General features: G+C 63.0%; 52 protein-coding genes and 1 other RNA gene (1 of these 53 only partly in view). 30 read left to right on the top strand and 23 right to left on the bottom strand.

Features of this window, described 5'->3' with window-relative positions; genetic code table 11:
• Positions 1-3: 3 nt before the first annotated feature.
• On the bottom strand, positions 4-1,383 hold the full coding sequence (locus tag BLR34_RS09900; RefSeq protein ID WP_092702514.1) for a geranylgeranyl reductase family protein: 1,380 nt from the start codon (positions 1,381-1,383) through the stop codon (positions 4-6).
• 93 nt (positions 1,384-1,476) lie between these two features.
• Between BLR34_RS09900 and BLR34_RS09895 the strand changes: the two genes are divergently transcribed.
• Together BLR34_RS09895 and BLR34_RS09890 are read left to right on the top strand one after the other, a co-directional pair.
• A complete protein-coding gene (locus tag BLR34_RS09895) occupies positions 1,477-2,535 on the top strand; it encodes a hypothetical protein (RefSeq protein ID WP_092702512.1) in 1,059 nt (352 codons plus the stop codon).
• A gap of 54 nt (positions 2,536-2,589) precedes the next feature.
• A complete protein-coding gene (locus tag BLR34_RS09890) occupies positions 2,590-3,861 on the top strand; it encodes a geranylgeranylglyceryl/heptaprenylglyceryl phosphate synthase (protein WP_092702510.1) in 1,272 nt (423 codons plus the stop codon).
• Positions 3,862-3,865: 4 nt separating this feature from the next.
• On the opposite strand, the gene BLR34_RS09885 is transcribed toward BLR34_RS09890, so the two are convergent.
• Together BLR34_RS09885 and BLR34_RS09880 are read right to left on the bottom strand one after the other, a co-directional pair.
• Positions 3,866-5,347, bottom strand: coding sequence for a phytoene desaturase family protein (locus tag BLR34_RS09885; RefSeq protein ID WP_092702508.1), 1,482 nt, complete (start codon positions 5,345-5,347; stop codon positions 3,866-3,868).
• Positions 5,348-5,445: 98 nt separating this feature from the next.
• Positions 5,446-6,588 carry an acyl-CoA dehydrogenase gene (locus BLR34_RS09880; protein WP_092702506.1) on the bottom strand — a complete coding sequence of 381 codons (1,143 nt, stop codon included), beginning with the start codon at positions 6,586-6,588 and terminating at the stop codon, positions 5,446-5,448.
• Positions 6,589-6,739: 151 nt separating this feature from the next.
• On the opposite strand from BLR34_RS09880, the gene BLR34_RS09875 reads away from it, so the two are divergent.
• Positions 6,740-7,543 carry an alpha/beta fold hydrolase gene (locus BLR34_RS09875; protein ID WP_092702504.1) on the top strand — a complete coding sequence of 268 codons (804 nt, stop codon included), beginning with the start codon at positions 6,740-6,742 and terminating at the stop codon, positions 7,541-7,543.
• Positions 7,544-7,550: 7 nt separating this feature from the next.
• Here BLR34_RS09875 and BLR34_RS09870 read toward each other — a convergent pair whose 3' ends face one another.
• Positions 7,551-8,453 carry a M48 family metalloprotease gene (locus BLR34_RS09870; protein WP_245683205.1) on the bottom strand — a complete coding sequence of 301 codons (903 nt, stop codon included), beginning with the start codon at positions 8,451-8,453 and terminating at the stop codon, positions 7,551-7,553.
• A gap of 148 nt (positions 8,454-8,601) precedes the next feature.
• Here BLR34_RS09870 and BLR34_RS09865 point away from each other — a divergent pair, with 148 nt between their 5' ends.
• Together BLR34_RS09865 and BLR34_RS09860 are read left to right on the top strand one after the other, a co-directional pair.
• A complete protein-coding gene (locus tag BLR34_RS09865) occupies positions 8,602-11,397 on the top strand; it encodes an ATP-dependent helicase (protein WP_092702502.1) in 2,796 nt (931 codons plus the stop codon).
• A gap of 121 nt (positions 11,398-11,518) precedes the next feature.
• On the top strand, positions 11,519-13,636 hold the full coding sequence (locus BLR34_RS09860) for a thioredoxin domain-containing protein (RefSeq protein WP_092702500.1): 2,118 nt from the start codon (positions 11,519-11,521) through the stop codon (positions 13,634-13,636).
• 2 nt (positions 13,637-13,638) lie between these two features.
• Here the strand turns inward: BLR34_RS09860 and BLR34_RS09855 are convergent, their stop codons facing one another.
• The gene (locus BLR34_RS09855) at positions 13,639-14,013 is read right to left on the bottom strand and encodes a thioredoxin family protein (RefSeq protein ID WP_092702498.1); all 375 of its coding nucleotides are present in this window, start codon (positions 14,011-14,013) and stop codon (positions 13,639-13,641) included.
• Positions 14,014-14,131: 118 nt separating this feature from the next.
• Here BLR34_RS09855 and BLR34_RS09850 point away from each other — a divergent pair, with 118 nt between their 5' ends.
• Positions 14,132-15,040 (top strand): PLP-dependent cysteine synthase family protein, encoded by a 909-nt coding sequence (locus tag BLR34_RS09850; RefSeq protein WP_092702496.1) that lies wholly within the window; start codon positions 14,132-14,134, stop codon positions 15,038-15,040.
• Between the two features lie 169 nt (positions 15,041-15,209).
• Positions 15,210-16,034, top strand: coding sequence for a DUF7839 domain-containing protein (locus BLR34_RS09845; RefSeq protein WP_092702494.1), 825 nt, complete (start codon positions 15,210-15,212; stop codon positions 16,032-16,034).
• 4 nt (positions 16,035-16,038) lie between these two features.
• Here BLR34_RS09845 and BLR34_RS09840 read toward each other — a convergent pair whose 3' ends face one another.
• Positions 16,039-16,452, bottom strand: a complete 414-nt coding sequence (locus BLR34_RS09840) for an Lrp/AsnC family transcriptional regulator (protein ID WP_092702492.1) — start codon at positions 16,450-16,452, stop codon at positions 16,039-16,041.
• A 102-nt stretch (positions 16,453-16,554) separates the two neighbouring features.
• Here BLR34_RS09840 and carA point away from each other — a divergent pair, with 102 nt between their 5' ends.
• Positions 16,555-17,601 carry a glutamine-hydrolyzing carbamoyl-phosphate synthase small subunit gene (gene carA, locus BLR34_RS09835; protein WP_092702490.1) on the top strand — a complete coding sequence of 349 codons (1,047 nt, stop codon included), beginning with the start codon at positions 16,555-16,557 and terminating at the stop codon, positions 17,599-17,601.
• Between the two features lie 253 nt (positions 17,602-17,854).
• On the opposite strand, the gene BLR34_RS16970 is transcribed toward carA, so the two are convergent.
• The gene (locus BLR34_RS16970; RefSeq protein ID WP_176765286.1) at positions 17,855-18,001 is read right to left on the bottom strand and encodes a hypothetical protein; all 147 of its coding nucleotides are present in this window, start codon (positions 17,999-18,001) and stop codon (positions 17,855-17,857) included.
• Positions 18,002-18,089: 88 nt separating this feature from the next.
• On the opposite strand from BLR34_RS16970, the gene BLR34_RS09830 reads away from it, so the two are divergent.
• The gene (locus BLR34_RS09830; RefSeq protein WP_092702488.1) at positions 18,090-18,539 is read left to right on the top strand and encodes a universal stress protein; all 450 of its coding nucleotides are present in this window, start codon (positions 18,090-18,092) and stop codon (positions 18,537-18,539) included.
• A gap of 81 nt (positions 18,540-18,620) precedes the next feature.
• The gene (locus BLR34_RS09825) at positions 18,621-19,835 is read left to right on the top strand and encodes an MFS transporter (protein WP_092702486.1); all 1,215 of its coding nucleotides are present in this window, start codon (positions 18,621-18,623) and stop codon (positions 19,833-19,835) included.
• Here the strand turns inward: BLR34_RS09825 and BLR34_RS09820 are convergent, their stop codons facing one another.
• The gene (locus BLR34_RS09820; RefSeq protein ID WP_092702484.1) at positions 19,836-20,939 is read right to left on the bottom strand and encodes an aminopeptidase; all 1,104 of its coding nucleotides are present in this window, start codon (positions 20,937-20,939) and stop codon (positions 19,836-19,838) included.
• A gap of 24 nt (positions 20,940-20,963) precedes the next feature.
• Complete coding sequence (locus BLR34_RS09815) at positions 20,964-21,959, bottom strand: WD40/YVTN/BNR-like repeat-containing protein (protein ID WP_092702482.1); 996 nt, start codon at positions 21,957-21,959, stop codon at positions 20,964-20,966.
• Positions 21,960-22,054: 95 nt separating this feature from the next.
• Between BLR34_RS09815 and hemL the strand changes: the two genes are divergently transcribed.
• From hemL to BLR34_RS09780, 7 genes are read left to right on the top strand one after another with little or no spacing between them, the layout of a single operon-like run.
• Positions 22,055-23,392 (top strand): glutamate-1-semialdehyde 2,1-aminomutase, encoded by a 1,338-nt coding sequence (gene hemL / locus BLR34_RS09810; protein WP_092702480.1) that lies wholly within the window; start codon positions 22,055-22,057, stop codon positions 23,390-23,392.
• Positions 23,392-24,240, top strand: a complete 849-nt coding sequence (locus BLR34_RS09805) for an HVO_0234 family beta-propeller protein (RefSeq protein WP_092702478.1) — start codon at positions 23,392-23,394, stop codon at positions 24,238-24,240. The genes hemL and BLR34_RS09805 overlap by 1 nt, the downstream gene beginning before the upstream one ends.
• Before the next feature lie 51 nt (positions 24,241-24,291).
• On the top strand, positions 24,292-25,134 hold the full coding sequence (locus tag BLR34_RS09800; protein ID WP_092702476.1) for a ribose-phosphate diphosphokinase: 843 nt from the start codon (positions 24,292-24,294) through the stop codon (positions 25,132-25,134).
• 53 nt (positions 25,135-25,187) lie between these two features.
• Positions 25,188-26,408, top strand: a complete 1,221-nt coding sequence (locus BLR34_RS09795) for a CaiB/BaiF CoA transferase family protein (RefSeq protein WP_092702474.1) — start codon at positions 25,188-25,190, stop codon at positions 26,406-26,408.
• A 60-nt stretch (positions 26,409-26,468) separates the two neighbouring features.
• The gene (locus BLR34_RS09790) at positions 26,469-27,425 is read left to right on the top strand and encodes a 1,4-dihydroxy-2-naphthoate polyprenyltransferase (RefSeq protein ID WP_092702472.1); all 957 of its coding nucleotides are present in this window, start codon (positions 26,469-26,471) and stop codon (positions 27,423-27,425) included.
• Entirely contained in the window at positions 27,422-28,447 is a 1,026-nt protein-coding gene (menC, locus tag BLR34_RS09785; RefSeq protein WP_092702470.1) for an o-succinylbenzoate synthase, read from the top strand. The genes BLR34_RS09790 and menC overlap by 4 nt, the downstream gene beginning before the upstream one ends.
• Positions 28,448-28,488: 41 nt before the next feature.
• A complete protein-coding gene (locus BLR34_RS09780) occupies positions 28,489-29,943 on the top strand; it encodes a class I adenylate-forming enzyme family protein (protein WP_245683204.1) in 1,455 nt (484 codons plus the stop codon).
• On the opposite strand, the gene BLR34_RS09775 is transcribed toward BLR34_RS09780, so the two are convergent.
• Positions 29,944-30,660 carry a 6-hydroxymethylpterin diphosphokinase MptE-like protein gene (locus BLR34_RS09775; RefSeq protein ID WP_092702466.1) on the bottom strand — a complete coding sequence of 239 codons (717 nt, stop codon included), beginning with the start codon at positions 30,658-30,660 and terminating at the stop codon, positions 29,944-29,946. It lies immediately after the preceding gene.
• 294 nt (positions 30,661-30,954) lie between these two features.
• On the opposite strand from BLR34_RS09775, the gene BLR34_RS09770 reads away from it, so the two are divergent.
• Positions 30,955-31,713: an RNA methyltransferase gene (locus BLR34_RS09770; protein ID WP_092702464.1), complete on the top strand. Its 759-nt coding sequence runs from the start codon at positions 30,955-30,957 to the stop codon at positions 31,711-31,713.
• A 57-nt stretch (positions 31,714-31,770) separates the two neighbouring features.
• Entirely contained in the window at positions 31,771-32,202 is a 432-nt protein-coding gene (locus tag BLR34_RS09765) for a hypothetical protein (RefSeq protein ID WP_092702462.1), read from the top strand.
• 1 nt (position 32,203) lies between these two features.
• Here BLR34_RS09765 and gatE read toward each other — a convergent pair whose 3' ends face one another.
• Complete coding sequence (gene gatE, locus BLR34_RS09760) at positions 32,204-34,072, bottom strand: Glu-tRNA(Gln) amidotransferase subunit GatE (protein WP_092702460.1); 1,869 nt, start codon at positions 34,070-34,072, stop codon at positions 32,204-32,206.
• A gap of 143 nt (positions 34,073-34,215) precedes the next feature.
• Here gatE and BLR34_RS09755 point away from each other — a divergent pair, with 143 nt between their 5' ends.
• Positions 34,216-34,692, top strand: coding sequence for a hypothetical protein (locus tag BLR34_RS09755; protein ID WP_092702458.1), 477 nt, complete (start codon positions 34,216-34,218; stop codon positions 34,690-34,692).
• A 1-nt stretch (position 34,693) separates the two neighbouring features.
• On the opposite strand, the gene BLR34_RS09750 is transcribed toward BLR34_RS09755, so the two are convergent.
• Positions 34,694-35,752, bottom strand: a complete 1,059-nt coding sequence (locus BLR34_RS09750; RefSeq protein ID WP_092702456.1) for an NAD(P)-dependent glycerol-1-phosphate dehydrogenase — start codon at positions 35,750-35,752, stop codon at positions 34,694-34,696.
• 84 nt (positions 35,753-35,836) lie between these two features.
• Here BLR34_RS09750 and BLR34_RS09745 point away from each other — a divergent pair, with 84 nt between their 5' ends.
• Genes BLR34_RS09745 through BLR34_RS09725 form a run of 5 tightly spaced genes read left to right on the top strand, consistent with a single transcriptional unit; the run spans position 35,837 to position 41,306 of the window.
• Positions 35,837-36,259 carry a universal stress protein gene (locus BLR34_RS09745; RefSeq protein WP_092702455.1) on the top strand — a complete coding sequence of 141 codons (423 nt, stop codon included), beginning with the start codon at positions 35,837-35,839 and terminating at the stop codon, positions 36,257-36,259.
• A gap of 44 nt (positions 36,260-36,303) precedes the next feature.
• Positions 36,304-37,929: a bifunctional N(6)-L-threonylcarbamoyladenine synthase/serine/threonine protein kinase gene (locus tag BLR34_RS09740; RefSeq protein WP_092702453.1), complete on the top strand. Its 1,626-nt coding sequence runs from the start codon at positions 36,304-36,306 to the stop codon at positions 37,927-37,929.
• 53 nt (positions 37,930-37,982) lie between these two features.
• Positions 37,983-40,313, top strand: a complete 2,331-nt coding sequence (locus BLR34_RS09735; RefSeq protein ID WP_092702451.1) for a DUF2298 domain-containing protein — start codon at positions 37,983-37,985, stop codon at positions 40,311-40,313.
• 35 nt (positions 40,314-40,348) lie between these two features.
• Entirely contained in the window at positions 40,349-40,621 is a 273-nt protein-coding gene (locus BLR34_RS09730) for a DUF5808 domain-containing protein (protein ID WP_092702449.1), read from the top strand.
• A 37-nt stretch (positions 40,622-40,658) separates the two neighbouring features.
• Positions 40,659-41,306 (top strand): non-canonical purine NTP pyrophosphatase, encoded by a 648-nt coding sequence (locus BLR34_RS09725; protein ID WP_092702447.1) that lies wholly within the window; start codon positions 40,659-40,661, stop codon positions 41,304-41,306.
• Here BLR34_RS09725 and BLR34_RS09720 read toward each other — a convergent pair whose 3' ends face one another.
• The 4 genes from BLR34_RS09720 to BLR34_RS09705 all read right to left on the bottom strand — a co-directional run bounded on the left by BLR34_RS09720 (position 41,307) and on the right by BLR34_RS09705 (position 44,422).
• Positions 41,307-41,894 carry a DUF7384 family protein gene (locus tag BLR34_RS09720; RefSeq protein WP_245683203.1) on the bottom strand — a complete coding sequence of 196 codons (588 nt, stop codon included), beginning with the start codon at positions 41,892-41,894 and terminating at the stop codon, positions 41,307-41,309.
• A gap of 179 nt (positions 41,895-42,073) precedes the next feature.
• Entirely contained in the window at positions 42,074-42,742 is a 669-nt protein-coding gene (locus BLR34_RS09715; protein ID WP_092702445.1) for a potassium channel family protein, read from the bottom strand.
• A gap of 47 nt (positions 42,743-42,789) precedes the next feature.
• Positions 42,790-43,515 carry a nucleoside phosphorylase gene (locus tag BLR34_RS09710; RefSeq protein ID WP_092702443.1) on the bottom strand — a complete coding sequence of 242 codons (726 nt, stop codon included), beginning with the start codon at positions 43,513-43,515 and terminating at the stop codon, positions 42,790-42,792.
• Between the two features lie 52 nt (positions 43,516-43,567).
• On the bottom strand, positions 43,568-44,422 hold the full coding sequence (locus tag BLR34_RS09705; RefSeq protein ID WP_092702441.1) for a DUF63 family protein: 855 nt from the start codon (positions 44,420-44,422) through the stop codon (positions 43,568-43,570).
• A gap of 80 nt (positions 44,423-44,502) precedes the next feature.
• Between BLR34_RS09705 and deoC the strand changes: the two genes are divergently transcribed.
• Both deoC and BLR34_RS09695 read left to right on the top strand, forming a co-directional pair.
• Entirely contained in the window at positions 44,503-45,135 is a 633-nt protein-coding gene (gene deoC / locus BLR34_RS09700; protein WP_092702438.1) for a deoxyribose-phosphate aldolase, read from the top strand.
• A gap of 88 nt (positions 45,136-45,223) precedes the next feature.
• A complete protein-coding gene (locus BLR34_RS09695) occupies positions 45,224-46,480 on the top strand; it encodes a tRNA (N(6)-L-threonylcarbamoyladenosine(37)-C(2))-methylthiotransferase (protein ID WP_092702436.1) in 1,257 nt (418 codons plus the stop codon).
• On the opposite strand, the gene BLR34_RS09690 is transcribed toward BLR34_RS09695, so the two are convergent.
• Together BLR34_RS09690 and BLR34_RS09685 are read right to left on the bottom strand one after the other, a co-directional pair.
• Entirely contained in the window at positions 46,456-48,201 is a 1,746-nt protein-coding gene (locus tag BLR34_RS09690) for a histidine kinase N-terminal 7TM domain-containing protein (RefSeq protein WP_092702434.1), read from the bottom strand. The genes BLR34_RS09695 and BLR34_RS09690 overlap by 25 nt on opposite strands.
• 260 nt (positions 48,202-48,461) lie before the next feature.
• Complete coding sequence (locus BLR34_RS09685) at positions 48,462-49,376, bottom strand: cation diffusion facilitator family transporter (protein WP_092702432.1); 915 nt, start codon at positions 49,374-49,376, stop codon at positions 48,462-48,464.
• Positions 49,377-49,533: 157 nt separating this feature from the next.
• Between BLR34_RS09685 and BLR34_RS09680 the strand changes: the two genes are divergently transcribed.
• The gene (locus BLR34_RS09680) at positions 49,534-50,589 is read left to right on the top strand and encodes a S66 family peptidase (protein ID WP_092702430.1); all 1,056 of its coding nucleotides are present in this window, start codon (positions 49,534-49,536) and stop codon (positions 50,587-50,589) included.
• Positions 50,590-50,591: 2 nt separating this feature from the next.
• Here the strand turns inward: BLR34_RS09680 and BLR34_RS09675 are convergent, their stop codons facing one another.
• Positions 50,592-51,797 carry a trans-sulfuration enzyme family protein gene (locus tag BLR34_RS09675; protein ID WP_092702428.1) on the bottom strand — a complete coding sequence of 402 codons (1,206 nt, stop codon included), beginning with the start codon at positions 51,795-51,797 and terminating at the stop codon, positions 50,592-50,594.
• Between the two features lie 256 nt (positions 51,798-52,053).
• Here BLR34_RS09675 and rnpB point away from each other — a divergent pair.
• Both rnpB and radB read left to right on the top strand, forming a co-directional pair.
• An RNA gene (rnpB, locus tag BLR34_RS09670) (RNase P RNA component) lies at positions 52,054-52,441 on the top strand.
• A gap of 65 nt (positions 52,442-52,506) precedes the next feature.
• Positions 52,507-53,193: a DNA repair and recombination protein RadB gene (radB, locus tag BLR34_RS09665; protein ID WP_245683202.1), complete on the top strand. Its 687-nt coding sequence runs from the start codon at positions 52,507-52,509 to the stop codon at positions 53,191-53,193.
• Here radB and phoU read toward each other — a convergent pair.
• From phoU to BLR34_RS09645, 4 genes are all read right to left on the bottom strand, one after another.
• On the bottom strand, positions 53,190-53,864 hold the full coding sequence (phoU, locus tag BLR34_RS09660; protein ID WP_092702424.1) for a phosphate signaling complex protein PhoU: 675 nt from the start codon (positions 53,862-53,864) through the stop codon (positions 53,190-53,192). The genes radB and phoU overlap by 4 nt on opposite strands.
• A 48-nt stretch (positions 53,865-53,912) precedes the next feature.
• Positions 53,913-54,395, bottom strand: coding sequence for an SRPBCC family protein (locus BLR34_RS09655; RefSeq protein ID WP_092702422.1), 483 nt, complete (start codon positions 54,393-54,395; stop codon positions 53,913-53,915).
• A gap of 149 nt (positions 54,396-54,544) precedes the next feature.
• The gene (locus BLR34_RS09650; RefSeq protein WP_092702420.1) at positions 54,545-55,801 is read right to left on the bottom strand and encodes a Glu/Leu/Phe/Val family dehydrogenase; all 1,257 of its coding nucleotides are present in this window, start codon (positions 55,799-55,801) and stop codon (positions 54,545-54,547) included.
• A gap of 90 nt (positions 55,802-55,891) precedes the next feature.
• Positions 55,892-56,468 carry the 3' portion of an HpcH/HpaI aldolase/citrate lyase family protein gene (locus BLR34_RS09645; protein ID WP_092702418.1) on the bottom strand. 272 nt of this gene lie beyond the right edge of the window, so the window shows 577 of its 849 coding nt (coding positions 273-849); its start codon lies off the right edge, out of view — the gene reads right to left on this strand; the stop codon is at positions 55,892-55,894.

The raw sequence follows: 56,468 nt of genomic DNA, 5'->3' as shown, positions 1-56,468 counted from the left end.
GGGTCAGTACTTCGGCTCTGCGCCGGTCACGTCGTAGACACGGTCCATAATGTCGTCCCGACTCGTCTTCCAGCTCTCGAACTGGTCTGGTGTCGTCGGGTAGTCGTCGTATATCTTCTTGAGTTCGGCGGCGAGTCGGTTCACTTGGTACGCCTCCCGGAGCGTACTCCAGTGGCCCCGCGTCTCCAGAGCCGTCACGACGGCGGCTTTGACCTTCTCTGGGAGCGACAGCGAGACCGACCCTTTCTTGCCCATCAGGTCGATAATCATCTCACCGGGCAGCGCCGTGACGACTTCAGTGAGTTCGTCGACATCGTGGGCACCGCCGAAGATGTTGTAGAGGTCCATCGCGGCAAATTTCTTGCCGAAGTCGGTCTGCACGCGGTGGTTGTACTCCCAGAGCGCCGACTCCCCGAGGGTCCCGTCACTGATTGCCTCGGTCGCCACCTCGGCGGCCCAGTGGCCGGCTTTCGCTGCGCCGGGGATACCGCCGCCAGTCGTGGGATTGACGTGGCCTGCGGCGTCGCCCACGGACATGAACCCTGGAGCGACAGCAGAGTCGTAGGGGCGACGGGTCGGCAACGCCGCGCCGAGCTTGTCTTTTACTTCGGCTCCCTCGAACTCGGGGCGTTCTTCGAGGTCGTCTTTGAGAACCGAGACCAGTTCCATCGACGGCTTGTTCATCTGGAAACCCAGTCCGGCGTTGATTTCGGTCCCAGTGCGCGGGAAATACCACAGATAGCCGAGCTCGTCGGTCGGCTTGAAGACGATAGCGTCGTCGTACTCGACGGGTTCGGGTACCTCGATGACCTCGCGGTAGGCAGAACAGAACTGCTGGTAGTTGACGTTCGTGTCGTATGTCGTTCCGTCGAAGTCGACCTTGTCCTGTAGCAGTGAGAGCGCGCCGGCGGCGTCGATGACGACGTCTGCGTCGTACTGGACTGGGTCGCCCCGTCTGACCGCTTCGACCCCGGTGACTCTGCCGTTCTGGACGACATCTTTGACAACGGTATCGTACTCGATTTCCGCGCCCACGCGGTCGGCTTCCTCCAGTAACACCTCGCCGTAACGCTTCCGGTCGACGACGGCACCGCTGCCGCTTTCGAACGGGATGTCGTAGTTCTCCCCGTCGGGGTTCATGAACATCGCTCGCTGGATGTTCTCGTTGGTGAACGACTCCTCTCGGAGATAGTCTCGGTCGATAACGTCGGGGAACGTGCTCTTTCCCTTGATGGCGTCACCACAGGCGATGTGGCCGCCTTCGTCCTCGCTTTTACGTTCGAGGAGAGTCACGTCGAGCCCGTTTTGGGCTGCGGTCGCCGCCGCGAAACAGCCCGCCGTCCCGCCGCCGACAATCACGATATCGCGGGTTTCCGTTGTCATCGGCACATTTGTTCACGCGGGACTATTAAAAAACCTCAGATTACCAGCCCGAGACCGACAGGATAAACAGGTGCGATTTCACACGTTGTGACAATGTTCGAACGGAGTGCAGGATGGCTCGCCCGACACGACGGTCTGCCGACCTCGGCACGCGCTGTCTTTGGCTACTACGCCCAGTCCGGTGTCTTCGATGTCGCGAGTCTGCGGCTCAAGCGCCGCGTCGACGCCCGCATCGAGCAGTACGTCGCGGACGCGTTCGGGGAAGTCGAGGAGGCGATAGCCGACGAGTTCGGGTACGATTATGTCTCCTTTGAGTACGGGACCAAACTCCTGTTGCCGGCGAATCTCACGCTCGGATATCTCTATCGACACGCAGACGAGAGCGACCACCGCACGGCCGAACAGGTCACTCGGCTCGCGGTTGATGCGTTGCTCGACGGTGATATGCGTGACGCCATCAACGACGACGAGTACGACGACTTCGAGGTCGATTTCGAAGCCGACGACCCGGACCGGGGTCGTGTCGCCGAGATTGCACAGGGGGTCATGCAGTCGCGAGTCGAACAGCAGTTCACCGAGTACCCGGCAGAGGTTCGTGACGTGTACGACTGGGCTGTCGGTATCTCCGAGCACCATCAGGAGGAGGACCAACATTTCAGGGCGCTGATGGACAGCGCTACCGGTGGCGACGACGAGGCCCTCGATGCCATCACCGCCGAGTACAAGTTTGCGACGTTCGACGAGGAACCGGCACTGTTTACCGAGGACGAACTCGCGTTGCCGTATCTGAAAACCCAGTACGACCGTGTCGGTGTCATCTACGACGCCATGATTCAGATGTATCGCCGGAGCGGGCTCGCCATCGACAACGACTTTCACCGGTCGATAGTGCTGGCGATAATCGGCGCACAGCTCTGGCTCGACGACGTAGACGACTACCCGGACGATATGGCCGACGGGCAGCTCACCCCAGTGACTGCCGAATACCTCCTCAACGAGGACGAGACGGCGGCACGCGAGGAAGTCGTCGACATCAGCCACGAGTACCTCGACCGTGCCAAGGCACAGGCAACGGCGGCAGACTCAACACTGACAGGTATCGCAGCCGAGTACATCCTTCGGGACGGAAACCCGTCTGTACTGCCGTCCTGAGAGTACCGAGAAGATACGCTTTTAAGCTCCTGTGGAGTCGTTTAGCCTAGAACCATGTCGCTACCGGACATCGCAACACGGCTAGAACGGGTCACGTCGACGGCCACGATAGCTGGCCGCACGCTGCTCGGACTGGACACCAATCCGGTTGCCGCGGAATGGAGCCATATTACGAAGGTCGACCCGGAGGGTGAGAAACGACTACCGCTGTGTTATCCGCTGTATCTCTCTCATACGAGCGCTATCTCCGTCGGTGGCTCGCGGGACGTGACCAGCGAGAACACCGAAGAGACGTTCGGTCTACTCGAGTACTCGCCGGCACCCGCGTTCCACGAACCCAGCGACGCGACGCACGTGACCGACGAGACGCGCTCGGAGTCGACGTTTCTCGCCATTCCCGAGGTACTCAACGGCGATAGCGAGGCGCTCGTCGGCACCCTCGGACTCGGTATCGAGTACGTCAAAGAGGACCTCGGCCCGTCGATGCTGGCAGACAAACTCGGCTTCTCGCCCGATGGGATGTTCGGCGACCGCATCGGCAACTTCGCTGCTGGCTACATGCTTCAGGACGCTGTCTTCGAGGCGTACATCATCATGAACCCCGACAGCGCAGCCGCACGAGAGGCCGCGGTCACCGAAGACGACCTGCTGACGCCACAGGAGGCCAAACAGCGCGCGCTCGCCGCCGAACACCACCTCGAAAGCGAGGTCATCTACCTGGAGTATTCGGGTACCTACGGCGGCGAGGAGGCCGCCGATATCCTTGAGGCCATCAGCGACAGTATCACGTGGTCGCGTCTCTGGTACGGCGGCGGACTGGACAACCGGGAGAACGCACAGGCTGTCCTCGATGCCGGGGCCGACGCCGTCGTCGTCGGTGACATCTTCCACGACATCGCGACCGAGGAGGCAGACCTGTTCGAGAGAGCCCGTGACGAATTCGGCGGGCCTGCCGAAGTCGACGCGGTCCGAGACTGGATAGCAGAGGCTGTGACGGTCGCAGAGACGAGTGCCGCTCGCTATCTCTCGACGATTACCGACGTCCCACAGCCCGAGAGACAGGCACTCGACTATCTCGCGGCTGGTGTCTCGTTCGCGCTCGAACTGTCAGCGATGGCTGAGACGATAGACGCGTCAGGGCGTTCAGCGCTCTCCGAAGAAGTCCGCGAAGAGACGTTCTCGCTGGAAGCTGACATCGCAGAAGTGACCGACGGCGGCGACGCGACAGAGTTCGTCAACGGCGTCGGGACAGCCCTACTGGCCGACTGTCACGGCCTGGACGGCGACGACGAGGTGCCACCCCGACACCTCGGTCTCTCGCTGTAAGGGGCTACGCCTGTTCTTCGATGAGCGCGTCTGCGGTGTGTTGGCCGCTAATGAGACACATCGGGACACCGATACCTGGCGTGGTGAACGCGCCGGTATAGTACAGCCCGTCGACGGCCTTAGACCGGTTCGAGGGCCGGAGCAGTGCGGTCTGTCGTAGCGTGTGTGCCAGTCCGAGCGCGGTGCCACGGGTGGCGTTGTACCGCTCTGTGAAGTCTCGCACGCAGAAGGACTCCTCGAGGACGATGCGGTCGCGCAGTTCGACACCGGTGTTTTCGGCAATGTCGTCGAGAATCTTCTCGCGGTACCGCTCCCGGAGCGCGTCGGTATCCGGGAGTCCGGGTGCGAGCGGGACGAGCACGAACAGATTGCTGTGGCCGTCGGGTGCGACTGAGTCGTCCGTTACCGACGGCGCACAGATGTAGTATGCCGGCTCGTCGGGCCAGGACGGCAACTCGAAAATCTGCTCGAAGTGCTCGTCCCAGTCCTCGGGCAGGACCAGTGTGTGGTGGTCGAGTGGCTCGACGTCGCCCTCGACGCCGAGATAGAGCAAGAACGCAGACGGCGCGTACGTTTTCGAGTCCCAGTAGTCGTCGTCGTACTGGCGCTCGTGTTCGGGCAGGAGGTCGCGCTCGACGTGGGCGTAGTCGGCGTTGGCGACGACCGTATCGGCCCGGCGTTGGCCCTGTTCCGTGTCGAGGATGAACTCGTCGTGGCCGCGCGTGAGTCCCGTCACCTCGCTGTCGGTGACGTACTCGACGCCGAGTTCGTCGCCGAGTTCGACGATACCGTCGACGACGCTGCTCATGCCGCCGTCGGGGTACCAGACGCCGAGGTTGAAATCGACGTGGCTCATGATGTTGTACAGCGCGGGGGTGTTCTTGGGCGACCCACCGAGGAAGACAAGCGTGTACTGGAGCAACTGCTTGAGCTTTGGGTGGTCGACGTATTTCTCGACGTGATTTTCCATCGAGCCGACGAGTTGGAGGCCAATCGGTGCGGCCGTCATCACGTCGGTGTCGACCCAGTCTGTCAGCTTCGAGCGGTCCTCGTAGACGAACTTCTCCATCGCTGTCTCGTAGTGTGTCTCCGAGGTCTCGAGATACTCGCGGAACGCCTCGCCGGCGCCGTCCTCGTATGACTCGAAGACCTCTGCCATCGCGTCGGGGTCACCGCGAGCGTCGACGGTGTCTCCGTCTTTGTAGAAGATGCGATAGTGGGGGTCGAGACGCTGGAGGTCGTAGTAGTCGTCGACGTCTCTGTCGAAGTGGTCGAAAAACCGCTCGAACACGTCCGGCATCATGTACCACGACGGCCCCATATCGAACTTGAACCCGTCGCGTTCGAGTACCGAGGCGCGGCCCCCGAGGCTCTCGTTCTTTTCGAGAACCCGAACGTCGGCACCCGCGTCGGCCAGATAACACGCCGAGGAGAGGCCTGCGAATCCGCTACCGATGACGGTCACGTCCGTGTCTGCAAGAGTCATCACGAGATGGTTACGCCGGAGCGATTATAAAGGAGGTGCCTAACCGCTGGCGGATATTTCGGTTCGCGCGTATCGTAGCGTCGACGCCGGGTGTCGCCTCAGTCGAGCAGTTCGTCGGCGATAGTGTTGCGGAGGATTTCGCTGGTCCCCTCGTAGATTTCGTTGAGCTTGGCGTCGCGGTAGAACCGCTCGGCGGGGAAATCTTTCGTATAGCCGTAGCCGCCGTGAATCTGAATCCCCTCGTTTGCGACCTCACGGGAGACCTCCGAGGCGTACAGCTTGGCCTGTGCAGCGTCTTTGACGTAGCTCTCGCCGCGCATCTTCTTGTCGGCGGCCTTGTGCATGAGCATGCGCGCGGCCTGGACTTTCGTGTCCATGTCCGCGAGCTTGTGCTGGATTGCCTGAAAGTCACTGACCGGCTGGTCGAACTGCTCGCGGTCCTGTGAGTACGTGAGCGCCTCGTCGAGTGCGGCCTGTGCGATACCGACGCCACGGGCCGCGATAGTGATGCGGCCGCCGTTGAGCGTCTTGAGCGCCTGCACCAGCCCACGGCCTTCCTCGCCGAGCCGGCGGTCCTCGTGAACAGTGAGGTTGTCGAACCGGAGTTCTGCGGTCGGACACCCCTTGTCGCCGAGCTTGTGTTCGGTCCCTTCGACGATGAAGCCGTCGTCCTCCTCGGGCCGGACGATGAACGACGAGATACCTTTCCCGCCGGCGTCGGGGTCGGTCTTGGCGAAGACGATGACGGTGTCAGCGACCGAGCCGTTAGAAATCCAGAGCTTGTCGCCGTTGATGACGTACTCTTCGCCCTCTTTCTCGGCGGTCGTCTCCATCGACGGAACGTCACTTCCCGCCCCCGCCTCGGAGAGCGCGAACGCGCCGATTTCTTCCCCCTCAGCGAGTGGCGTCAGGTACTCGGATTTCTGGTCTTCGTCGCCAAAGTCGTAGACCATGTTACAGGCAAGCGAGATGTGGGCGGCCACGATAGTGCCCAGCCCGCCGCTGCCGCGGGAAATCTCTTCGAGCGCCATCGCGTAGGAGTGATAGTCGAGGCCGGCACCGCCGTACTCCTCGGGAATCGGCATTCCCATCAGGCCAAGCTCGGCCATCTCGTCGACGAGGTCCCAGGGGAACTCGTCGGTCTCGTCGATTTCGGCCGCCCGTGGCTTGATTTCCTCGTCGGCAAACTCCGCGACCATCTCCTGTATCTGTCGTTGCTCGGTCGTGAGGCTGAAATCCATACCTGAGCGTTGGCGTTCCGGTGTAATAATGGCTGTCTTGTGTCGCTCACGAGACGGCTGGAGCCGACAGGTCGCTGTCACTCGGCCGCGTGGCGGGCGAGTCCGTCGGTAGACCAAGGATTAATACAAGCGCTGGCGATACCGCCAACGTATGGATATTCCCGACCAGTGGGCTACCGACACGGTCACAACGAACGGTATCGACCTCCGGTACTATCGGTCCGGCAACGGCCGACCGGTCGTGATGGCTCACGGGATGTACGACAGCGGGCGACGGTGGATTCCTCTGGCTGAGGACCTCGCGGACGACTACGATGTTATCACATACGACGCGAGGGGACATGGGCGCTCTGACGCGCCTGCGGAAGGGTACGATATCGACAATCGCGTGGCCGACGTTCTCGGTCTCATCGAGTGTCTCGACCTCACTGACCCAGTTCTACTGGGACACTCGATGGGTGGGGCGACCGTCGCGTGGGCGGGGGCAGAGCGTCCGGACCTGCCGGGGGGTATCGTTCTCGAAGACCCGGCGCGGTTTCGCGAAGCTCCCGAGGTGAGTATAGAGCGTGCCGAGGAGATGACCCGACAGCGACTCTCACAGGCACGGGAACGGCCCGTTGAGGAGCGCGTCGACGAGCAGGTCGACGACCACGATATCGACCCTGCCCACGCGCGCCGTCTCGTCGCCGCCACTGACGAGTGCAGCACACACATCGCTCGCATCGCGCAGGAACATCGCCCCGTGGTGGATGCCTTCGACGAGGTTTCGTGCCCGACCCTCGTCTTGCGCCGCGATGTCGATGTCTCCGAGCGCGTGGCTGACCATCGGGCCGTCGAGCAGTTGGCTGACGGCCGCCTGGTCCACGTACCGGGTACCGGTCACTACGTCTTTCGCGACGCGTACGATGCCGCATACGCGGAGTTACAGACGTTTCTCCAGCGACTGGAAAACTAAGAACGCATTAGTTCATATCGACAGCGAGGTCCCGAAGCTTCTCGACGCGGTCCTCGACGGCCGGATGCGTTCGGAACAGGCTGCCGAGCCGGGTTTCCCGGACCTCTGCGGCCAACAGTGCGTTCGCCTGCTCGGCCTCACGGAGGTCGTCTTCTGGAACCGATTCGAGTTCGTCCGAGATGGTTTCGAGCGCGCTAATCATCGCTGTCGGGTCTCCCGTCAGCGTCGCAGCGCCGCGGTCGGCGGCGTATTCTCGATACCGCGAGACGAGTCGACCGACGAAGAAGGCACCCACCCAGACGAACAGCGCGGCCACGTAGCCGGCCAGCATCTGCGCGCCGCCGCCCTCGCCGCCACCGCCACCGTCGCCGAACAGAAAGCCCCAGCGCACAATCCAGCCGGCCATAATCGATAGCGCGGTGATTCCCGTCATGAGCTGGAAATCGCGGTTGACGACGTGCGAGAGTTCGTGTGCGAGGACTGCGTCGATTTCCTCGTCGTCTAACTCCGAGAGCAGTCCGGTAGTGACACAGATGACGGCGTCACTCTGCTTGCGCCCCGCCGCGAAGGCGTTCGGCGTCTTGTTTTCGGCGACCGCGACCCGGGGTTTCGGAACGTCTGCCTGCCGGGCTAGGGCCGTTACGCGGCTATGAAGGTCGGGATACTCCTCGCGCTCGACGACGCGCCCGCCGAGACTCCGTAAGGCGAGGTTGGCTCCGTAGTAGTACTGTCCACCGACGAGCAACAGGACAGCCAGCGCGATTCCGACGAAGTGGCCAATGCCCGTCGACCCGACGAACACGCCGAACAGCAGCGCCACGCCGTACCCCAGGCCGATGTACAGTCCGCCCAGCGCGAGCAGCGTCAGGGCCATCCGAACGCCAAGCCCCCAGCTGTAGCGTTGTCTCATATCCAGCCATAGGAGTTCCACGCAAATAACTACCCGACTCTGTTTCGCACCGCGAACCGTGAAATCGCCACTCTGTCGGGCCACAGCTTGAGTCGACGGCTGGCTCCCAAACGACCAAGGCACTCCAGTCCTACCTCTCGACCAGAGGATGGGAGACGCAGAAAAACTCGGAGACGAGGAGCCGTTCGACTCGGCCGAACTGGCCGTCGACCTCGCGGCGGCCGGCGTCGACCCGACGGCTGATATCGACGACGGATACGTTCTCTCTTTGCTCGAACCCGTCGTCCAGGAGTGGTGGGTCGAGCAGTTCGGCGAGTTCGTCGCCCAGAACAGGGGATTCTTTACGCCGCCACAGAAAGAAGCCATCCCACTCATCGACGAGGGGACGAACGCACTCATCTGCTCGCCGACCGGCAGCGGCAAGACGCTATCGGCGTTTACAGGCATCATCAACGAACTGTTCGAGCGCGACCGGACCGGCGACGGGCTCGAAAACAGTGTCTATTGTCTCTACGTGTCGCCGCTGAAGTCACTGGCAAACGACATCCACCGGAATCTCGACGTTCCACTCGCGGGCATCACAGAGAAACTCGACGAACGGGGCGAGAACGTGGACATTCGCCACGCTATCAGACACGGCGATACCGACGACAGCGAGCGACAGGCGATGCTCGAAGAGACGCCGCATATCCTGAATACGACCCCGGAGACGCTCGCTATCCTGCTGAACTCGCCGAAGTTCCGCGAGAAACTCCGCACCGTGGAGTACGTCATCGTCGACGAGATTCACAGCCTCGCCGAAAACAAACGCGGGACGCACCTGTCGGTCTCGCTCGAACGACTGGAGGCACTGGCCAACGGCTCGCCGACACGAATCGGGTGTTCCGCGACGGTCGAGCCACTGGAGACGGTGGCCGAGTTCCTCGTCGGCTGTGACCACGAGCAGGCGGCCCTCAACGGAGATGGATGGACGCCACGGGAGTACGAACTGGTCGACACGCGCTTCGTCCGGGAGTTCGATATCGAACTCTCCTGTCCGACCGACGACCTCGTCAACACGCCGTCTGGCGTGGTCAACGAGCGGTTTTACACCGAACTCCACGAGCTGATACAGGACCACACGAACACGCTCGTGTTCACGAACACGCGCTCGGGCGCAGAGCGCGTCCTCCACAACCTTCGTGAGCGCTACGACGACTACGACGAGTCGAACTCCGGCTGTCACCACGGCAGTCTCTCGAAAGAGCGCCGCCAGGAAATCGAGGAGTCGCTGAAGGCGGGCACGCTCGATGTCGTGACCACCTCCACGTCGCTCGAACTCGGCATCGACATGCCACACCTCGACCTCGTCGTCCAGGTCGGCTCGCCGAAATCCGTCGCCGCGTTGCTCCAGCGGGTCGGCCGCGCGGGCCACCAGCTCGGCGAGACCGTCACCGGCCGGGTCGTCGCGCTCGACCGCGACGAACTCGTCGAGTGTGCCGTCATGCTGAAGAAAGCAGAGGAGGGTTTCGTCGACCGGGTGTTCGTCCCCGAGAACGCCCAAGACGTGGCCACACAGCAGGTCTACGGCATGGCAATCAACGGGCCGCGCCCGGAGACAGAGATACGCCGTATTTTGCAGTCAGCGTACCCGTTCCGGACCTACGACGACGAAGACTGGGAGCAACTCTGTCGGTATCTCACCGCCGACTACGAGGGAATGGAGGACAAGAACGTCTACGCGAAAATCTGGCGAGACACAAACGACCCGCCAGACGGCGAGTATCACTACGACGAGTACCCGGTCGGAGAGCCGCTCATCGGCAAACGGGGTCGGCTCGCGCGGGTCATCTACATGACTAACATCGGAACCATTCCGGACTCGTTTACCTGCGACGTGTTCACCCGGCAGGGCGAGGAGTGGGTCGGCAACCTCGACGAGGAATACCTCGACACGCTCGAATCCGGCGACGTGTTCGTCCTCGGCGGGAACCGATTCGAGTACCGCTACCGCCGCGGGTCGAAGGTGTACGTCGACCGGACGAGCGCACGGCCGACGGTGCCCTCGTGGTTCTCCGAGCGTCTGCCGCTGTCGTACGACCTCGGCAGAGAGATTCTCGCCTTCCAGCGCGACCTGCTCGACAGGCTCGCGGAGGGAGGCCGGTCGGCGGCCCGCCTGTGGCTCCGGGAGTTCCCCCTCGACGAGAACAGCGTCCAGGCAATCACGCAGATGTTCGACCAGCAGCGACGGTACGCCGGTGCCGAGAGCGTGAGCACGGACCGCCGGCTCGTCATCGAGGAGGAGATGGACCACGAGGAATACGAGCGCCGTTACTACGTCCACTCGAACTACGGCCGGCGGTTCAACGACGGCTTCTCTCGCCTGCTCGCCTACGAGTGCGCCCAGCAGGTCAACGCGAACGTGACAGTCGCCGTCGCCGACCACGGCTTTACGCTGTCGCTGCCACTGAACCGGAAAGTCGACCTCGCCGGTCTGCTGGAGAATATCGACCCCTGGGAAGCCCGGGGTACCCTTCGGTCGAGTCTGGAAGGGACCGACCTGCTCCAGCGGTATTTCCGCATCAACGCCACGCGGGCGCTGATGATTCTGAAACGGTACAAAGGCTACGAGAAATCCGCGAGCGAACAGCAGGTAAACAGCGAGATGTTGCTCGGCTTCGCCGAGGACCTCGCCGAGTTCGCGGTCATCGAGGAAACCTACCGGGAGATTCTCGAAGACAAACTCAACATAGCGGGCATCGTCGAGGTGTTGCAGGCGATTCAGGCCGGTGACGTGACCGTGGAAACGACCCGGGTCGACTCGCCGACGCCGAAAGCCTTTGGCCTGGCGACGCTGATGGCCTCAGATGTCGTTCTCGCGGAGGACGAGTCGGCCGTGCTCCAGGAGTTCCACCAGCGCGTCGTCGCCGAAATAGACGGCGAAGCCGAAGACGGCGTTTCCTGAACGCCAGCCGCGCCAAATCGCCGGTTCCCTCCGCCGAGATTGTATCGTAACCTGTCACCGACCGCGCCGTTCCGGAGCCGATAGTCGAAGGTTTACTTGTTCGTGGCGTCAAACACAGGCTATGACAGAAACAGCGGGCAGGAATCGGCTGGACGACGAAGAGAGCCCCTACCTCCGCGCTCACGCCGACAACCCAGTGCACTGGCAGCCCTGGGACGACCGGGCCCTGGAGGAGGCCAGAGAACGCGACGTACCCATCTTTCTCTCGGTGGGGTACTCGGCCTGTCACTGGTGTCACGTGATGGCCGACGAGAGCTTCGACGACGAAGCCGTCGCCGACGTGCTCAACGAGAACTTCGTCCCAATCAAAGTCGACCGCGAGGAGAGACCCGACGTCGACCGCATCTACCAGACGCTCTGCCAGCAGGTCAGCGGACGAGGTGGTTGGCCGCTGTCGGTCTGGCTGACGCCCGACCAGAAGCCATTCTACGTCGGGACCTACTTCCCGCGAGAATCACGCCGTGGTACCCCCGGTTTTCTCGAACTGCTCGAAGACATCACGACCTCCTGGAACGACCCCGAGGAGCGCACCGAGATGGAAGACCGCGCAGAGCAGTGGACCGAGGCAGTCGAGGGCGAACTCGAAACCGTTCCGGACCAGCCCCACGAACCCGATGAGGATGTCGTCGAACAGGCGGCGAAGGCGGCGGTCAGAGCCGCCGACCGCGAGTACGGCGGCTGGGGGTCAGGGCCGAAGTTCCCACAGGCGGGCAGACTCCACCACCTGTTGCGAGCCCACCAGCGGACCGACCGCGACGCCTATCTCGATGTCGTCGAGGAGACGCTGGACGCGATGGCGAACGGCGGGATGTACGACCACATCGGCGGTGGGTTCCACCGGTACGCGACTGACCGCGACTGGACGGTGCCACACTTCGAGAAGATGCTGTACGACAACGCCGAACTCTCCCGAGCGTACCTGGCGGGCTATCAGGCGACGGGTAAAGAGCGGTACGCGACCGTCACACGGGAGACACTCGATTTCGTCGAGCGCGAGCTAACACACGACGACGGTGGCTTTTTCGCCACGCTCGATGCACAGAGCGAGAACGAGGACGGCGACCGCGAGGAGGGGGCGTACTACGTCTGGACCCCCGAGGAGGTCCGCGCCGCAGTCGACGACGACACAGACGCCGAACTGTTCTGTGCCCGCTACGGCGTCACCGAGCGTGGCAACTTCGAGGGGTCGACCGTCCTGACGTTCGACCGCTCGCTCGACTCGCTGGCAGACAAATACGAGATGACGGACGAGGCGGTAAAAGAGGCCCTCGACAGAGCGCGCCAGCAGGTCGCACAGCGACGTGACGAGCGGGCCCGACCGCGCCGCGACGAGAAGGTGCTGGCGAGCTGGAACGGCCTGATGATTCGGGCTTTCGGAACCACGGCACTCGTCCTCGATGAGGCATACGCCGAGCCGGCAATCGCGGCCGCGGAGTTCGTCCTCGATACCCTCTGGGACGACGATGCGAAACGGCTTACGCGCCGATATAAAGACGGCGTGACCAAGATAGACGGCTATCTCGACGACTACGCGTTTTTGGCCGCTGGCACCTTCGAGCTGTTCCAGGCGACCAGAGACCCCCGGTGGCTCTCAGTGACGATGGACCTCGCGGAAGCTATCGAACGCGAGTTCTACGACCCTGAGACCGAGACGATTTATTATACCCCCAGCGACGGCGAGTCGCTGATTACTCGGCCACAGGAGCTGACCGACCAGTCGACCCCGTCGAGTATCGGCGTCGCCACGGAACTGCTCGCCAAACTCGACCACTTCCGGACCGACAATCGGTTCGCGGACATCGCGACGGCGGTCGTCGAGACGCAAGGCAACAACGTCAAAGCGAATCCCCTGCAGCACGCCTCGCTGACGCTGGCGGCCGACACAGTGACCTCCGGGACCCTGGAGGCGACACTCGTCACCGACGACAGGCCCGAGGCGTGGCTCGACGAGTTCGAGGAGCGGTATCTCGGGTCACGAATTATCGCCTGGCGGCCAATCGACGAGGAAGAGTACGGGACGTGGCTCGACGAGCTCGGACTCGACGAGGACCCGCCAATCTGGGCCGACCGCGACGCCCGACTGGACCACAAGACCGCCTACGTCTGTCGGGCTCGGACCTGCTCGCCGCCGCGAAATCAGCTCTCGACGGCGCTGGCGTGGTCGGAGCACATGCTCTAAACTCAGTCGCCCAGTTTTACCTTGAGCTGTTCTGCCAGATAGACCGCAATCGGCGTCCCTTCGCTCTCGACGAACCGACACACCTCCTCGCCGTCGTGTTCGACCACGACCGTCGGAATCAACTCGATATCGTACTCCTCGACGCCAGGCCCTTGCTTGTCGGTGTCGAGTTCGTACTGGTGGACGCTGTCTTCGGGAACCGATGCAGCCGCCAGCGCCGCGGCGAAGTCGGGAAGCTGTGACCGGCAGTCGGGACACCAGTCGCCAGCCCAGACCTTGAAATCGAGGTCCTCGGCGTGTGCAGCGAGCACGTCGACAGTCTCCTCGTGTGCGCCTTCCGCCCAGGCCGGATTGGGTTCGAGTGTGGTGAGTGCCATAGCTGTTCTTTCAGTTCGACAGTCCTTATGCTGTCGCTTGTCGGTAACACCTTCGGGGCGGCGTCAGTACCTACCGCAGCCACCGCGTATTTAACCGTGAGTAACGGAGTACAGACTAGTGAACAAATCGATACTGGAGACGCTCGGCTCGCCACTGGTGAGCGTCGACAGCCCGGAAGAGACGACGATTGCGGCAAAAATCGAGTCACTCAATCCGGGCGGCTCGGCCAAAGCCAGACCGGCAATCGCGATGATAGAGCGTGCAGAAGAGCGCGGCGAACTGAGTCCCGGGGACACTATCGTCGAACCGACCAGCGGTAACACCGGCATCGGGCTGGCTATGGTCGCCGCAGCGAAGGGATACGACATTCGGCTCGTGATGCCCGAGTCGCGGTCGCCCGAGCGCCGGCAGCTGATGACGGCATACGGCGCAGATATCGAACTCGTGGAGGGCGACATCTCCGCGGCGCGAGAGCGTGTGGCAAAACTGGAGAGCCGTGACGGATACGTCGGCATGCACCAGTTCGAGAACCCGGCGAACCCGGAGATACACTACCAGACCACCGGCATCGAAGTACTCGAACAGGTCGACCGTCCGGTCGATGCACTCGTCGCCGGAGTCGGAACGGGTGGCACGATAACCGGCATCGGGCGGCGCATTACCGAGGCATATCCGGACGCGACTGTTGTCGGCGTCGAGCCTGTGGAAAACGCCGTGTTGTCGGGCGACGAGCCGGGTGATGACGACTTCCAGGGAATGGGTCCTGGGTTCGTGAGCGAGAACCTCGACACGGACCTACTCGACGGCGTCGAGACCGTCGGAATCGAGCGCGCAGAGGCCGAGTGTCGCAGACTCGCCAGAGAGGAGGGCATCCTCGTCGGACAGTCCTCCGGTGCGTCTCTACTCGGTGCCAAACGCGTGGCGCGCCGACTCCGCCAGGAGCGAACGAACCCCCTCGTCGTCACCGTCTTCTGGGACTCTGGCGAGCGATATATGACTACCGGTATGTTCGACGAACCCGACTGATTCTGTTTACAGTATTATACGGCGTACACAATCTGAGTGGCAATCAGACCAAACCGAGGTTGCAACGTAGAAACCTGGCTTGTTGTCGTCGCCGCATCGCCTCTGTAGCATCCAGTTCTGCCGACAGTAGGAAAACACACTTGTACAGCTCTCTCGAACTATCGAGATGATGGTCGACGATATCCCTGCGGACCGCCACTCGGCAGTCCTCCAGAGCAAGCGAAACGCGACGAAGTATCAGATTCTCGTCGAGATTGCCGAGCGTCAGCCGGCGGTCAGCCAGCAGGAAATCGCCGACACAATTGGCGTTACTTCACAGGCCGTGAGCAACTATCTGCAGGAACTCGTCGACGACGACTACGTCGACAAGCGCGGTCGGGGCCGCTACGAGGTCACAAAGGAGGGCGTCGACTGGCTCATCTCCGAGACCGACGCACTGGAGGCGTTTGCCAGTCACGTGTCTGAGGAGATAATCGGCAGGGTGGACGTGGAGACGGCCATCGCCACCGGCGCTATCGAGGAGGGCGAGCGAGTCTCGCTGACGATGCGAGACGGCTACCTCCACGCGACCCCAGGCGAGGTAGGTGACGCAACCGCGGTCGCGGTAACGGACGCCAGTGCCGACGAAGACGTTGGCCTCACCGACTTCGAGGGAGTCGTCGACTACGAACTCGGAACGGTGACGGTCGTCTCGGTCCCAACCGTCCAGAACGGCGGGAGCGGGCAGGTCGCCACAGACATCGTCGCCGAGCACGCAGACGCACACGACCTGGTGGCGACCGCCGGCATCGAAGCCGTCGCCGTGGCTCACAGGGCCGACCACTCGCCAGACATTCAGTTCGGGACCGTCGACGCCGTCCGTGAAGCGGCACAGAAGGGTCTGGATGTTCTCCTCCTCACGGTGGCCGACCGCCTCTCAGCACACACCGACACGCTCCGGGAACACAACGTCACCTACGAGGTCGTCGACGGGCAGCGCGAACGTGCCCGGTAAGACCCTAGCCGCGCCACTCGTCGAGAATCAGCTGTGTCGTGGTACTCATGACCTCTTCCATCTCGCGGGCGCGTGAAATCAGGTCGTTGAGTCCCCGTGTGTCCGTCGTATCGACGACGAGAACGATATCCTCCTCACCCGAAACCTGCCAGACGAAATCGACTTCCTCCCATTTGGCCATCTGCTCTGTCAATCCGCCGGTGTGTACGTCAACGTCGACGGTAATCTCTATCATTGCTTTGACGTTCCCCGTCCGCGTCGCCACGGTGAACCGTTCGATGACCCCAGATTCGACCATCCCCTCGACGCGGTTGCGAATCGTTCCCTCCGACGTACCGACCTGTTCGGCTATCTCCGTATACGGTGTTCGTGCGTCTCGGCGGAGGATATCCAGAATCTCGCGGTCGAGTTCGTCCATCGAGATGTGTACCTTCTGTGAGCCGGCACTTCAACGCTACGAATTTCGTAACTGAATTTCGAAAGCAACGTTTATGAACGGGTCTTTCGTACGCATCTCGTAATGACTGATGCGTTCGTCGCCATCGAGGGGGACCGCGTAATCGAAGCGCGTGCGCGTTCGCCGGGAACGACACGCGGTGAACTGGTGTTCACGACAGCGTACACGGGTTATGAGGAGAGCCTCACCGACCCGAGTTACGAGGAACAGTTGCTGACGTTCTCGTATCCGCTTATCGGGAACTACGGCGTCCGCAAAGAGCGGTTCGAATCTGACAGGGTCCATCCACGTGGCGTCCTGGCAAGAGAGATGACCGAAGACGTGGCGTCGTGGCTCCACGAAGAAGACGTTCCGGCAATCGACCACCTCGACACGCGAGATATCGTCACCGAGATTCGTGACGAGGGGGCGATGCGAGCGGGCATCGCTGCCGGGCCGGACGCGACGCGCGAAGACGCCCTCGAACAGTTAGACCAGTGTGAGCACATGTCCGACCACACGGAGATTGGCGCACAGGTCTCTGTCGACGGTCCAACCGTCCACAACGAGGCAGGTGACGGTCCCCGCGTGGCACTGGTCGACTGTGGCGCGAAGGGTTCTATCATCGACTCACTGGTCGAACGCGACGCCACCGTCTACGCGCTTCCCTACAACGCTTCTGTCGCCGACGTGGAATCTGTCGACCCGGACGTTCTCTTTATCTCGAACGGACCGGGTGACCCGGAGAACTTCGAGCAGGCCGGCGAGGTCGTCGACGCTCTGGTAGGTGACGTTCCGCTCGCCGGTATCTGTCTCGGCCAGCAGGTCGTCGCGAACGCGCTCGGTGGCCGCACCGAGAAGATGGAGTTCGGTCACCGCGGCGTCAATCAGCCGGTTCGCGACCTGCGCAGCGGACAGGTCGTGATGACGACCCAAAACCACGGCTACACGGTCGCCGACCCCGGCGATACCCTCGAAGTGACCCAGGTGAACGTCAACGACGACACGCCAGAAGGACTCGACAACGACGACCTCGACATCATCACTCGACAGTACCACCCCGAAGCAAATCCCGGCCCGCACGATTCGCTGTCGTTTTTCGACGACGTCGTCGCGATGGCAGACGACTGAGCGCGCGACGTTCCTCCCGACGATACTCTGATACGCAACAGCGCTGTGGCTGAGGAGTGTACTGACTGCTGTCGCACGTATCTGTGGCTGTCGCGTGTGAAAACGGAAAGGAAAGCAACCGTGCGTGAAAAAGCGCACGGCGCTTGCCGCCCTGAATTGGTCCCCGCTGACGCTTCGGCCCTCCAGACGAAGCGTCACTTACCTCTAACCGGGTAGAAGGTAATAAATGTAATGGACCATTCCCAGTTTCTCGCTACATGTACTCTTCTTCGAGTACCCACCCGAGCGCTCGCTTGTAGTAAGTGAACATCTGTCGAACACCTTCGTGGTTCATCTCTTCGGAATCGAGTTCTTCTGCCAGGAATTCGTACTGCTCGCGGATTTCTTCCTCGTCTCGCATATCATATGCTTGGGCTCGAACGGCCAAAGGGTTTCGTCGTCCGGGGAAAGTCGTAGATACTTTCACAGAGGGTCGTGAACGGTTCGACATGGACCGAGCACTTGCAGTCGTCGAACCGAAAGAAGCGACAAAAGACCTCGTCGCCGAGGCCGGCGAACTCGCCAACGCCGTCGGCGCAGAGCTGACGCTGTTACACGTCACGACAGAAGAGGAGTTCCAGAACCGACGCTCCTCGATAGAGAGCGTCGCAGGACTCAATGCCGGCTACAACGTCGAGAGCGCGCGGTCTGGGGCCGAACAGTTCGCGGAGAAAATCGGGAACGAGGTCCTCGACAACGTGGACTTCACCGCAATGGGCCGTATCGGTGACCCACAGGACACGATTATGAACACCGCATCCGAGGAGGACATCGACCACATCTTCATCCACGGCCAACAGCGGTCGCCGACGGGCAAGGCAGTGTTTGGCGACACCGCCCAGGCTATCATTCTCAACTTCGACGGCCCGGTGACAGTGACGACCGGCGACGAGGAGTAACGCCGCCAGAAACCTGTTACTACAGGAGAAAACGTCAACCGTTTCGATTCCTTCATACCGTCCCGCGCGAACTATTTCCCAGTGTCACGACGGGAACTATTCGGGTCGCTCTGTGCGATGGTCTTTTTCATCAACCTCGCACGGCTCATCTTCGCCCCGCTTGTCCAGCCTGCGGCCTCTGAGTTCGAGGTGACCGCGGCGTCACTGGGAGTCGTCACCAGCGCCGCGTGGCTCGGCAGCGCATCGCCGCGGCTGCCGACGGGGTACCTGCTGACGCGGTACCCTCGCCATTATATCGCTATCGCGACGGGGATGTTGCTGGTCTGTACGTCGCTGTTCACCGCCTACTCGCAGTCGGTCGTCCACCTGACAGCCGGTGCATTCCTGATGGGGCTGTCCAGCGGGATGTACTACATCTCAGTGAACCCACTCATCAGCGAACTGTTCCCAGACCGAGTCGGTACCGCACTCGGTGTCCACGGGACTGCCGCGCAGGTAGCCGCAGTGGGTGCGCCGCTTTTCGTGAGTGCAATCCTGGTCGTCGGCGACTGGCGAACCACCTTTCTCCTCATCTCCGGGCTGGCAGGCGCGTCGACGCTCGGGCTGGTCGTCGCCACGCGACGAACTGAGATGCCCGAGGCCGGGGCCGCCGACAGGAGCCTAGTTACCGCCGGGAAAGCGCAGTGGCGACTCGTTTTGACCGGTGTCGTCTTCATCGGCGTGACCGGGTTTCTCTGGAACGGACTGTTCAATCTTTACGGTGACTATCTCGATGTCGCGAAAGGCATCGACGCCGGCACGGGGCGGCTGTTGCTCTCGCTCATGTTCGCGGCCGGGATTCCGGCCTTTCTGGTTACGGGGCGACTCGCCGACCGGGTGCCGAACGTGCCGTTGATTATCGGCATCATCTCTAGCTTCTCGCTTTTCGTGTTCGTTCTCACGCTGGTCGAGGGGCTGGTCGCCGTCGCCGTGCTGAGTGTCCTCATCGGCTACGCCATCCACTCGCTGTTCCCGGCGATGGACACCTACATGCTCTCCTCACTTCCCGACGAACACAGAGGAAGCGCCTACGCGCTGTTCTCGGCGACGATGATGCTCATTCAGGCGCTTGGCTCTGGCGCGGTCGGTACCGCTGTCACCCGTGGCTTCAGCTACGACCGCACCTTCCAGACGCTCTCGGTACTTGCAGGGATAGTCGTCACCGGAATGGCACTGTGTCACCGCAGCGGCTACCTGCCGACTGGTGGCAACCCCGGAAACACACCCGACGGAACGGTCCCGGCCAGCGACGACTGACTACTCGAAGTCGTCTTCCCAGCGGAAGACGCCGTCGCGCTGGATAACCTCACCATCGACTCGCAGCTCTGTTCCTGCCGTGCGCATGTCCGTGATAAGGTCCGTGTGGACGGCGCTGTCGTTCCCGGACTCGCCGTCGGGTAGGTTCGCGTCGTAGGCTCGGCCAAGCGCCAGGTGAACCGTTCCGCCCATCTTTTCGTCGAACAGAATCTGGTCGGTTACGCGGTCGATGCCGCGGTTCATGCCGACGCCGAGTTCGCCGAGCCGTCGCGCGCCGTCGTCGGTTTCGATGATACTCTCCAGTGTCTCCTCGCCCTGGTCGGCCGACCAGTCGACCACTTCGCCGTCTTCGAAGGCGAGTCGGGCGTTCTGTAGCTGTGTCCCGCGAATTGTCATCGGCACATCGAAGCGGACCTCTCCCGCTGTTGCTGTCGGCGCGGTGAACACCTCTCCGCTGGGGAGGTTATGCGAGTCGTAGGCGACGCTCGCGGCGCTGTTGACTGCTGTGTGTCCCGCTATCGACATTGTCAGGTCGGTCTCGTCGGAGTCTTTGTAAATCTGGACCTCGCTTCCGTCGTCGAGAATCTCCTTGAGCCGAGACATCTCCTCGGCCAGCGACTCCCAGTCCCGGAGGATTGCGTCGTAGACGAAATCACGGTACTCCTCGTAGCTCATCCCCGCCTGCTGGGCCAGCGCCCGCGTCGGGTGAACGGTCGAAACCCAGTCGGTGTCCATCCGGGCCTCTCTGCTATCCTGTCGGCTCTTTCTGTAGGCCTGTCGCGTCTCCTCGCTCACGTCTGCGCTCGCGCTCGTGTTCCGCGTGCCACGCAGCGAGAGGACGCTGTCGGCCTGTTCGTACAGCACCCGTTCGAGGTCGGCACTCTCCGAGAAATCGCCGTCGTGGGCACGGAGATAGGCTCTCCCCATCTCGGAGGAGGCATAGACCGGGTGGTAGCTCGCGCCGCGCTCTCCTACCTTCTCGGCGACGGCGACCGCGAGGTCGTGAGCGCCTTCACCGACGCTGACGACGACAGTATCACCGGACTCGATACGTGCGCTCCAGTCGACGAGCGTTTCGGCGTGCTCTCTAACGCGTGAATCCATCACGCCTGTGTTCGGTCGGCGGTCCTAAGTGCTTGGCTCCTCGTCTTCGACGAGGGCAAGCCCCCGCCCGACGAGGTCTTCCTCGGGCCACTCGACTGCCAGCCGCGACCACGAGTCGCCCCCGTCGTCGCTCCAGTACACCCCCCGGTTGGTCAGTGCGGCGAACTCGCCCGCGCGCACTCCCGCGGCGAGGACCGCCCGCACCGTTCCCTCGGGGTAGCCGTCCATTGCTCGCTCCCACCCGCCGTCCGGTGTCCGTCGGTAGAGATATGTCTCCGCCCTCGCAGGCGTGTGCGCTGACCGTGCGCCGTCTGCCGCCGAGACGACGACGCGCTCCGGGTCGGCGGAGTCGACCGCCAGTCCCCAGACGTAGCCGTGGTCGAGTCCCGCCTCGGGGTACTGCCACGTCCTGCCGCCGTCGGCCGACTCGGCGTAGCCGTCGCCAGCGGCCGCATACACCCGGCCCGGTGCGTCGGGGTGAGTCGCAAGTGTGTGGTTGTCCAGTCGTGCACCCGCTGGTCGTGGTTCCCACGCCTGGCCGGCGTCGGTCGAGCGGAGGAACGCGCCCGCCTCGATTGCGGCGTACACCGTCGCCGAATCCTGTGGGTCGACCGCGAGCCAGCGGACGTGATGGGTGTGTGGTCGGGGCGGGAATGCCCACTCCTCGGCCGAGGGCAGGTCTGTCAGGTCGCCGCGCTCGCTCCAGGTGTCGCCGCCGTCGGTCGACCGATACACCGCGCTCGGCTCGGTCCCGACCCAGACCACGTCAGGGTCGTGCGGGCTGACCGTCGCCGCCGTCACGCGGTCGTCGAAGACACCGAGCGTGTCCCAGGTCGTTCCGCCGTCGGTGCTGCGCTGCAGCCCCGATTCGACCGTGCCCGCCAAGACCTGTTCGGGCCGAGACCGAGACGCGGCGAGACACTCGAACTCGAAACCAACGAGGACCTCCCGAGAAGACGGACCGGTTCGGATATTCGAGACGGCCACGAGTCGGTCGTCCAGCGCGGCGTAGGCTCGCATACCAGCGCCTTCGAGCCTGGCCCACACAAAGCTGACGCGGGTCGCCCAAAGATGTGAGACAGTACATTCTTTCTGTCCCGCGCCGAAGTGCCGATATGAACCACGAGCAGTCGCGGTCACTGTACGACAGGGCACTGTCAGTGCTGCCGGGTGGGGTCAACTCCTCGGTCCGGGCGATTCGGCCGTATCCGTTCTTCATCGAGAAAGGCGACGGCGGACACGTCATCGACGCCGATGGAAACAAATACCTCGATTTCGTGATGGGGTACGGACCGCTGTTGCTCGGGCACGACATGCCCGAGGAGGTCCAGTCGGCCGTCCAGCAGCGAGCGAGCGAGGGACCGATGTACGGCGCACCGACCGAAGTAGAAGTCGAACTCGCCGAGTTCGTCGCCCGTCACGTCCCGAGCGTCGAGATGATACGCTTCGTGAACAGCGGCACCGAAGCGACCGTCTCGGCGGTCAGACTCGCCCGCGGCTACACCGGCCGGGACAAGATTGTCGTCATGGAGAGCGGCTATCACGGCGCTCAGGAGTCAACCCTGGTCGAGGGGGAAGGTTCCGAGACACAGCCCTCCAGTCCCGGGATTCCGGACTCTTTCGCCGAGCACACGATTACGGTTCCGTTCAACGACGAGGAGGCGATTCACGATGTTTTCGACGCCCACGGCGAGGAGATTGCGGCCGTTCTGACAGAGCCGATTCTGGGGAACTACGGTATCGTCCATCCGGTCGAGGGGTATCACGAGACGCTCCGCGAACTGACCGACGACCACGGCGCGTTGCTCATCTTCGACGAGGTTATCACCGGCTTCCGAGTCGGTGGACTCCAGTGTGCGCAGGGGAAATTCGGTGTCACGCCGGATATCACCACCTTTGGAAAGATTGTCGGCGGGGGGTTCCCTGTCGGCGCAATCGGCGGACGTGCCGACATCGTCAAGGAGTTCACGCCAGCCGGCGAGGTCTTCCAGTCGGGGACGTTCTCCGGCCATCCGGTGACGATGGCCGCGGGGCTGGAGACGTTGCGATACGCCGCGAAAAACGATGTGTACGACCACGTTAACGCGCTGGGCGAACAGCTCCGCTCGGGGCTGACCGATATCGTCGCCGACCAGGCCCCGGAGTACACCGTGGCCGGGACCGACAGCATGTTCAAGATTCTGTTCACCCGTGAGGGGCCCGACGAAATGACAGACCACTGTGAGGCCGGCTGTCGCCAGCGTGCGTCGTGTTCGCGACACGACCACTGCCCGAAGCGCGGGGCCGACGTGATGGACGGAGAGACCGAGCGCTGGGAGCGTCTCTTCTGGCCGGCGATGAAAGAGCAGGGCATCTTCCTCACGGCCAATCAGTACGAGTCCCAGTTCATCTGTGACGCACACACAGCGGAAGATATCGAGCAGGCCCTCGAAGCCTACAAGGAGGCACTGTAATGGGTGACGGCGAAGACGCCAGCGACGAGCGCCACCTGTTCGGCGAGCGACGCCAGACGACGACGGGCTTTCTGGCGAGCGACATGGGGGTGTTGCGCGTCGAACTCGCCCCCGACCGGCTCGGCGAGTTCGGTATCGTCGAACGCCGTCGCGCGACAGATATCGCCGCCGGGAAGCAACTGGCCGTCGCAACCGAAGACGATGTAATGACTGCTGGCGACGACCGTACGGAGTTCACACCGCTGGGCTTCGGGCCGGCCGCGGCAGTCGGAATCGACGAAACGACACTCTACGCGGCGAGCCCGGACGGGACGGTCGCACGGGCCAGTATCGCGGCGGCCGACGGTGACACGACCGAGTGGGAAACCCTGGGTGACGTATCCGGCCCTCGGGCCTTCGAGGGGCCAGTGCTCGCGACGGCCAGCGGCGTGGTCCGCGTCGCTCCGACGTTCGAGACGCTCGGACTGGACGACGTGGCAGACGTTGCGAGCGGCGACCACCTCCTCGCCGGGGGCGAAAACGGTCTCTTCGAGTACGCTGACGGCAACTGGGTTGGCCTCTTCGACAGGCCGATTACACGGGTCACTGCTGGCGACGACGCCGTCTGTGCGGTGACTGCAGACGGGGCCGTGCTCCGCCGGACAGACGCCGCCTGGGACGTGATTTCGGTACCAGAAGGGACGACGGCAACGGCCGTCGCGGCGACACAGAGCCTGTACGTCGTGACAGAGGCGGGTGACGTGCTCATTTCGGCCGACCCGACGGCTGCGACCGACGGCGTTGGCGGCTGGCAGTCCGAGCCCCTCGGTGTCCGCACCGTTCACGGGTTCGTCCTCGACGACGCCTGACCGGTAATACAGACCGAAAGGTCATTTACCGAGGACAGCGAGTGCTATCACATGATTGTCTCTGGGTCGAGAAGCCAGTCGCTCGCCGTCGCGCTGGCCGCCGAGACCGGGATGGAGTTGGCTCCGGTCTCGTTCGATACGTTTCCCGACGGCGAACGGACCGTCCGAGTCGGCGACGTGGCCGACCACACGGTCATCGTGGCATCGACAGTGTCGAACACCAGTCACGTCGAACTCCTCCAGCTACAGGACGCGGCCCGTGAGGCCGGTGCAACAGAAGTAACGACGGTCATTCCCTACATGGGATACGCCCGCCAAGACGAGGCCTTCGAGACCGGTGAACCCGTCTCGGCGCGTGCGATGGCCCGCGCTATCTCGACGGGGGCCGATAGAGTACTGACGGTCAACCCACACGAGCAAGCCGTCTGTGACTTCTTCGACGTGCCTGCCGAATCAGTCGACGCGTCGGCACAGCTTGCAGCACCGCTTTCGGGGCTGACGGAGCCGCTCTTTCTGGCACCCGACAGCGGGGCAATCGACCTCGCCGAGACGGTCCGTGACGCATACGGCACCGGCGAGACAGACCATTTCGAGAAGACCCGTCACTCCGGCTCAGCCGTCGATATCGAGCCACGCGACGCGAGCGTCGAGGGTCGAGACGTGGTGCTTGTCGACGACATCGTCGCCACCGGCACGACGATGAGCGAATCGGTCGCTGTTCTAAACGAGCACGGCGCAAACCGCGTAACAGTGACCTGTGTACACCCGCTGCTGGCCGAAAATGCTCGTCTCAAGCTCGCACGCGCAGGCGTCGAGGCAGTCATCGGCACCGACACCATCGAGGACCCCGTGAGCGAGGTCAGTGTCGCGCCCGCGATAGCACCACAGCTGTAACCGGCTGACCCAGACACCCGCATTTGATTAGGGAGAACGACGGAGGAGGAACTATGACAGCACAGACGACAGCAGACGGGGCGGAACCGCTGGAGGGAGTGACCGTCCTCGATGCCTCGCGTGTTCTCTCAGGGCCGTTCTGTACGATGCAACTCGGCGACCTCGGCGCAGACGTTATCAAAGTCGAACGACCGGACACCGGCGACCAGACGCGTGGCTGGACGCCCCCGACCTACGGCGACTCCCAAGAGGCCGCATACTACCTCAGTATCAACCGGAACAAGCGTTCGATGACGCTCAATCTCGCCAGCGAGGAGGGCCGCGAGGTGTTCCGTGACCTCGCACGCGAGGCCGACGTGCTCGTCGAGAACTTCCGGGTCGGTAAGATGGCCGAATGGGGACTCGGCTACGAGGACCTCAGTGAAGCCAATCCCGACCTGGTCTACTGCAAGATTAGCGGCTACGGGGAGACGGGACCAGATAAACACCGACCGGCGTACGACCTCATCATGCAGGCCGAGGGCGGGATGATGTCGATTACCGGTGAACCCGGCTCGGAGCCGGTCCGGGTCGGCGTCGCCATCGCCGATATCGGGGCCGGCATGTACGCGACGCAGGCGATTCTGGCCAGCCTCTTCCGTCGAGAGTTCGCCGATACGGGCGGCGAACGCATCGAGGTGAGTCTCTTCGATACGATGGTGGCCTGGCAGACTTACATGGCGTCGTACTACTTCGCCGACGGCGAGCCCCCGGAACGGATGGGGAGCCGTCACCCAACAATTGCTCCCTATCAGGCGTTCCCGACCAGAGACGACTGGGTGGTCGTCGCCTGTGCGTCGGAACACATCTGGCCGCGATTCTGTGCCGCGCTCGACCGCGAGGACCTCGTCGACGACGAGCAATTTGCGACCAACGAACAGCGGGTAAACAACCGGGAGGAACTCGAAGCGATACTCACAGCCGAAATCGAGACGTACACCACCGACGACATCGTCGAGATACTCCACGACCACGACGTGCCCGCGACGGCGGTCAACGACATGGAAGACGTATTTACACACCAGCAGGTCGAGGCCCGGAACATGCGCCGGAGTATCGCCCATCCCACGGTCGGCGAGGTCGAGATGCCCGACACACCGATGAATTTCGCCGACATGGCGACGGCCTTCGACCGCCACCCGCCGCTTCTCGGTGAGCAGACTGCGGACGTTCTCGACGAGTTCGGCTACTCGCCGGCAGACATCGAGACGCTACGCGAAAACGACATCGTGTGACGCCGTTAGCCGTAGTACCAACCGTAGTGGCTTTGAGTCTCGCGTACAGAGATAATAGCAATGACAGCGACCGTCGAGATGTCCCGGCGGGACGCCTGGGTGGCCGCGATGCGGCCACAGACGCTTCCGGCCGGCGGGGCACCCGTACTCATCGGAATCGGGCTGGCCGTCGCCGATGGGGTGTTCAAGCCCTGGCCAGCGGTCGGTGCACTCGTCGGCGCACTCCTCATCCAGGTCGGGACGAACTTCGCCAACGACTACTACGACGCCGTAAACGGCGCTGATACCGACGAGCGTGAGGGGTTCACCCGCGTCACCGCGGGCGGTCTCATCGAACCCTCTCGTGTCAAGCAAGCGATGGCCGGAACGTACGCGCTGGCCCTCGTCGTCGGCGTCTCGCTCGTGTACGTCGGCGGTCTCCCTATCGTCGCCGTTGGCCTGTCGAGCATTCTCGCCGGTCTGCTGTACACCGGTGGCCCGTATCCGTACGGCTACTACGGACTCGGGGATTTGTTCGTCTTCCTCTATTTCGGGCTGGTCGCCGTCACAGGGACCTACTACGTCCAAGCGGTGGTCGCCCTTGGCGAGGCGCCGCTGGTGTTCTGGGTTCCCCCGGAGACGGTGACGGTAGGAGCTGTTCTGGCTGGAGTCGCGGCCGGTGGCCTCTCGACGACGATACTCGTCGTCAACAACATCCGCGACCGCGAGACCGACAAAAAGGCTGGCAAACGGACGCTCGCGGTCATGCTGGGGTATCGCTGGTCGCGCCTCGAATATCTCACTTTGCTCGGGGCTGCCTACCTCGTCCCGGTCGTCCTCTGGGTCGGTCTCGGGTATACACCGGCCGTGCTTGCGGTGTTCCTGTCGCTACCGCTCGCGGTTCGTGTCGCCAGAGTGGTCTGTACCCGGACCGATGGCGATGCGCTCAACCCGGCGCTTGAACAGACTGGGAAGCTGTTTGCTCTCTATTCGGTCCTGTTGACGGGCGCACTGGTCGCGAGCCAGGTGATTGCATGACGACTATCAAACCGTTCCACGTCAGACTCTCGGATTCCCTCGACACCGCGAGAGGGTCGATTCGGAAGCGCGAAGGGCTGTTGGTCACCGTCGAGTACGACGGTCATTACGGTGTCGGCGAGGCGACGCCGCTACCGGGGTGGACCGAGTCCTACGACGCTTGCCGCGAGGCACTGGAGACGGCGAAGTCGGTGGCAGACGAACTCGACTGGGGAATCGCTCTCGCGAAAACCGACGCGCCGGCCGCCCGCCACGGTCTCTCGCTCGCTCTCGCGGAGGCTCGCGCCAGAGCCGAAGACTGGTCCCTGTACCGGGCGCTTGGCGGCCGCGAGTTCGTCGAGACGGTTCCGGTCAACGCGACGATTGGCGCCGGCTTGGCTCCCGAGGCCGTCGGCAAACGGGCCCAAGAGGCCGTCGACGACGGGTTCGAGACGCTCAAGCTCAAAGTCGGGACAAACGGTATCGAGGAGGATATCGAGCGAGTGCGTGCCATCAGAGACGCAGTCGGCGAGGAGGTGACCCTCCGTGTCGACGCAAACGGGGCCTGGACGCCCGACCAGGCACAGGCCGCTCTCGACTCGCTTGCGGCGCTCGACGTATCCTACGTGGAACAACCACTGCCGAAGACCGCACTCGACGCTCACGCGGAGCTCTCGGGGCCCGTGGATATCGCACTCGACGAGTCGCTTGCCGCCTACGGAGTCGACGACATTGCCGCGGCAGACGCTGCGGATGTCGTCGTCCTGAAGCCGATGGTACTTGGTGGTCCTGACCTGACGATGGCGGCGGCCCGACGCGCCCGCGAGGCCGGCATCGAACCCGTCGTCTCGAACACCGTCGACGCGGTGGTGGCACGCACCGGCGCAGTCCACATCGCCGCCGCAATTCCCGATATCTCCGCCTGTGGCCTCGCGACGGCATCGCTTCTGGACACTGACCTCGGTCCCGACCCCGCACCGGTCGAGGACGGCGAGATTGTCGTCCCACAGCGGACGGGCCTCGGGCTCCCGGAACGACTGTGATGACACCGTCTGTCGACTGGCCGATACGGAGTCCGCTCCGAGTGCGAACGCAGACCACCCCGGACAGGGTAGCAGTGCGTGACCCCGAGCAGGATGTGCGTTTGACCTACCGCGACCTCGCTGAAGCGGTCGCTCGGACGGCCGATGCGCTGTCTGCCCACAGCACGGCGTGGGACGATACCCCGCACGACCGACCGCGGGTCGGCTATCTCTCCTCGCCGACAGCGAGCTTCGTTACGACGCTGTACGCACTCTGGGAACTGGGCTGGACCGCTGTCGGTCTCCACACGGACCTCACCGACGGGGAACTGGCACGCAACGCCGAACTCGCAGAACTGGATACCCTCGTCGTCGGTGAGAATCACGACGCTCCAGCGGAGAACCTGCCGTGTCCGACTGTCGGCATGTCTTCTGTGGTCGAGTCATCGCCCGAAACCGACCCGGGGAACCCACAGCCACGCTGGGGGCCCGACGAGACGGCGCTCGTTCTGTTTACCTCGGGAACGACGGGCCAGCCGAAAGGCGTCAGGCTGACGTTCAGGAACCTGCTCGCGAGTGCAACTGCATCGGCGTTTCGGCTCGGCGTCGACCCGGACGACCGGTGGCTGTGTTGTCTCCCGGTCTCGCACATGGGCGGGCTCGCGCCGGCGGTGCGTACCGTCTACTACGGGACGACGCTGGTCGTCCAGCGGAAGTTCGGAGCCACGGAGGCGGCACGTTGTCTCGCCACCGAAGGGATAACTGGCGTCTCGCTGGTCCCCACCCAGCTCAAACGCCTGCTCGGTACAGACTGGACCCCACCCGAGACGCTCGATACGGTTCTCTTGGGTGGCGCACCGGCGACCGACGACCTGCTCGACAGGGCAAGCGACGCGAACGTCCCAGTCTATCCGACGTACGGGATGACCGAGACAGCCTCACAGATAGCGACGGCGCGGCCCGAGACAGTCCGACAGCATCGAGGAAGCGTCGGCCAGCCGTTGCAGGGGACTACGGTGACGGTCCTCGCGTCGGGCGAGCCGGTCGAGCCGGGCACAGATGGCGAACTCGTCGTCGACGGTCCCACTGTCACGCCAGGATATCTCGACGACGCACAAACGGCTGACGCCTTCGGCGAGTACGGCTTTTACACGGGTGACCTCGGCTACCGCGACCGGGATGGGCGGCTCTGGGTCGTCGGCCGCGTCGACGAGGTGATTAACACCGGTGGCGAACTCGTCTCGCCCGCGGAGGTCGCCGACGTGCTCTCGGCGCAGCCCCGCGTCGCGGATGCCGCGGTCGTCGGCGTCGACGACGAGGAGTGGGGACAGCGAGTGGTCGCCGTCGTCGTCCCGGCAGACGGAGCCGACCTCGACGCCGAGTCACTCCGGGAAGCCTGTCGTGAGGACCTGGCTCGCCACAAGGTCCCCAAGGAGATTATCTTCCGGGAGTCGATACCGCGAACCGGCTCCGGTACCGTCGAGAGAGGGGCCGTCCGCGAGCGATTCTCTGACTGACTACGCGAACGAGGAGATATCGAGCCCTGTGCGTCTTCCGTCGAGTACGTCGAACCGCTCGTTTCGTCGGCGTTCGAGCCAGTGAAGCAGCCGTGCGGCCCAAGATAGCTTCTGTCGCTTCTCGGGAGTCACGCTGTCGTCGTCGAAGGCCCAGCCGGGGAACAGGAGGCACTCGGCACCCAGCGCGTCTGCGAGAAATGCCGCCCGGTCGCCGTCAGTAAAGCCGCCGAGGTTACAGACCGACCCGGCCGGTCGCGCCTGTGTCGTCGGAATTACCGCATCGAGATTGAATGCCGGCACGGTCGCTTCGACCACGTCGACGTTGTCGCCGTGTGCGTGGACGGCGACCGGAACGCCCTCCGTGGTCAACGCCTCGGCCGTCGCGGGGACCTTGTCGAGGTCAGTCACCATGCAGTCGATGCTCACTCCGACTGTCCGGAGCGTCTCGGCGGCGTTTGACGCCGCGACGACGGCAGACGCCCGTTCGACCGTTTCGATGTCGTCTTCGAGCCCCGGGGCACCGCCTGCAACCGCGACCGTCTCGCCCTCGAAGGAAAGTCCAGCGAGCGTTTGCTCGACCGTGGCCGTCGCGTCGCCGTCTGTCCGTGTCTCGAATAGCTCGCGCAACACGTCGCGTGCCCGCTTGTCTCCTGCTCTCCCGTATCCGAAGTCGTCGAGAATCTGCTCGTAGACCGGTTCCCACGTCTCGAAGTCCATGTACTGTTGGGTCACTGGTCCGGCACGCTGTTGTAGCTGTCGCTACTCACGTAATGCCATATAAACCGGGTTGAGCCGAAATGGCACAAGACACCCCTGCCCGTGTGCCCTTTCGGCCGTCATCCGTCGTTTTATGCTCTTCCGGTATAAGCTTTCTTACCGAACAGCAGGATAGTGAATTATGTTAACGTGTACCAATACACGGCCACCACGGTCGCCTGACACCGGGTACGGTGGCGAACCCCGATAGACGTATCACGTTACTTTTGGTTACAGCTATCCCAGAACAGCGCAATGACACCATCTTTCGAGGGGGAGCTTGCGGTGGCCGTCGTCGACGCTGAGACACCAGGAAACGTCGGAACGATTGCCCGCGCGATGAAGAACTTCGGGCTCTCCGAGTTGGTGCTCGTAGACCCGCCAGCGCTCAACCCCGAGGGAGAGGCCTACGGCTTTGCCGGCCGCGCTCGCGAAGATATCCTTCCGGAAGCGACCGAGATAACGTTCAACGAACTGGTCGAAAACTACTATACGGTTGGCTGTACAGCCACCACGAACGAAGACGCCAGGAGTCACGTCCGGTATCCGGCGATGACTCCCGACGAGCTATCGGGGCATCTCGACGGCCTAGACGCCGACGCGGCACTCGTCTTCGGGCGAGAGCGGGTTGGCCTGACAAACGACGAACTCGCTCGCATCGACGCGCTCTGCTCGATTCCGGCGAGTGCGGAGTACCCTTCGCTCAACCTCGGACAGGCGGCGACTGTCACGCTGTACGAACTACGCGAGTTGACCGTCGGGGAGTCACAGCACCCCGAGACCCTCCACGAGCGAGCGGCCGAGGCTGAAATCGAACGGCTCTACGGCCAGTTCGAGAACTACGTTGCTGCCATCGACCACCCTGAGCCAAAGCGCGACAAAGCAGCCAGAATGTTCCGTCGATTGCTCGGTAGAGCACAGCCGACGCCGCGAGAAGCCAGCACGTTGCAAGGGCTGCTCCGGCGTGGAGCCGAGCGAAGCGCCGACTGGACACCCGAAGACGACGAAGACTGACGACGCTATCTGTTCTCTTACATTACATTTAATACAAACTTCTTGTATATTGCCTGTATGGCTCCGATTCGGTCAGTTGCTAAGGCAATTCTTGTCTCTGCTGGTCTGAGTGTGGTCGTACTGCTCAGTAATCCCGTTTCGGCAGTCTGGGCCACGACAGAGCAACTGGACCCCCGAAATGCCAGCCAGTTGTGGTGGATTGTGTGTACGATCGCGTTTGGTGCGCCGGTCGTCGGCGGGATTGTTGGTGGCCTCGTCTATGCGAACGACGACCGGAGGTACTACGACCCGTTCGTGAAGGGAGGTGCCTGCGCTGTTGGCGGTCTCCTGTTTGGCATTCTCTCTTGGGCGGCCGCAGGCGGTGCAGTTCGCTCACTGGAAGCGATGTTCGCGTCTGTTGTGTTGGCTCTGTGTTTCGTCGTTTTCGGTGGCCCACTGGCGTTTCTCGTCGGTGGATTCACCTCGAAACGAGTCGCGTGGGACCAGTAGCCTACGCTCGACGCTGAATCTCCTCGCGAAGGACGTCACTGACAACGTCGCCGTCGGCTTTCCCCCGGAGTGCGCCCATACACTCGCCCATCAGGGCAGAGAACGCACCCATCCCCTCGGCGTCGATTTGTTCGGCGTTTCGCTCGACCACTTCGACGACAGCCTCCCGAACCTCGTCTTCACCTGCACTCCCGAGTCCTTCCTGCTCGGCGGCCTCTGTCGCCGAGAGGCCGGGCTGTTCTGCCAGGGCGGCGAGCAGGTCCGGTACGCCTTCTTTCGCGAGTTCGCCGTCGGCAAGGAGCGCGAAGACTTCCTCGAAATGGCTGTCGGTCAGCCGTTCGACGGGCACGTCGTCGCGCCGGAGTTCGGTGACTGTGGATTCGAGTGTGCCTGCCGCAAGCGTCGGGTCGACCCCCATCTCGACCGCGCGCTCGAACTGACCCATCCGTCGGCCATAGGCAACCTGCTCCGCCAGCGTCTCGTCGAGGCCGAACTCCTCTTGATACCGCGTCACGCGCTCGGTCAACAGCTCCGGGGTCTCTACCGCGGCCGGGTCCGGTTCGACGGGCGGCACGTCTGTCTCGGGATACATCCGGGCCGCTCCGGGGAGCGGGCGGAGATACCGGGTCGTCCCGTCCTCGTTTGCCCCGCGGGTCTCCTCTGGCACGCCTTCGATTGCGGTTTTGGCACGCTCGGCGACGGCGTCGATGGCGAGACTCGCGGTCTCCTCGGCGTCGGCGACCAGCGCCACCGCGTCGTCCGGGCCTGCGCCGACGACCTCGGCAACCGCCGTTACCTCCTCGTCGGTGATGCCGTAGGCGGGGAGTTCGTCGGTGTGGAAGATGCCTCCGGCCCCGTGACGCTTGGCGTGGTCAGCTAGCTCGGTGCCGAGCCGCCTGTCGGGCAACAGTTCACGTCCCACGATGCCGTCGAACCCGTGCAGTACCACTGCCTTGACCGCGCCGTCGCCCGAGAGCGCGCCCTGGATGACGCTGCTGTCGCTGTCTGCAAGCACTGCAGACACGTCCGCCACGTCGCCGACGCTCGCGTCGCGCTCGTTCAGCGTTTCGGCGATATCGAGGAGTTCGACCTGGCGGCGCGCCTCGTTTCGGACGATATCGTCGATGTCGTCGAGACTCTGGACGCCCTTAATTTCGACCCGTGCGCCGTCCGCGATAGAGACGTTGACGTCCTGTCGGATAGTGCCGAGGCCGCGTTTGACCTGCCCCGTCGAGCGGAGGTACATCCCGATTTGCTCGGCGGCCTCTCTGGCCTGTGCGGGCGTCCGGATGTCGGGCCGGGTGCCGATTTCGACCAGCGGGATACCGAGGCGGTCGAGGCTGTACCGGACTCCGTCGTCGGTTTCTTCGACACGCTGTGCGCTCTCTTCTTCGAGCATCAGGTCTTCGATACCGACAGCGCCCTCAGAAGTGTCGATTTCGCCGTCGACAGCGACTTGCATCGTCCGCTGGAAGCCGGAGGTGTTCGACCCGTCGACCACGATTTTTCGCATAACGTGAATCTGGTCGACCGCTCGCATCTCCAGCAGCTGTGCGATTTCGAGCGCGGTCCCGAGCGCCTCGTCGTCGACCCGTGCCGGCGGTTCGTCGTCTTCCTCGACGAGACAGGTCGAGTCGTACGCGAGGTACTGGAACTCGCGGTCGACACGGCTCTCCTCAAGGGCAGCCTCATCGAGTTCGCCGAGTTCGCTTTTCGTCGGGTGGAGATAGCGCGTGAACCGTCGGCTCGCCTCTTCGGGCTCGCGCAACTCCGTCGGGCAGGCACAGAACAGCTTCGTCTCGGTGTCGAGTTGCTGGTGGATTTCCAGCCCCGCAACCAGACCCAGTTCCGCGTAATCGAGTTCACTCATTGTGTGTGTCTGTGATACCGACGCTCAAAAAACGTACTATCGGGCAACGGACACCCAAACCAGTCCCGATAAGTGACTGCCGCCCAGTTTTAGATTCCGATACTCGTCACTGCATTTATCTTACAGTGGAGATAGGTTGGCCCATGGGAGTGGTGGAGCAGTCCCAGGAAACCGTCGAGGAATACCTCTCGGCACTCGAGGAATCATATCGGTCGTTCCCGGTAAACCAGACGACAGTGGCCGTCGCTGTCGAGAAATACCAGCGCGAGCGCGAGCGTGCTGTGGCCGGCAGCGTCGACAGCTACGCGAAGGTGACAAACGAGGCCGACGACGTTTTGCACCTCGAAGAGGACGGAGACCTACGTTTGCCGTCTGCGCGGACGAGCGACGGCGAAATTGGGCGTGCGACGGTCGACGCTGTCGAGCACTCGACCGGTGTCACTCCCCGAATCGATGGCATCGAGCAGGCCACGATTTTGGGTATCCACGACACCGGGTCCGCCCACGAGACGGTCTTTCGTCTCGCCGTCATCTTCGAGGCAACCCGTCAGGCCGGCTCACCGAACGCCGATGCGGTCTGGCACTCGACAGCCGAGATTCCAGAAATAGTCGTTTCCTGACTCAGAGAACGCCCGTTGCTGTTGCGGCCTCCCGAGCGGCGTCTCTATCGATACCGTTGCCCAAAATCGTGTACCGGTCCCGTATCTCGTGGGCCGTCGAGAGCGCTTCGAGTATCGTCTCCCCATCGATACCCAGTTCCTCCGCAGTCGTCGGTGCACCGATGGTGGCGAGTGCGCTCCGGATGTTCTGGAATTCGCCGTGGTCGCCGTCCTGAAGGTATGCGGTCAGTATCGAACCGACGCCGACCTGATGGCCGTGTAACGCCTCGCCCGGTGCGAGCCGGTCGAGCTGGTGAGAGAACAGGTGTTCGGCGCCGCTGGCCGGCCGGGAGGAGTCCGCAATCGACATCGCAACCCCTGAGGAGACCAGCGCTTTGACGACGACCCAGGCGGACTGTTCGAGTCCCGGCTTCAGCGACGACGCGTTCTCGACGAGCATTTCAGCAGTCATCCGCGAGAGTGCCCCGGCGTATCGCGAGTATTCGGCGTTCTGGAGGCGGTTGGCGAGTTGCCAGTCCCGGACTGCGGTGTAGTTCGAAATGATGTCGGCACAGCCGGCGGTCGTCAGCCGCCAGGGCGCGTCCGCGAGAATCTCCGTATCTGCGATAACTGCAAGCGGCGGGTCAGCGGCGACGCTGTGGCGCGTGCCGCCGTCGGGGACCGAACCACGCCCCGAGACGATACCGTCGTGGCTGGCGGCCGTCGGCACCGAGATGAATCCGAGCCCCTGGTCTGCGGCGGCCATCTTGGCGATGTCGATTGCTTTCCCGCCGCCGACGCCGACGAGATAGCCGGGGTTCATTCCCTCGACAACCTCGATGACGCGCTCTATCTCGTCGAAGCTGGCCTCCTCGACGACGACCATCTCGGGGGTCTCGCCGAGGGCAGACAGCTCTCGACGAACGCGCTCTCCGGCCACCTCTCTCGGCGTTGGACTGGTCACCACGAGCGGCGTCCCGCCGAGATGGAGGTCAGAGATAGCGTCCCCCGTCTGGTCGAGTACCCCGTGGCCGACGACTACGTTCCGGGGTAACCGAATCCACGTCGATTTTTCGAACATAGTTTGGCTTTCCTGCCAACCCAGTTAAGTACTGAGGGTTACCCCTGGATAGATTGATATACCTCCAGTATCATAGATGCGGGCATGGTCTTTCTAGTTCCGTACGACGGCTCACCCGTTTCGGAAGCAGCACTCGACCGTGCGGTCGAACACGGCAAGGCGCTGGAAACGGAGGTTGTCGCTGTCACGTTCATCCCGACCGGGGCCGAATACGCTCAGCGCCGCAAGTGGATTCAGCCTGAGGAAGATTTCGCTATCGACTCGGCACGGGCGGAACTCAAGCGTAAAATCGACGAGACGACCGACGAGTCCGAGCGCAACTTCCTCGATTCGGGCGCGACCGTCGAGAACGGCGTCGGCGACCACATTCGCCAGGCCGCACACGAGGTCGAGGCGAGTACGGTCTACGTCGGTGCTGCCGAGGAGACGGACACCGAGTATCGCACGCCGTTCGGGGAGATTACGACCGACGAGAGCTACGACCTCCATCTGGTCCGGTCGTACTGATATCGAAGTCGTCTTTTCGGTGCCCACACCAGTACGCATAGAGCATGGGTTCGGCAAGTGACGTTCGTGTGCTTGGCATCGAGGGAACAGCGTGGGCCGCGAGCGCGGCGCTGTACGACGGCGCGACGGACTCGGTCCACATCGAGACGGAGGCCTACCAGCCCGAGAGCGGCGGTCTCCACCCGCGCGAAGCCGCCGAGCACATGGCCGAACACCTCCCAAAGGTCGCCGAATCCGTCCTCGAACGAGCGCGCAACGAGAGAGACCAGCCAATCGACGCCGTCGCGTTTTCGCGCGGCCCCGGCCTCGGCCCCTGTCTCCGACTCGCTGGAACGACCGCACGCGCGCTGGCCCAGCGCCTCGACGTCCCGCTCGTCGGCGTCAACCACATGGTCGCCCATCTGGAAATCGGCCGCCACCTGTCTGGCTTCTCGTCGCCGGTCTGTCTCAACGCCAGCGGCGCAAACGCCCACATTCTCGGCTACCGAAACGGGCGCTACCGCGTACTCGGCGAGACGATGGATACCGGCGTCGGCAACGCCATCGACAAGTTCACCCGCCACGTCGGGTGGTCACACCCCGGCGGGCCGAAAGTCGAGGAAGCCGCTGCTAACGGTTCGTACGTCGATTTACCGTACGTCGTCAAGGGGATGGACTTCTCGTTTTCGGGCATCATGTCTGCGGCGAAAGACGCCGTCGACACCGACGGCCAAAGCGGCGCTCCAGTCGAAGATGTCTGTCACGGCCTACAGGAGAACATCTTCGCGATGCTGACAGAGGTCGCCGAGCGCGCACTCTCGCTGACGGGGAGTTCCGAACTCGTCCTCGGGGGTGGCGTCGGGCAGAACCAGCGTCTGCAATCGATGCTGGCGTCGATGTGTGAGCAGCGCGGGGCCGACTTCTTCGCGCCGGAAAATCGATTTCTCCGGGACAACGCCGGCATGATTGCCGTCCTCGGCGCGAAGATGTACGCCGCCGGCGACACGGTCGCAATCGACGACTCCGGTATCGACTCGAATTTCCGCCCCGACGAGGTGCCCGTCACCTGGCGAGACGACGACGAAACGGTCGCCGTCGCCCCGATACAGACGGCTGAGACAGTCACCGGAGCCGAAGCGACAGTGCGGCAAGACGGCGACAAGATAATCAAGCGCCGGAACCCCCGCGAGTACCGACACCCCACGCTCGACGAGCAACTCCGCAAACGCCGGACGAGACAGGAGGCGCGCCTGACACAGGCGGCCCGCAAGGCGGGCGTTCCGACGCCACTTGTCCGGGATGTCGACCTCGCGAAGACGACGCTCGTCTTCCAGCACGTCGGCGACCGAGACCTCCGGGCAGCGCTGGGGACCGACACCGTCGAGACGACCGCCCGCCACCTCGCGCGTATCCACCAGCACGGGTTCGTCCACGGCGACCCGACGACGCGAAACGTCAGGGTCGACGACGCGTCCGAGACGGTCTTTCTCATCGACTTCGGTCTCGGGTATCACACAGACGCTCCCGAAGACCACGCCATGGACCTCCACGTTCTCGCACAGAGTCTGGCGGGGACGACCGACGACGCGAACCGACTCACCGAGGCCGCGACCCGTGCGTACGGCACAGTAGGCGACGCTGCCGTTATCGACCAACTCGACGAGATAGAGGGTCGGGGAAGATACCAGTAACACGGAGAGCAGTACGGCAAAATATTTACTCCCGGCACTGTGCCCATCCGAGCATGGAGTACGTTCTTCTGGTCACGTGGAGTCTCGTTCTCGCTCTGCTGACCGCAATCGGCGCTCCCCTTTCGACGGCTGTCTTCGCCCGCCTCCCCAGACGCGGCGCGGCGTTTTCACTGCCCGTCGCGCTTGCCGTCCTCGCGACGGTAGTTTTCCTTCTCGGTCAGGTGACCTTCGGCCTGCACACGATTGTCCTCGGAATCCTCGTCCTCTGGGGGCTGTCGGCGCTCGCGTACAGTGCCGGCTACGTCCCCGAGTGGAAGACGGTGGCGAGTGCCTACGGCGTCTTTCTCGGTGGCTTTCTCCTGTTTGCGTTCTACGTCGCTCACACCGCGGCGATAACGCCACAGGGAGGCGAGCAGTTCCTCCACTACGGGCTGACCAACGCCCTCGTCGACGCCGGGAGCCTGCCGCCCGAAGACTTCTGGTTTGCCGGCGAACCGCTGCGATACTACTACGGCACCCAGCTTCAGGTCGCGACGCTGTCGATGCTGACCGGAACCGAACTCCGGTACGGCTACTATCTCGGCCTTGCGACGTTCTATGCCGTCCTGTTCGTGAGCGCGTACGGGCTCGTCGGTGCCGTCGTCGAGGAGCGCGGCCGGCCGTTTCACCTCGGCGGGCTGTTCGGCGCTGTGTTTGTTGCACTCGCCGGCACATCGGTCACGTTCCTCCGACAGCTGTTCGGCCGGCTCCCAGCGGAGACCGCACGACAGTACGGCGAACCTGTCTTCCGTGGGCTCATCGAGGAGCGCGGCATGTCACTGTCAGAGGCACTCGCCTCCCAGGGTGGCACCGGTGACTGGCTCTGGTTCTACGAGCGGTATGCCATCGAGGGCGGTCTTCACGAGTTTCCGTTCTACTCGTTTATCAAGGCAGACCTCCACGGCCATACGCTCTCGACGGGGTATATCGTCCTGGCAGCCGCAGTTGCCTTCAGCTACTACCTGACGCCTTCAGAGGAACGCTATCGCCGCCTCGGGCTGCTCTATGGCGGGCTCGGCCTGGTCGCGGGCGTGTTCGGCTTCATGAACACGTGGGCGCTGCCGACGGCTGTCGGACTCGCGTGGCTCGCTGTCGCGGCCGCCGACGCACATCCGGCGACGCTGTTGCCTTCGGCGGTTGCTGACTCGTTGGTCCTGCCAGAGAGAGGGCTCTGGAACCGCCTCTCTGCCGAAGCCTGGCGTGTCGTCCTCGCCGCCGCGCTCGCAGTCCCCGTCGGCATCGTCGGTGTCGCTATCGCCTCGCCGTTTCTCGTCTTCGGACAGGTGCCGACAAACGAGGGTATCGGCTTCTTGCCGCCCCGGACACCACTCGATACGTTTCTGGTCCTCTACGGCGGGATTCTCGCCCTGTTCGCCGGTTACCTCGGGTCCCGGAGTCGCCAGCGCTCCGGGGTGTCGGCAGTCCATCTCGGGGCGGGCGTCGCGCTCGTCGTCGGCGTTCTCGTCGGCTTTCTCGCCTCGTTCGCCGTGGCTTCGCTCCTCGTCGCATTCCTGCTGGTGGCGTGGTGGCTCGTCCGCACAGAGCGGGCCGGCTTTACCGCCGTGTTGCTGGTCGCTGGTCTCGGGTTGTTGCTCGCACTCGAAGTCGTCCACGCCAGGGTGTACCCCTTCGACCGGGTCCGGTGGAACACCACGCTGAAAGTGGCAGTCCAGGGCTGGACGCTCGCAGGTCTGGCCGCCGGTGGAGCCAGCGCGTTGCTCGTCTCCGGCGGCGTCGAGCGACTCCGTGCTGTCCGTCAGGCGGTCGATGCCGATGATATCTCGACGGAGGCCGCAGTTTCGAGGGGCGTGCCGGCGGCGCTCGCCGTCGCACTGGTCGTCGCGCTGGTCGCGACGAGCCTCCCCTTTGCTGCGCTCGCGATACACAAAAACGCAGACATCCTCACGCCGAGTGACGGCTCACTCGACGGATTGGCCGTCCACGACCAGTTCAAGGAAGCGGAGATGGAAGGGCTGTACTGGCTCGACGACCGCGGACAGCCGACAATCGCGGAATCTCCGACACGGCGAACCTATAGCTGGAGTTCCTCGGCATCGGTGTTTACCGGGGCCGCGACTGTCGTCGGCTGGGACCACCAGGAGGGGTACCGTGGAGAGGCCGCCTTCGACCGCCGGGCCACAGCCATCGACGCGCTCTACACGGGACCGATGGCCAATGCCACGGCTATCCTCGACCGGTACGGTGTCGAGTACATCTACGTCGGTCCGACCGAGCGCGAGAACTACGAAAACATCAACGACTTCGATGAACTACCCGGCGTCGACGAGGCCTTCTCGAACGGCGCAGTCACCATCTACGAGGTCAACGCGACGGCACTCCCATAGTAACCATCTTAACGCCGGCTGACGTATCTCCGGACATGCCTGACAAACCGACCTCTGGCGAACTGTTCGGTATCCCGTACAACTTCGAGCAGCCGAACCTCAAACGGCTGCTCTCCGGTCACTGGCAACCCGACGAGGGGATGCTCGTCGAGAAGGAGTTCGGCATCGGCTACACCCTGAATATGGCGAACTGGCGCTCCTGGGTTGTCCTCGCGGTCGCTGGCGCACTCCTGTTCCAGCAAGAGCGCAGCGACGACGAGGAAGGCGACGGGGAGGAAGACGAACCTGTCGAGGTTGTCGTCGACTAATCGACGCCTATTTTCAGCGCCATACCAGAGAGGGGGTATGGTCACCTTCGTCACGACGAACCCCGGCAAAGTCGCGGAGGCTCGCGAATACCTCGCCGACCCAGTCGAACAGGTCGACTTCGACTACCCCGAGCCACAGGCAGACGACCTCGCGACGGTCGCAGCCTACGGTGCCCGTGCCGCCTACGAACACCTCGGTGAGCCGGTCATCGTCGACGACTCGGGGCTCACTATCGAGGCGTTCGACGGCTTCCCGGGACCGTTCTCGTCGTACGTCGAGGACAAACTCGGCATCGAGCGGGTCGCCGACCTCGCGCGCGCCGAAGACTCACAGCGCGCAGCGTTCCGGGGCGTGGTCGCCTACTGTGACGGGCAACCCTTCGAAGCCACGCCAGAACCCGTCGACACACAGCGGCGCGGGCAAGACCTCGCCGCCGACGAGCGCGCAAGCGCGACGACTGACGACCAGGTCGACGACGGCTCACTCCCAGTAAAACTGTTCGAGGGCGTCGTCCGCGGACAGATTGTCGAGCCACGCGGCGAGGACGGCTTCGGCTATGACCCGATTTTCGAGTACGACGGAGCCACCTTCGCCGAGATGGGGACCGAAGAGAAAAACGCCATCTCACACCGCGGCCGCGCGCTCGCGAAGTTCGCCGACTGGTACGGACAGACAGACCGGTAGTCACTGCCGCGGGTCGCTGTCCGGGCCGGGATAGGAGTTGCCGAACTCGCGTTCGTACACCGGCGCGGGGTCGAACACTGTCGCGAAGGCGTCTGGTGTGCGGATGCTGACTGACATGTGTGACTGGAGCGAGAGATTCGCGCCCGTTGCGGTCAACGACCCGTCGAGAGTCAGCAACTGCGTTGCGCCGCTGCGGTAGGCAGAGGCAAGCGCCGGGTGGTCTTCGGATGGATGCTCGACACGGAGACGCTGGTCTACGATTGTCGTCTCCCAGTCTGCCGCTAACTCCGATGGCGCGAACTCGGCAATCAGTGCTCGCGCCTGCCCCAATAGGTGGTCGCTAGCGACGAGATGGACCCAGGAGTGCCGGCGCACGTGGTCGAGCGCATCCCGTGTTGCTCCACCGACGAGCAGGTCTGCCGCGAGAACGTCCGCGTCTGCGACGACGCGGAACCCTGCCTCGTCGGCGTCACTCGCGCTGTTATCCGAGGCCAGCTCGGTCGCCTGGAGGTTCCCGCGCCTGTCCTGAATCGCCTGTGTCGTCGCGTCACACGTCGTGGCTCGCTCGAACAGCTCTGCCCAGGACATACCGAAACCCAGGCAATCGACCCACAAAAAGCAACCGACCGCACCGTCACACCTCTGTCTGACGGAGGTTTATATACGAGAGACGAGAGCTACCAGGTGGGCGCGCACCGACGACCTCACACACCCACAACTCCCATCCTTCCACGGCGCGCCCGAATACCTGAACCCACCCTTTTGGGTCAGGCCGAGACTTCCTCGCCCCGGAGCGTCCCGCGAACCTCCTCGAGCAGGTCCGGGTCTGCCATGACCGCAAGCGAGTCCCCGGCCTCCACTCTGGTCTGTGGGAGTGGAATCGTCATCGACTCGTCCTCGCGGCCGTGGGCATAGATACGTGCGTCGCCGGGCAACTCGACGTCGATAACCCGGTCACCGATGACCGGCGACTCGTCGGGAATCTCTACACTCGCCACCGAGAGTCGCTCAGTCAGGTCGGCGATGACGGTGAAATCGCCGCCAAGCAGCGCCGTCTTCGCGCCTGCAGCGCCGAGGCGCTCGGGGTAGATAACCTCGTCGACGCTGTCGGTGTAGCGCTCGTAGAGCTGTTCACTGAAGTCCTCGCTGACGCGTAACACCGTCCGACAGCCGTGTGCATCGCCGACGACACAGGCCGAGAAGTTGGTGTTGAGGTCGCCGGTCAGCGCGCCGAGGCTGTCGGCTTCCGTGACGCCTGCTGATTCGAGGACGCTCTCCTCGCCACCGTCTCCTTCGACGACGGTGAACCCTTCTTCTTCGGCCCGTTCGACCCGCTCTCTGTCGTTATCGACGATAGTAACCTCGTGGCCTTCGTTGCGGAGTGTCCGGGCGTTTCGCATTCCGACACGACCGAACCCAACGATAATGAACTTCATGACTTCCTGTACAACGGCCTCGTTAAAAACACTGGGGCTGTACCGGGTCAGAGCGCCGTCGTCGCTTCGAGCGCCAGTTCGATTGCGCGTTCGACGTTGTTTTTGGCCTTTTCGGGGAGTTCATCCGCTTCAGTCTCACCCTTCTGGGTCCCCTCGACGAGATTGCCATCGACGGTACAGATGGCCCCGGCGCGCATGCCCTTGCGCCGTGCGAGCGTGAACAGTGCGGCGGCCTCCATCTCGACGGCGAGCATCCCTGCCTGTTCCCACTCCGCGATGTACTCCTCTGTCTCGGCGTAGAATGCGTCGTCGGTCGCAATCGGCCCCACGTGGACGGGTTCGTCACGGCCTCGAGCGACGTTCGTCAGTTCCGTCAGCACCTCGTGGTGGGCAACGGCAGGCAGTGTCGGACTCTCGTAGCGCTTGCTCGTCCCCTCGTCTTTGGCCGCCCCGGTCGCAACGATCATATCACCGATTTCGATACCGCGCTGAAGCGCACCGCAGGTCCCGACTCGCAGTACGGTTTCGACGCCGACGCTGTCGAGTTCCTCGGCGGCGATTGCTGCCGACGGGGCACCGATACCGGTCGAGCAGATCGTCAGCGGTCGCCCCTCGTAGCTCGCGTTGACGACTTTGTACTCGCGGTTCTCTGCAACCGTTTCGACGTCCGAACAGTGGTTTGCGATACGGTCGACGCGCCCGGGGTCGCCCGGAACGAGCGCGATGTCTGTCAGGTCACCGTCCTCGACGAGTAGATGCGGCTGTTTTGCCATACGCGAACGTTAGCCGTCGGGTACAAAAAACCGTACAGTTGGGCTGCGCCGGCTATGGCGCGAGCACGAACAGGAAGAAGTTGTGAATCGCCGGGCCGAACCCGAGCGCGATGACGAAGGCAAACAGGAGGTTCGTCTGTGACTCGTGTTCGGTCAGGTCGGCGGAGAAATACGCCACGATAGCAGATGCCAGAACCACTTTGAAGACGACGAACAGCCACCCCTGGCCGAGGAGGTCGGCGGTCGGGAGGTCGGCGGCGAAATCCATGATAATTCGAGGCAGTTGCGAGCGCTCTCCCGCTTCGAGCACGTCGACGCCGATAGCGGTGGTGACACCGTCGAACATATGTGCGAAGATGACCAGCGCACCGACGTATTTCGCGCGGGCGATGATGTAGGTCCGCCAAGCACCGATACCGAAGTAGACGATGGCGGTCAAGACGAGCGAGATGAGAAGCCCGAAAACCGGCCAGATGGGTTCCATCGGCGCGACTTCAGGGTCGAGACCCTGCCAGAACACGAGCGCGACTAGCGGCGTCGCGATGCCGATGCCAGTTGCCGCGAGATACTGGGGCACTTTCTGGCGCAACCGCTTACCCGGGACGACCATCGCCGAAATGACCCACACGATTCCCATCGCGACGAACGTCGAGATGTACACCGACGGCGCCGCAAAAAGGGGCGCAATCCCAGGCGGGTAAATCTCCACCTGGAAAATCTCGCCAATCTGGTAGAACACGTGGAGGACACTCCCGGCAACCATCCAGGGGATAAAGGCCAGTACGGTCCGCTGATTGACCGGTGGTCGTATCACATAGAGCAGCGCCACGAGGACGCCAGCCCCGACGAGCAACAGCAGAGATTGCGCCAGTGGCGGAAAGACAAGGTCTCCAAACGGTGCAGTCATGTCGAATTGGTCCACTCCGTCAGGTGAAAATTGTTCCGAAACTCGAAGGGAATTTTACCTGTGGCAGTACAGTTCGAGGTATGGAGGACATTCCAGACCGAATCGAGCACACGGTTCTCGGCCCAGAGACGACGTGGGACGACGTGCAGACGGTCCTCGACGAGGCCGATGAGTACGGTATGCGGGCCTGTATTCCGCCCTGCTATCTCGAACAGGCTGTGGAGTATGCCCCGACTGTCGAGTTGACGACTGTGGTCGGCTTCCCGCACGGCCAACACCTCACAGAAACAAAATGCGAGGAGGCACGACACGCCTGGAAGGCTGGCGCGGCGGAAATCGATGTGGTCGCCAACATCGGCGCTATCAAGTCCGGCGACTTTGAGGACGTGGCGAGCGAACTGGGCGAGGTCGTGGCGGCCGTGCCTCTTCCGGTGAAAGTCATCGTCGAAGCGCCGCTGCTCACCGACGCCGAACTGCGGGGCGCGTCGGAGGCAGCCGTGGAGGCAGATATCGACTATCTGAAAACCTCGACCGGGTTCACCGACGGAGGCGCGACAGTCGACGACGTGCGCCTGATGAGCGAGTACCGGCCGGTCAAAGCGAGCGGCGGCGTCGGCTCGTGGTCGTTCGCCGAGGAGCTATTCGAGGCCGGCGCACAGCGAATCGGCGCATCCAGCGGAACGGCCATCGTCGAGGAGTACCGAGAGAGCTGACCGGGGCGGCGCTGTGGCGCCTGTCAGGACCCACGATAACGGGCCAAAGCGCCGGGTTTTAGTCTGTGCTTCCCCGACAACGTAGTAGATGGCCCGGTACCATATCGAGACCTACGGGTGCACCTCGAACCGAGGTGAGAGTCGCCAGATAGAGCGAACGCTCCGCGACGGCGGCCACCACCCGGTCGAGTCACCCGAGGACGCCGATGTCGCTATCCTCAACACCTGTACGGTCGTCGAGAAGACAGAGCGGAATATGCTTACCCGGGCAAAAGAGTTAGACCAGGAGACACCGGGCGACCTCGTCGTCACTGGCTGTATGGCGATTGCACAGGGCGACGCCTTCGCTGAGGCCGGCATCGACGCCGAAGTGCTCCACTGGGACGAGGTCCCCGAACACGTCAGAAACGGCGAGTGCCCGACACACACGCCAGACACCGACCCCGTCATCGACGGTGTCGTCGGTATCCTGCCGATTGCCCGGGGCTGTATGAGCGACTGCTCGTATTGCATCACGAAAGAAGCGACGGGCAAAATCGATTCGCCGTCGGTCGAGGAAAACGTCCGGAAAGCCCGCGCGCTCGTCCACGCTGGCGCGAGGGAAATACGCATCACCGGCCAAGACACGGGCGTCTACGGCTGGGACGAGGGCGAACGGAAGCTCCACGTCCTGCTCGACCGCATCTGTACGGAAATCGACGGCGAGTTCCGGGTTCGCGTCGGGATGGCAAACCCCAAAGGCGTCCACGGCATCCGCGAGGAGTTGGCGGCGGTTTTCGCCGAGCACGACCAACTTTATAACTTCCTGCACGCGCCGGTCCAGTCTGGCAGCAACGACGTGCTGGGCGATATGCGCCGCCAGCACACGGTCGAGGAGTATCTCGATGTTGTCGAAACATTCGACGACTATCTGGATGAGTGGACGCTCGCAACAGACTTTATCGTCGGCTTCCCCAGCGAGACCGCAGCCGACTACCAGGAGTCACTCGAACTGCTCGAACGGACGCGTCCGGAGAAAATCAACATCACTCGGTTCTCGAAGCGGCCCGGCACCGACGCCGCGGCGATGAAAGGCCACGGCGGACAGGTCAAAAAGGACCGGTCCTCGGAGATGACCGACCTGAAGATGTCTGTCGTCGGTGAGGCCTACGACTCGATGGTCGGCACCGAACGCTCGGTGCTGGTCGTCGAGAACGGCACCGACGACTCGATGGTCGGCTACGACCAGTCCCATCGCAAGGTGGCGATTCCCGGCGCGGAGTCTGCGGGTGTCGAGCTCGGTGATACCGTCGCCTGCCGGATAACCGGCCACAACACTGTTTACGCGCTCGCCGAACTCGTCTGACCGGCCGTCTCCTGGTTTTCACGCGGCAGTGATACCGTCACCGTCGTTCCCGCGTCACTGGCGTCGAAATCGATATTTCCGCCGACTCTGACTGTCCCCCACTTGGCAAGCCAGAGCCCAAAGCCGCTGCCGTGTTTCAGGCTCGTCTCCTCGCCCGTTTCGAGGGACTGTAGCTCGTGGTCGGGAATACCGTCGCCGTCGTCAGATACCTCGATGTCGATAGTCTCCTCGGTGGACGTTACGGACAGTGAGATAGTCGGCTCGTCTGTGTGTGTCGCCGCGTTTTCGAGCAGTTGCCAGAGGACGGCTTCGAGTACATCAGGGTTGGTTTCGAACACTGTCTCGGTCGTCTGGACGGACAGCGCGGCGTCGGGGTGGTCTTCGGCGAGTCGGTCGGCCAGCCTCTCGGTTAGTTCATCGGTGGCGATGGTTCGGGAGTAGCTGTTTGGCGCAGCCAGCAGTTGCTCGAACTCGCGTGCCATCTCGCCCGTATCGATGAGTTCGTCGACTGTGACGGAGACCTTCGTGAGCATCTGCTCGACCATCTCGTCGTCGGTGTGGCTGTCTGCTGCGGCGACGTATCCCGAGACGATAGAGAGGTCGTTACGGAGGTTGTGGCGCAGTATTCGGTTGAGAACAGCGAGACGCTCCTCGCGCCTGACCTCCTCGGTGATGTCCTGAAAGAGCAGCGTGTATCCGACCCGTTCGCGGCCGCCAGCGGTCAGCGGCGAGGGCTGGATGACGTACTCTCGGCGTCGGGTGCCGACCTGTGCGGTGATTCGCCACTCGTCGTCACCCTCCAGATACCGACCGAAGGTTTCGGGACCGTCCCAGCCGTCGGGGTCAAGCGATTCGACGACCGACCCAACCGGTTCGAAGACAGTCGCCTCGCGGTCGAGTTCGAGCTGTGTCACTGCTGCCGGATTCAGGTCGACGATGCGGTGCTGTTCTTCGAGCACCAACACCGGGGCCCGGAAATCGTCGAGCGCGGACTGTTTGGCCGCGCGGTTGGTCGCCGGGTAAATCTCGAACATCCCCTTTCCGACGAAGGCGTAGTAATCGAAGATGACGTGGCCTGCAAACAGCGGGGCAGCCCAGATGAAATGTGAGTTTGGCGTTAGTTCGAGCATCCAGATGAGCAGCCCAACCGCAGGTAGGATGGCGCTGGCGACGACAGCGAGCGCTTCCGACCGGAACAGCGACCCGTAATCCCAGACGGTATCGACAAGCAGCAAGACACCGACGACTGACCAGCCGGTCCCGCCGATGAGCATTACATAGAACAGTGGGCCGAAATCGTACGAGGCCGCGGCGACACCAAACACTGGGTCAACGGTAAAGTTCGTCCAGAACAGTCCGTGACTGTGGTTTACCGGTAACAAGACGAGGGTCATCACCGGCACCAGATACAATAGCCAGTAGTACCAAGAGCGCCGAATGGCACCGCGGCCGGTGTATTCGAGCGCAAAGCCAACAAACGGCGGGCCGAGCCAGGTAAGCCCGATAAGCGCAATCACCTCGAACACCAGGCGCAGTTCCTCGCTGAACACGGTCAGGCCAATACCGTATGCGAAGACGAACACCGCCTGAGCGACCATCGTCGCCGCGAACCACGACGCACCCGGTTTCGCCCTGTAGCTGACGAGATAGGCGAACAGCCCCAGGGTGGCGACCCCCGCAAACAGCGACAGGAGGACGGGCCAGGTGAGATAGACGCTCACGGCTCGTTCAGACTGACAATTGACTCGCAGCCTTGAATAAGATGTGCCTTGCGCACCCGCCGTCGCTCCGTAATTGGTGTACTGTCTCCAGTGTGGTCACTGCCGTTGCAGTATCAGGACAGACGTTCCGTGTCTGTGGCGTGATACTCTCGTAGTGATTTTGCGGTAATTTTCGTGACCACGTGACAGGAATCGTCGTGTCACATCCTGTGAACTCCGTCTGCTGTTACCACGGCGGTAACGACTCGCAAGAATCACTATCAGTGGGTACCGGTCACCTGCTCGTCGGCATCTTTCCACTCGCCCATTCCGGCGGGGTCGAGGTGGAGGTGGGCATCTCCCACGTCGTCGTATTCGAGGACTGACCGGACCAGGTCGCTCTCGATGTCGTGGGCCTGGGCGAGCGTGAGTGAACCGTCTACCTCCACGTGGGCCTCGACTTCGAGCGTCGGCCCGTCGTAAAAGACCGCGAGGTCGTGGACGCCGTGTGTCTGTGGGTGAGCGAGGATCGTCTCCCGGATTTCCGCTCTGCGTGCATCTGATGCGGCCTTGCCTGCCAGATACGAGAGGTTCTCTCTGCCGATTTCGACCCCCTGGTAGATGACCAGCAGACTGACAAACAGCCCGGCCAGGGCGTCGAGAACGGGGAATCCGAGCCCGATACCGATGACTCCCACGAGTGCGGCGACCGTGGTGTACATGTCGTTGAGGCAATCGACCGCGAGCGCTTTCAGCGCGGTCGAGCCGAGGGTCGCGTTCATCCGCATCGTGTACCAGTAGACCAGGTACATATCGGCCATCGAGAATCCCAACGCCACGACGAGCAGGTAGCTGAACTCGACGTGGCCGCCGACCAACAGGCTCTGCCCGGACTCGTACAGGAGGTTCGCTCCGAGAATAACGATGACTGCGCCGACGAACAGCGCGGTCAGTGGTTCGATTCGTGCGTGCCCGTGTGGGTGGTCGGCATCTGCTCCCTCGAAGCGGCTGTCTCCCCATATCAGGACCACGACGCTGGCGACGAGGTCGCCCAGCGAGTGGGCAGCGTCGGCGAGCAGTGCGACACTTCCGAACAGAAACCCTGCGATACCCTCGGCGACGATTTTCGCGACGTTTCCCAGGACGTTTGCCCACGAAGCGAGTGCAAACCGACGCCGCTTCGTGGCACTCTCCATACCTCCACTACCGTGACGCTATGCTTGAATATTTGCATTAGGCGGGTCGAATCTTGTCCTTTCAGGGTGCCGTAGTTCGTCACTAGAGAAGAGACCGTCTGTGATGATATGTCAATGGATGCAAAAACTTACACGACGACTCCATCAACAGCGACACATGTCGGAATTTGTCACACCTCCGAGCCTGCAGTCAGACGACGAGCTCGCGGTTATCGCTCCCTCAAGCGGTGGCGCAGCAGAGGCACCACACATCTTGGAACTGGGACTCGAGCGACTGGAGTCTCGTCTCGGCGTCGACGTCACGGTACACCCGAGCGCCCGACAGTCGGACAGCTACTTGCGCGAGCATCCAGCGGCACGCGCCGCGGCCATCCACGAGACCTTCAAAGACCCCGACGTCGGTGCCGTGATGGCGACAATCGGCGGCGACGACCAGCTCCGCGTACTGGAACACCTCGACCCAGCCGTACTGCGCGAGAACCCCACGCGGTTTTTCGGCCTCAGCGACAACACGAACCTCTCGTTGTATCTCTACAACCACGGCATCATCTCGTACAACGGCGTTTCGCTGCTGAGCGAGGTCGCCACGCCGGGGCCGTTCCCGGAGTACACCGAGCGGTATCTCCGGCGGGCGCTGTTCGAGGACTCGCTGGGCGAACTCGAACCCACCGAGCAGTGGTTCGATATGACGGAAGGATGGAACCAGTCCAAAGCCGAGTTCGCGGCCGCCGAGCCCGAGCGCCACGACACCGACGGATGGACCTGGGCCGGCAGCGACGACCCCGTCACGGGGCGGCTGTGGGGTGGCTGTCTCAGTATCGTCCGCTGGCACCTGATGACCGAGCGCTACCTGCCCGAACCGGACCGCCTCGACGGTGCCGTACTCGCTCTGGAGACGGCCGAGACACTCCCCGACGCCGACAGGGTCAAATGGTTCCTGACGGCGATGGGCGAGCGGGAACTACTCGGGCGCTTCGACGGGGTGATGGTCGGCCGTCCGGCGACCGAATCCTGGTTCGACCGCCGAGACGAGGACGAACGCAAGCGGTATCGACAGGACCAGCGTGAGACGATTCTGTCACAGCTCCAGCGTTACAACCCCGACGCGACGGTCGTCTTCGACGTGGATTTCGGACATACCAATCCGGGAGTCGCCGTCCCGGTTGGGGGGAGAGTTACGCTCGGCCCCGGCGAGGGAATCGTCTTCGAGTAGCCTCAGGGCGTGGTCGTCGCTTCGAGCGCACGGAAGCCCCGCTCGAAGTCCGCCTTCAGGTCAGTCACGTCTTCGATACCGACCGATATACGGAACAGCGAGTCAGAGATACCCAACTCGGCGCGGCGCTCGGCGCCGATTGGTTCGTGTGTCATCGTCGCCGGGTGGTTGACAAGCGTCTCGACGCCGCCGAGGCTGACCGCTAGATTCATCGTCTCGATGCCCTCGACGAACCGCTGTGACTCCGCCATGCCGCCGGCGAGTTCGAATGAGAGGACGCCGCCGAAGCCGTCCATCTGCTCGCAAGCGAGGTCGTGCTGGGGATGACTCTCCAGCCCCGGATAGTAGACCGCGCTCACCTCCTCGTGACCGTCGAGATACGACGCCAGTTCCATGGCGTTCCCCTCGTGAATGCGCATGCGAGCGCCCAGCGTCTTCAGCCCCCGCGAGAGGAGATAGGCGTCGAACGGCGGCATCTGGTTCCCCAGCCCGACCTGCTGATTGAAGCCGATTGCCTCCGCGACGTGGGGGTCGTCGGTGACGAGCGCACCGCCGATGCCGTCGCTGTGGCCGTTGAGATACTTGGTCGTGCTGTGGGCGACGACGTCGGCACCTAGCTCCAGTGGCTGCTGGAAGTACGGGCTCGCGAACGTGTTGTCGACGCCGAAGACGGCGTCGTGGTCGGCGGCGATTTCGGCGATAGCCCCGATATCACAGAGCTGAATCAGCGGGTTCGTGGGCGTCTCCATCCAGACCAGTCCCGTCTCGCCGTCGACCGCGTCGGCGACGATGTCGGTCTCGCGAGCGTCGACAAACGCCACGTCGAAGCCCAGTCTGTCGCGGAACAACTGTTCGAACATCCGGCGCGTTCCCGCATAGAGGTCGTCGAAGGCGACGATACGGTCGCCCTGTTCGACCACCGAGAGCACCGCCGTCGCAATCGCGGCGGTGCCGGACGCGAAGGCAAACGCCAGCTCGCCGCCGGCCAGGTCTGCGAGTTGTTCCTCGACGGCGTGTCTCGTCGGGTTCGAGAGCCGCCCGTAGAGGAACTCGCCGGCACCCGGGTCGACGTCTTCGAGACTCATTTCCGGGTCGATGCCGTCCAGCCGGTAGGTCGAAGACAGATGTATCGGCGACACCACGTCCCCGTGCCCCCAGTCGGTGTACTCTGCGACCGCACGCGTGTCGAATGCCGCTTCCTCTTCCATGCTCTTTGATGCCGTACACACATATTAATAGATTTGTGTTCTTCCCGTAATCTCGGAATCTAATTTCATAAACTTAGATAATATCCGACAATAACTGCACAACCGTTCATACTGTGTTTGTTATATATGCCCTGCAGGCATACTACACTATGAGAGGAGGAGCGACGAGCTAGCAGTAGTTGTGTCCAAATCAGCGACGCATACGCTCAGCCGGGTAACCGAACTGCTTACACGTCTGGGTGTCGTAGCCGGAACTGGCAGAGGGAGGTCGGTTTCCGTGTCCCAGACCGTGAGTAAGGGACATGAGGAAAGTCCCCCCACCGTCAGGGCAGGTGACCGGGTGCAAGCCCGGGGTGGGAGACCGCCGGCTCTGGAACAGAAACGAGACCCCTCGCCCCGACCCATGAGGTGTGCGAACCCCGCGCGAGAACGGCCACAGTGCCGGGAAGCAACGGGGAGTTAACCCACCGAGGGCGCGTGTCGACGCGTTCGCGCACGCGGCAGCAGCCGCGGGCAAACGGGCGAGAACGGATGGAACGGCGAACCCTCACCGGTGCAAGTCCGAACCACAAGGTAGCCCTGACAGCGGTTCGGACGCTGAGCTGAATGTCGACCGAACAGAAGGGGGCTTACTCCCCTCAGCCACAATATTGTAGCGCCAGCCCCGGAACACGTGTACTTATCTGAGAAGACGACCCACTGTCAGATAGTGACTGGACCAGTTCAGACAGGCTGTGCCGGCGTCGACGAGCTACTGGGGGGTGGGTTCGAACGCGGGGCTGTCACGCAGGTGTACGGTCCACCCGCTGCAGGGAAGACGAACGTTGTCCTCTCTGGAGCCGTCGAGACCGCTGCTCGTGGTGACACTGCGTTGCTTATCGACACGGAGGGGCTGTCAATCGACAGACTGGAGCAACTCGCTGCTGCTCACCCCGACGCAACTGTCGACGACGTCGCTTCGAACATCATCATCACCGAGGTCTACGACTTCGAGGACCAGCGCGAAGCAGTTCAGGACGTTTCCGAGTTCGCCAGCCAGGTCGAGTTCGTGGCCGTCGACAGCGCGACCGGCTTCTATCGGCTTGAACGCACCGAACAAGAGCAGGGAGAGGCCCTCCGCGACGTGACACGCCAGGTCACACATTTACTCTCGCTCGCCAGAAAACACGACATCGCGGTCGCAATCACGAACCAGGTCTACACTGACCCGGAGACTGACAAATCCAGCGCACTGGGCGGGCACACACTCAATCACTGGTCTGCAATTATTCTCCGTCTCGACCGGTTTCGCGGCGGGAACCGGCGCGCAACGCTTGAGAAACACCACTCGAAATCCGCCGGGGAGACTGCTCAGTTCAGGATTACCGAGGACGGGCTGGAGAAGGGTGACCCCTAATACAGGAGTTCGTCGTCAGATTCGACCATATACAGCGTCCGCGCCGAGATGTTGACAGCGTGGTCGCCGACCCGTTCGAGGTCTCGAATCGTCAGGAGGAGACGGTACACGTCCTGCATGAGCGCCTCGATTTCTCCCTCGTCGTTTAGGTCGTCACGCTCGATGAGGTCACGGGCGACGGTCTCAGACGCTGTCTCACACAGTTCGTCGATTTCGTCGTCGCGCTCGGCAATCGCATAACAGTTCTCGACGTTCTCCTCGGCGTATCCCTCCATCGCCGTCTCGACCATCTCCACGACTGCCTCGCCAATCGACTGGATGTCGACGTCGGGGGCGAGGTTTCGCTTGGCGTCGAGCGTGTAATCACCGAGATTCGTCGCGAGGTCGGCAATCCGTTCGAGGTCTGTGATAATTTTGAACGACGCGGCGATAAACCGGAGGTCGCCGGCGACGGGCTGTTGGAGCGCGATGAGGTCCATACACTGCTGTTCGAGTTCGAGATAGAGTTCATTTACCTCGTCGTCGCCCTCGATAACGTCCCAGGCCATCTCCTCGTCTTTCTGTTCGAGCGCGCTCAGTCCCATGTTCAGCCGCTCCAGGACGACCTCACTCATAAACAGAACGTCTTCCCGGAGTTGGTTGAGTTCGTCTTGATATCCTTCTCGTGGCATGCGTAGGGCTGAACGGCCTCGAATTATGTACTTTGCGCTCCGGGCCCCTCAGGATTCGAGCAGTGTCTGTGTCCGTCGGTGTCTGTAGCGAAACATCGGCTCGAAGCCAACGACCGCAAGCGGACCTATCAGGCCGTCGAGTGGCCCGAGTGGGAGTTCGTACTCGACGTGGTCGCGGACAACTGTCTCGTCACCGTCAGCGTAGAAGTTGTGCGTGTGTTCCCACTCGGGAAACGGGCCGTCGTGCATCGTGTCTCGGAAGAACCCGGAGCCATCCGAGCGCTCTCGCGCCACGATTTCCGAGCACCAGCGCTGGCGCGGGCCGACACCGAACGGCCGGACCGAGGCGTCGATTGTCGCGCCGGTTTCGAGCACGTCTGGCTCTGGCTCCCCGTCCGGGCCGGTCACTGACTCGACTTCGAGTCCCATCCAATCGGGCGTCAGTGCTTCGAGTCCCTTCTCTGTCGAGTGGAACTCCCAGACCTCCTCGAATGGGGCGGCCACGCGGACGCTCCGTTCGTACGTGTGCATACCTGTCGTAGGAGGGCGACCAACCTTTCTCTTGTGTTCTCGAAGTGATTATTGCGGTACGTTTCGTGGCCACGTCACAGGACTAGTCGTATCACATCGCGTGCAGTCCGCCTGCTGTTGCAACGGCGGTACAGCCTCGTGATAACCTCTTAGGGCCAGTGCCCGGCCTCTTCCATCGCGTCGACGACCCGCTGGATTGCTACCACGTACATCGCCTCCCGGTAGGTCGCGGTGTCGTACGTGTCTCTGGCCTGTACCATCTCCTCGAACGCCTCGGTGACGTGGGCTTCGAGTTCCTCGACGACCCGCTGCTCGTCCCAGTAGAATTGCTGGCGGTTCTGGACCCACTCGAAGTAGGAGACGGTCACGCTGCCGGCGTTTGCGAGGATATCGGGGATGACGACAGTATCGCGTGACTCGAACACGTTGTCGGCACCTGCTGTCAGCGGGCCGTTTGCCGCCTCGACGATGATATCGGTGGCGGCGTCCTCCGCGATGGTCGCGTCGATAGCGTTCTCCAGCGCCGCCGGAATCAACAGGTCGACGTCCATCGTCAGCAGTTCTTCGCCGGTCACCTCCTCGGCGGCGTCTGGATAGCCGACGACCGTTCCGTTCTCCCGCTTGAACTGCTTGAGGTCGCGGGCATCGAACCCCTCGGGATTGTAGACGCCGCCCTGTGAGTCGGAGACAGCGACGATACCGGCATCGAGGTCATCGAGTAACGCCGCGGCGACACTTCCGGCGTTGCCATACCCCTGGATTGCGACCGATGCGCCCGCGAGGTCGCGGCCGAGATGCTCGAATGTCTCGCGTGCCGTCAACGTAATCGACCTGCCGGTCGCGTCGGTCCGACCCTCGCTTCCGCCGCTTTCGAGGCTCTTGCCGGTGACGACGCCCGGCTCGGTCGTTCCTTCGAGGGTCTCGTATGTGTCTTTGAGCCAGTTCATCTCCCGCTGGCCGGTGTTTACGTCCGGTCCGGGGATGTCCTGGTCGACGCCGATAATCGGGCGGATTGCGGCGGCGTAGGCCCGTGTTATCCGCTCGACCTCGTCGTCGGAGTAGGCCCCGGGGTCGAACGAGATGCCGCCTTTGCCGCCGCCGTAAGGGAGGCCGATGCCGGCACACTTGTAGGTCATCCAGCCAGAAAGCGCGCGCACCTCGTCACGACTCACCATCGGGTGATACCGGATGCCGCCCTTGTAGGGCCCTCTGTCGTCGTTGAACTGGGACCGGTAGGCCTCGAAGGTTTCGAGAGTCCCGTCGTCGAGTTCGACGGTCAGGTTCACCTCCTCGACCCGCTGTGGCGTGGTAAGATAGTCGACGACACCATCATCGAGGTTGAGCGTCTGTGCTGCAGTTTGCACCTGCGTCTTGAAGTTCTCGAATGCGCCAGCACCGTCTGTCATTGTTCATCTATTGTCCAGCGGAGATAAAAGTCTATACCACAGATAGCCAGCACTGAAACGTTTCGACCAGAACAAATGGGCGTTTGTTGTCTACTCCAGAATACCGGCGGCCTCGGCCCGCTGGACGATATCTTCTGCCTGTGCGACGAGTGGCGCGTCTATCATCTCGCCGTCGACGGCGAAGACGCCTCTGCCCTCGGCTTTTGCCTGTTGCTTGGCTTCGATGACCTCGTGTGCCCATTCGATGCGCTCGCGGTCGGGCGTGAACGCGTCGTTGATCGTCGATACCTGTGTGGGATGAATCGCCATCTTGCCGTCGAAACCGAGGTCGATTGCGCGCTGGGTGTCTGTGGCGAGTCCGTCAGTATCCTCGAAGTCGGTGTACAGCGTATCGATAGCGTCGATGTCTTGGCTGCTCGCCGCGAGCACGACGTGCTCTCTGGCGTACAGTATCTCGGTCCCCTCCGTCGAGCGGTTCAGCCCGACATCTGCCGAGAGGTCCTCGGCACCCAACAGCAGTGCGTCGGTCGCCTCGGCGGCAGCGACTTCGGGTGCTGCCAGCACCCCTGCCGCCGTTTCGAGCAGGGCCAACACCGGGAGTGACTCGCCGTGGTCTGTGATGGCGTCGGCAAGCGCCTCGACATCTGCCCGCGAGGAGACTTTCGGC

Origin of the sequence: Halovenus aranensis (assembly GCF_900100385.1) — an archaeon.
Lineage (GTDB): Archaea > Halobacteriota > Halobacteria > Halobacteriales > Haloarculaceae > Halovenus > Halovenus aranensis.
The sequence above is the reverse complement of the archived record's forward strand: the minus strand, read 5'-3'. Positions and strand labels throughout refer to the sequence as shown.

Excerpts from the sequence above, each read along its gene's own strand:
- BLR34_RS09685 (WP_092702432.1), bottom strand. The coding sequence starts at position 49,376 with ATGGAGAGTGCCACGAAGCGGCGTCGGTTTGCACTCGCTTCGTGGGCA.
- menC (WP_092702470.1), top strand. The coding sequence starts at position 27,422 with ATGACGACTATCAAACCGTTCCACGTCAGACTCTCGGATTCCCTCGAC.
- BLR34_RS09815 (WP_092702482.1), bottom strand. The coding sequence starts at position 21,959 with ATGCGAGCCTACGCCGCGCTGGACGACCGACTCGTGGCCGTCTCGAAT.
- BLR34_RS09900 (WP_092702514.1), bottom strand. The coding sequence starts at position 1,383 with ATGACAACGGAAACCCGCGATATCGTGATTGTCGGCGGCGGGACGGCG.
- BLR34_RS16970 (WP_176765286.1), bottom strand. The coding sequence starts at position 18,001 with ATGCGAGACGAGGAAGAAATCCGCGAGCAGTACGAATTCCTGGCAGAA.
- phoU (WP_092702424.1), bottom strand. The coding sequence starts at position 53,864 with ATGCCACGAGAAGGATATCAAGACGAACTCAACCAACTCCGGGAAGAC.
- BLR34_RS09770 (WP_092702464.1), top strand. The coding sequence starts at position 30,955 with ATGACACCATCTTTCGAGGGGGAGCTTGCGGTGGCCGTCGTCGACGCT.
- BLR34_RS09730 (WP_092702449.1), top strand. The coding sequence starts at position 40,349 with ATGCCTGACAAACCGACCTCTGGCGAACTGTTCGGTATCCCGTACAAC.
- BLR34_RS09830 (WP_092702488.1), top strand. The coding sequence starts at position 18,090 with ATGGACCGAGCACTTGCAGTCGTCGAACCGAAAGAAGCGACAAAAGAC.
- BLR34_RS09750 (WP_092702456.1), bottom strand. The coding sequence starts at position 35,752 with ATGTTCGAAAAATCGACGTGGATTCGGTTACCCCGGAACGTAGTCGTC.
- BLR34_RS09705 (WP_092702441.1), bottom strand. The coding sequence starts at position 44,422 with ATGACTGCACCGTTTGGAGACCTTGTCTTTCCGCCACTGGCGCAATCT.
- BLR34_RS09710 (WP_092702443.1), bottom strand. The coding sequence starts at position 43,515 with ATGGCAAAACAGCCGCATCTACTCGTCGAGGACGGTGACCTGACAGAC.
- BLR34_RS09765 (WP_092702462.1), top strand. The coding sequence starts at position 31,771 with ATGGCTCCGATTCGGTCAGTTGCTAAGGCAATTCTTGTCTCTGCTGGT.
- BLR34_RS09860 (WP_092702500.1), top strand. The coding sequence starts at position 11,519 with ATGACAGAAACAGCGGGCAGGAATCGGCTGGACGACGAAGAGAGCCCC.
- BLR34_RS09755 (WP_092702458.1), top strand. The coding sequence starts at position 34,216 with ATGGGAGTGGTGGAGCAGTCCCAGGAAACCGTCGAGGAATACCTCTCG.
- BLR34_RS09855 (WP_092702498.1), bottom strand. The coding sequence starts at position 14,013 with ATGGCACTCACCACACTCGAACCCAATCCGGCCTGGGCGGAAGGCGCA.
- BLR34_RS09650 (WP_092702420.1), bottom strand. The coding sequence starts at position 55,801 with ATGACAGACGGTGCTGGCGCATTCGAGAACTTCAAGACGCAGGTGCAA.
- hemL (WP_092702480.1), top strand. The coding sequence starts at position 22,055 with ATGAACCACGAGCAGTCGCGGTCACTGTACGACAGGGCACTGTCAGTG.
- BLR34_RS09675 (WP_092702428.1), bottom strand. The coding sequence starts at position 51,797 with ATGGAAGAGGAAGCGGCATTCGACACGCGTGCGGTCGCAGAGTACACC.
- BLR34_RS09695 (WP_092702436.1), top strand. The coding sequence starts at position 45,224 with ATGGCCCGGTACCATATCGAGACCTACGGGTGCACCTCGAACCGAGGT.
- BLR34_RS09715 (WP_092702445.1), bottom strand. The coding sequence starts at position 42,742 with ATGAAGTTCATTATCGTTGGGTTCGGTCGTGTCGGAATGCGAAACGCC.
- BLR34_RS09895 (WP_092702512.1), top strand. The coding sequence starts at position 1,477 with ATGTTCGAACGGAGTGCAGGATGGCTCGCCCGACACGACGGTCTGCCG.
- gatE (WP_092702460.1), bottom strand. The coding sequence starts at position 34,072 with ATGAGTGAACTCGATTACGCGGAACTGGGTCTGGTTGCGGGGCTGGAA.
- BLR34_RS09870 (WP_245683205.1), bottom strand. The coding sequence starts at position 8,453 with ATGAGACAACGCTACAGCTGGGGGCTTGGCGTTCGGATGGCCCTGACG.
- BLR34_RS09885 (WP_092702508.1), bottom strand. The coding sequence starts at position 5,347 with ATGACTCTTGCAGACACGGACGTGACCGTCATCGGTAGCGGATTCGCA.
- BLR34_RS09890 (WP_092702510.1), top strand. The coding sequence starts at position 2,590 with ATGTCGCTACCGGACATCGCAACACGGCTAGAACGGGTCACGTCGACG.
- BLR34_RS09735 (WP_092702451.1), top strand. The coding sequence starts at position 37,983 with ATGGAGTACGTTCTTCTGGTCACGTGGAGTCTCGTTCTCGCTCTGCTG.
- BLR34_RS09845 (WP_092702494.1), top strand. The coding sequence starts at position 15,210 with ATGGTCGACGATATCCCTGCGGACCGCCACTCGGCAGTCCTCCAGAGC.
- BLR34_RS09875 (WP_092702504.1), top strand. The coding sequence starts at position 6,740 with ATGGATATTCCCGACCAGTGGGCTACCGACACGGTCACAACGAACGGT.
- BLR34_RS09775 (WP_092702466.1), bottom strand. The coding sequence starts at position 30,660 with ATGGACTTCGAGACGTGGGAACCGGTCTACGAGCAGATTCTCGACGAC.
- carA (WP_092702490.1), top strand. The coding sequence starts at position 16,555 with ATGACTGATGCGTTCGTCGCCATCGAGGGGGACCGCGTAATCGAAGCG.
- deoC (WP_092702438.1), top strand. The coding sequence starts at position 44,503 with ATGGAGGACATTCCAGACCGAATCGAGCACACGGTTCTCGGCCCAGAG.
- BLR34_RS09820 (WP_092702484.1), bottom strand. The coding sequence starts at position 20,939 with ATGGATTCACGCGTTAGAGAGCACGCCGAAACGCTCGTCGACTGGAGC.
- BLR34_RS09740 (WP_092702453.1), top strand. The coding sequence starts at position 36,304 with ATGGGTTCGGCAAGTGACGTTCGTGTGCTTGGCATCGAGGGAACAGCG.
- BLR34_RS09680 (WP_092702430.1), top strand. The coding sequence starts at position 49,534 with ATGTCGGAATTTGTCACACCTCCGAGCCTGCAGTCAGACGACGAGCTC.
- BLR34_RS09745 (WP_092702455.1), top strand. The coding sequence starts at position 35,837 with ATGGTCTTTCTAGTTCCGTACGACGGCTCACCCGTTTCGGAAGCAGCA.
- BLR34_RS09725 (WP_092702447.1), top strand. The coding sequence starts at position 40,659 with ATGGTCACCTTCGTCACGACGAACCCCGGCAAAGTCGCGGAGGCTCGC.
- BLR34_RS09865 (WP_092702502.1), top strand. The coding sequence starts at position 8,602 with ATGGGAGACGCAGAAAAACTCGGAGACGAGGAGCCGTTCGACTCGGCC.
- BLR34_RS09840 (WP_092702492.1), bottom strand. The coding sequence starts at position 16,452 with ATGGACGAACTCGACCGCGAGATTCTGGATATCCTCCGCCGAGACGCA.
- BLR34_RS09800 (WP_092702476.1), top strand. The coding sequence starts at position 24,292 with ATGATTGTCTCTGGGTCGAGAAGCCAGTCGCTCGCCGTCGCGCTGGCC.
- BLR34_RS09655 (WP_092702422.1), bottom strand. The coding sequence starts at position 54,395 with ATGCACACGTACGAACGGAGCGTCCGCGTGGCCGCCCCATTCGAGGAG.
- BLR34_RS09805 (WP_092702478.1), top strand. The coding sequence starts at position 23,392 with ATGGGTGACGGCGAAGACGCCAGCGACGAGCGCCACCTGTTCGGCGAG.
- BLR34_RS09880 (WP_092702506.1), bottom strand. The coding sequence starts at position 6,588 with ATGGATTTCAGCCTCACGACCGAGCAACGACAGATACAGGAGATGGTC.
- BLR34_RS09720 (WP_245683203.1), bottom strand. The coding sequence starts at position 41,894 with ATGTCCTGGGCAGAGCTGTTCGAGCGAGCCACGACGTGTGACGCGACG.
- BLR34_RS09790 (WP_092702472.1), top strand. The coding sequence starts at position 26,469 with ATGACAGCGACCGTCGAGATGTCCCGGCGGGACGCCTGGGTGGCCGCG.
- BLR34_RS09795 (WP_092702474.1), top strand. The coding sequence starts at position 25,188 with ATGACAGCACAGACGACAGCAGACGGGGCGGAACCGCTGGAGGGAGTG.